The sequence below is a fragment of the Serratia sp. X10 genome (assembly GCF_017811775.1).
Classification (GTDB): Bacteria; Pseudomonadota; Gammaproteobacteria; order Enterobacterales; family Enterobacteriaceae; genus Serratia; species Serratia ureilytica.
The window spans coordinates 1-56,594 of record NZ_JAEIOH010000005.1; the positions used below are offsets into that span (position 1 = coordinate 1).

The 56,594-nt window shown below is 60.1% G+C and carries 54 protein-coding genes; 13 read left to right on the top strand and 41 right to left on the bottom strand.

Annotated features, from left to right (window positions below):
* Positions 1-309 precede the first annotated feature (309 nt).
* The 5 genes from hemG to J9788_RS17060 all read right to left on the bottom strand — a co-directional run bounded on the left by hemG (position 310) and on the right by J9788_RS17060 (position 5,606).
* On the bottom strand, positions 310-843 hold the full coding sequence (gene hemG / locus J9788_RS17040; protein WP_182265669.1) for a menaquinone-dependent protoporphyrinogen IX dehydrogenase: 534 nt from the start codon (positions 841-843) through the stop codon (positions 310-312).
* Positions 844-864: 21 nt separating this feature from the next.
* Entirely contained in the window at positions 865-2,316 is a 1,452-nt protein-coding gene (gene trkH, locus J9788_RS17045; protein WP_004934492.1) for a Trk system potassium transporter TrkH, read from the bottom strand.
* Positions 2,317-2,351: 35 nt separating this feature from the next.
* On the bottom strand, positions 2,352-2,966 hold the full coding sequence (locus tag J9788_RS17050) for an IMPACT family protein (protein ID WP_182265668.1): 615 nt from the start codon (positions 2,964-2,966) through the stop codon (positions 2,352-2,354).
* On the bottom strand, positions 2,966-4,297 hold the full coding sequence (pepQ, locus tag J9788_RS17055; protein WP_046898871.1) for a Xaa-Pro dipeptidase: 1,332 nt from the start codon (positions 4,295-4,297) through the stop codon (positions 2,966-2,968). The genes J9788_RS17050 and pepQ overlap by 1 nt, the downstream gene beginning before the upstream one ends.
* Positions 4,298-4,409: 112 nt before the next feature.
* Positions 4,410-5,606, bottom strand: coding sequence for an MFS transporter (locus tag J9788_RS17060; protein WP_182265667.1), 1,197 nt, complete (start codon positions 5,604-5,606; stop codon positions 4,410-4,412).
* Between the two features lie 233 nt (positions 5,607-5,839).
* Between J9788_RS17060 and fadB the strand changes: the two genes are divergently transcribed.
* Together fadB and fadA are read left to right on the top strand one after the other, a co-directional pair.
* A complete protein-coding gene (fadB, locus tag J9788_RS17065; protein ID WP_046898869.1) occupies positions 5,840-8,029 on the top strand; it encodes a fatty acid oxidation complex subunit alpha FadB in 2,190 nt (729 codons plus the stop codon).
* A 10-nt stretch (positions 8,030-8,039) separates the two neighbouring features.
* On the top strand, positions 8,040-9,203 hold the full coding sequence (fadA, locus tag J9788_RS17070; protein WP_033644961.1) for an acetyl-CoA C-acyltransferase FadA: 1,164 nt from the start codon (positions 8,040-8,042) through the stop codon (positions 9,201-9,203).
* A gap of 172 nt (positions 9,204-9,375) precedes the next feature.
* On the opposite strand, the gene fre is transcribed toward fadA, so the two are convergent.
* The 3 genes from fre to pepE are packed head-to-tail and all read right to left on the bottom strand — an operon-like array spanning position 9,376 to position 12,421.
* The gene (gene fre, locus J9788_RS17075) at positions 9,376-10,077 is read right to left on the bottom strand and encodes an NAD(P)H-flavin reductase (RefSeq protein WP_033644962.1); all 702 of its coding nucleotides are present in this window, start codon (positions 10,075-10,077) and stop codon (positions 9,376-9,378) included.
* Positions 10,078-10,127: 50 nt separating this feature from the next.
* Positions 10,128-11,648, bottom strand: a complete 1,521-nt coding sequence (ubiD, locus tag J9788_RS17080; protein ID WP_182265666.1) for a 4-hydroxy-3-polyprenylbenzoate decarboxylase — start codon at positions 11,646-11,648, stop codon at positions 10,128-10,130.
* Between the two features lie 47 nt (positions 11,649-11,695).
* Complete coding sequence (gene pepE / locus J9788_RS17085; RefSeq protein ID WP_033644964.1) at positions 11,696-12,421, bottom strand: dipeptidase PepE; 726 nt, start codon at positions 12,419-12,421, stop codon at positions 11,696-11,698.
* 245 nt (positions 12,422-12,666) lie between these two features.
* Between pepE and rfaH the strand changes: the two genes are divergently transcribed.
* Positions 12,667-13,155: a transcription/translation regulatory transformer protein RfaH gene (rfaH, locus tag J9788_RS17090; protein ID WP_033644965.1), complete on the top strand. Its 489-nt coding sequence runs from the start codon at positions 12,667-12,669 to the stop codon at positions 13,153-13,155.
* A 42-nt stretch (positions 13,156-13,197) separates the two neighbouring features.
* Here rfaH and hemB read toward each other — a convergent pair whose 3' ends face one another.
* The 12 genes from hemB to udp form a co-directional block, all read right to left on the bottom strand.
* A complete protein-coding gene (gene hemB / locus J9788_RS17095) occupies positions 13,198-14,220 on the bottom strand; it encodes a porphobilinogen synthase (RefSeq protein ID WP_042783470.1) in 1,023 nt (340 codons plus the stop codon).
* Between the two features lie 14 nt (positions 14,221-14,234).
* Entirely contained in the window at positions 14,235-15,017 is a 783-nt protein-coding gene (tatD, locus tag J9788_RS17100) for a 3'-5' ssDNA/RNA exonuclease TatD (protein WP_182265665.1), read from the bottom strand.
* 53 nt (positions 15,018-15,070) lie between these two features.
* A complete protein-coding gene (gene tatC, locus J9788_RS17105) occupies positions 15,071-15,841 on the bottom strand; it encodes a Sec-independent protein translocase subunit TatC (RefSeq protein ID WP_046898866.1) in 771 nt (256 codons plus the stop codon).
* Between the two features lie 3 nt (positions 15,842-15,844).
* Positions 15,845-16,414: a Sec-independent protein translocase protein TatB gene (gene tatB, locus J9788_RS17110; RefSeq protein ID WP_046898865.1), complete on the bottom strand. Its 570-nt coding sequence runs from the start codon at positions 16,412-16,414 to the stop codon at positions 15,845-15,847.
* A gap of 3 nt (positions 16,415-16,417) precedes the next feature.
* A complete protein-coding gene (gene tatA / locus J9788_RS17115) occupies positions 16,418-16,681 on the bottom strand; it encodes a Sec-independent protein translocase subunit TatA (RefSeq protein ID WP_004934452.1) in 264 nt (87 codons plus the stop codon).
* An 80-nt stretch (positions 16,682-16,761) separates the two neighbouring features.
* Complete coding sequence (ubiB, locus tag J9788_RS17120) at positions 16,762-18,393, bottom strand: ubiquinone biosynthesis regulatory protein kinase UbiB (protein WP_182265664.1); 1,632 nt, start codon at positions 18,391-18,393, stop codon at positions 16,762-16,764.
* Positions 18,390-18,998 carry an SCP2 domain-containing protein gene (locus J9788_RS17125; protein WP_046898864.1) on the bottom strand — a complete coding sequence of 203 codons (609 nt, stop codon included), beginning with the start codon at positions 18,996-18,998 and terminating at the stop codon, positions 18,390-18,392. Before J9788_RS17125 ends, ubiB begins: the two co-directional genes overlap by 4 nt.
* A 13-nt stretch (positions 18,999-19,011) precedes the next feature.
* Positions 19,012-19,767: a bifunctional demethylmenaquinone methyltransferase/2-methoxy-6-polyprenyl-1,4-benzoquinol methylase UbiE gene (gene ubiE / locus J9788_RS17130; RefSeq protein ID WP_004934443.1), complete on the bottom strand. Its 756-nt coding sequence runs from the start codon at positions 19,765-19,767 to the stop codon at positions 19,012-19,014.
* A 78-nt stretch (positions 19,768-19,845) separates the two neighbouring features.
* Positions 19,846-21,393, bottom strand: coding sequence for a DNA recombination protein RmuC (gene rmuC / locus J9788_RS17135; protein WP_182265663.1), 1,548 nt, complete (start codon positions 21,391-21,393; stop codon positions 19,846-19,848).
* Positions 21,394-21,533: 140 nt separating this feature from the next.
* Positions 21,534-22,064: a DedA family protein gene (locus J9788_RS17140; protein ID WP_019455291.1), complete on the bottom strand. Its 531-nt coding sequence runs from the start codon at positions 22,062-22,064 to the stop codon at positions 21,534-21,536.
* A 79-nt stretch (positions 22,065-22,143) separates the two neighbouring features.
* Entirely contained in the window at positions 22,144-22,926 is a 783-nt protein-coding gene (locus tag J9788_RS17145) for a tyrosine-protein phosphatase (protein ID WP_046898862.1), read from the bottom strand.
* Positions 22,927-23,055: 129 nt separating this feature from the next.
* Complete coding sequence (gene udp / locus J9788_RS17150) at positions 23,056-23,817, bottom strand: uridine phosphorylase (protein WP_004934432.1); 762 nt, start codon at positions 23,815-23,817, stop codon at positions 23,056-23,058.
* Between the two features lie 487 nt (positions 23,818-24,304).
* Between udp and J9788_RS17155 the strand changes: the two genes are divergently transcribed.
* Entirely contained in the window at positions 24,305-25,132 is an 828-nt protein-coding gene (locus tag J9788_RS17155) for a dienelactone hydrolase family protein (protein ID WP_046898861.1), read from the top strand.
* Between the two features lie 84 nt (positions 25,133-25,216).
* Here the strand turns inward: J9788_RS17155 and metE are convergent, their stop codons facing one another.
* Entirely contained in the window at positions 25,217-27,505 is a 2,289-nt protein-coding gene (gene metE / locus J9788_RS17160; protein WP_080350232.1) for a 5-methyltetrahydropteroyltriglutamate--homocysteine S-methyltransferase, read from the bottom strand.
* A gap of 90 nt (positions 27,506-27,595) precedes the next feature.
* On the opposite strand from metE, the gene metR reads away from it, so the two are divergent.
* The gene (gene metR / locus J9788_RS17165) at positions 27,596-28,540 is read left to right on the top strand and encodes an HTH-type transcriptional regulator MetR (RefSeq protein ID WP_016929455.1); all 945 of its coding nucleotides are present in this window, start codon (positions 27,596-27,598) and stop codon (positions 28,538-28,540) included.
* 15 nt (positions 28,541-28,555) lie between these two features.
* On the opposite strand, the gene J9788_RS17170 is transcribed toward metR, so the two are convergent.
* A complete protein-coding gene (locus J9788_RS17170; protein ID WP_182265662.1) occupies positions 28,556-29,416 on the bottom strand; it encodes a carboxylate/amino acid/amine transporter in 861 nt (286 codons plus the stop codon).
* Positions 29,417-29,567: 151 nt separating this feature from the next.
* Here J9788_RS17170 and J9788_RS17175 point away from each other — a divergent pair, with 151 nt between their 5' ends.
* On the top strand, positions 29,568-29,897 hold the full coding sequence (locus J9788_RS17175; protein ID WP_044030281.1) for a hypothetical protein: 330 nt from the start codon (positions 29,568-29,570) through the stop codon (positions 29,895-29,897).
* Here the strand turns inward: J9788_RS17175 and J9788_RS17180 are convergent.
* From J9788_RS17180 to J9788_RS17235, 12 genes are all read right to left on the bottom strand, one after another.
* On the bottom strand, positions 29,878-30,834 hold the full coding sequence (locus tag J9788_RS17180; RefSeq protein ID WP_046898859.1) for an AEC family transporter: 957 nt from the start codon (positions 30,832-30,834) through the stop codon (positions 29,878-29,880). The genes J9788_RS17175 and J9788_RS17180 overlap by 20 nt on opposite strands.
* A 60-nt stretch (positions 30,835-30,894) precedes the next feature.
* Positions 30,895-31,632 (bottom strand): glycerophosphodiester phosphodiesterase, encoded by a 738-nt coding sequence (ugpQ, locus tag J9788_RS17185; RefSeq protein ID WP_046898858.1) that lies wholly within the window; start codon positions 31,630-31,632, stop codon positions 30,895-30,897.
* A complete protein-coding gene (locus tag J9788_RS17190) occupies positions 31,632-32,702 on the bottom strand; it encodes a sn-glycerol-3-phosphate import ATP-binding protein UgpC (RefSeq protein WP_015376294.1) in 1,071 nt (356 codons plus the stop codon). The genes ugpQ and J9788_RS17190 overlap by 1 nt, the downstream gene beginning before the upstream one ends.
* A 5-nt stretch (positions 32,703-32,707) precedes the next feature.
* The gene (gene ugpE, locus J9788_RS17195) at positions 32,708-33,553 is read right to left on the bottom strand and encodes a sn-glycerol-3-phosphate ABC transporter permease UgpE (RefSeq protein ID WP_004934403.1); all 846 of its coding nucleotides are present in this window, start codon (positions 33,551-33,553) and stop codon (positions 32,708-32,710) included.
* Positions 33,550-34,437: a sn-glycerol-3-phosphate ABC transporter permease UgpA gene (gene ugpA, locus J9788_RS17200; protein ID WP_015376293.1), complete on the bottom strand. Its 888-nt coding sequence runs from the start codon at positions 34,435-34,437 to the stop codon at positions 33,550-33,552. The genes ugpE and ugpA overlap by 4 nt, the downstream gene beginning before the upstream one ends.
* Positions 34,438-34,515: 78 nt before the next feature.
* Positions 34,516-35,835 carry a sn-glycerol-3-phosphate ABC transporter substrate-binding protein UgpB gene (gene ugpB, locus J9788_RS17205; RefSeq protein WP_182265661.1) on the bottom strand — a complete coding sequence of 440 codons (1,320 nt, stop codon included), beginning with the start codon at positions 35,833-35,835 and terminating at the stop codon, positions 34,516-34,518.
* A 311-nt stretch (positions 35,836-36,146) separates the two neighbouring features.
* Positions 36,147-37,334, bottom strand: a complete 1,188-nt coding sequence (locus J9788_RS17210) for a PLP-dependent aminotransferase family protein (RefSeq protein WP_046898855.1) — start codon at positions 37,332-37,334, stop codon at positions 36,147-36,149.
* Positions 37,335-37,378: 44 nt separating this feature from the next.
* On the bottom strand, positions 37,379-38,080 hold the full coding sequence (livF, locus tag J9788_RS17215; RefSeq protein ID WP_015376292.1) for a high-affinity branched-chain amino acid ABC transporter ATP-binding protein LivF: 702 nt from the start codon (positions 38,078-38,080) through the stop codon (positions 37,379-37,381).
* 4 nt (positions 38,081-38,084) lie between these two features.
* A complete protein-coding gene (livG, locus tag J9788_RS17220; RefSeq protein ID WP_004934389.1) occupies positions 38,085-38,852 on the bottom strand; it encodes a high-affinity branched-chain amino acid ABC transporter ATP-binding protein LivG in 768 nt (255 codons plus the stop codon).
* Positions 38,849-40,132 (bottom strand): high-affinity branched-chain amino acid ABC transporter permease LivM, encoded by a 1,284-nt coding sequence (locus J9788_RS17225; RefSeq protein ID WP_097102982.1) that lies wholly within the window; start codon positions 40,130-40,132, stop codon positions 38,849-38,851. Before J9788_RS17225 ends, livG begins: the two co-directional genes overlap by 4 nt.
* Positions 40,129-41,055: a high-affinity branched-chain amino acid ABC transporter permease LivH gene (gene livH, locus J9788_RS17230; RefSeq protein WP_015376290.1), complete on the bottom strand. Its 927-nt coding sequence runs from the start codon at positions 41,053-41,055 to the stop codon at positions 40,129-40,131. The genes J9788_RS17225 and livH overlap by 4 nt, the downstream gene beginning before the upstream one ends.
* 117 nt (positions 41,056-41,172) lie before the next feature.
* Positions 41,173-42,288: a branched-chain amino acid ABC transporter substrate-binding protein gene (locus tag J9788_RS17235; protein ID WP_033639000.1), complete on the bottom strand. Its 1,116-nt coding sequence runs from the start codon at positions 42,286-42,288 to the stop codon at positions 41,173-41,175.
* Positions 42,289-42,693: 405 nt separating this feature from the next.
* Between J9788_RS17235 and panM the strand changes: the two genes are divergently transcribed.
* The 3 genes from panM to J9788_RS17250 are packed head-to-tail and all read left to right on the top strand — an operon-like array spanning position 42,694 to position 46,356.
* Complete coding sequence (panM, locus tag J9788_RS17240) at positions 42,694-43,086, top strand: aspartate 1-decarboxylase autocleavage activator PanM (RefSeq protein WP_004934355.1); 393 nt, start codon at positions 42,694-42,696, stop codon at positions 43,084-43,086.
* A complete protein-coding gene (locus J9788_RS17245) occupies positions 43,083-44,300 on the top strand; it encodes a DUF3142 domain-containing protein (protein WP_182265660.1) in 1,218 nt (405 codons plus the stop codon). The genes panM and J9788_RS17245 overlap by 4 nt, the downstream gene beginning before the upstream one ends.
* 43 nt (positions 44,301-44,343) lie before the next feature.
* Complete coding sequence (locus J9788_RS17250) at positions 44,344-46,356, top strand: hypothetical protein (protein ID WP_370576358.1); 2,013 nt, start codon at positions 44,344-44,346, stop codon at positions 46,354-46,356.
* 64 nt (positions 46,357-46,420) lie between these two features.
* Here the strand turns inward: J9788_RS17250 and rpoH are convergent, their stop codons facing one another.
* The 4 genes from rpoH to ftsY form a co-directional block, all read right to left on the bottom strand.
* The gene (gene rpoH / locus J9788_RS17255) at positions 46,421-47,278 is read right to left on the bottom strand and encodes an RNA polymerase sigma factor RpoH (RefSeq protein ID WP_004934345.1); all 858 of its coding nucleotides are present in this window, start codon (positions 47,276-47,278) and stop codon (positions 46,421-46,423) included.
* Between the two features lie 317 nt (positions 47,279-47,595).
* The gene (gene ftsX, locus J9788_RS17260; protein ID WP_004934340.1) at positions 47,596-48,549 is read right to left on the bottom strand and encodes a permease-like cell division protein FtsX; all 954 of its coding nucleotides are present in this window, start codon (positions 48,547-48,549) and stop codon (positions 47,596-47,598) included.
* A complete protein-coding gene (gene ftsE, locus J9788_RS17265) occupies positions 48,539-49,210 on the bottom strand; it encodes a cell division ATP-binding protein FtsE (protein ID WP_004934337.1) in 672 nt (223 codons plus the stop codon). Before ftsE ends, ftsX begins: the two co-directional genes overlap by 11 nt.
* Positions 49,211-49,215: 5 nt before the next feature.
* On the bottom strand, positions 49,216-50,619 hold the full coding sequence (gene ftsY / locus J9788_RS17270; protein WP_182265658.1) for a signal recognition particle-docking protein FtsY: 1,404 nt from the start codon (positions 50,617-50,619) through the stop codon (positions 49,216-49,218).
* 242 nt (positions 50,620-50,861) lie between these two features.
* Here ftsY and rsmD point away from each other — a divergent pair, with 242 nt between their 5' ends.
* Positions 50,862-51,482 carry a 16S rRNA (guanine(966)-N(2))-methyltransferase gene (rsmD, locus tag J9788_RS17275; RefSeq protein ID WP_042783457.1) on the top strand — a complete coding sequence of 207 codons (621 nt, stop codon included), beginning with the start codon at positions 50,862-50,864 and terminating at the stop codon, positions 51,480-51,482.
* Positions 51,472-51,744, top strand: coding sequence for a DUF1145 family protein (locus J9788_RS17280; protein WP_004934327.1), 273 nt, complete (start codon positions 51,472-51,474; stop codon positions 51,742-51,744). The genes rsmD and J9788_RS17280 overlap by 11 nt, the downstream gene beginning before the upstream one ends.
* 3 nt (positions 51,745-51,747) lie before the next feature.
* On the opposite strand, the gene J9788_RS17285 is transcribed toward J9788_RS17280, so the two are convergent.
* Entirely contained in the window at positions 51,748-52,104 is a 357-nt protein-coding gene (locus J9788_RS17285; RefSeq protein WP_046898849.1) for a DUF2500 domain-containing protein, read from the bottom strand.
* A gap of 259 nt (positions 52,105-52,363) precedes the next feature.
* On the opposite strand from J9788_RS17285, the gene J9788_RS17290 reads away from it, so the two are divergent.
* Positions 52,364-53,098: a hypothetical protein gene (locus tag J9788_RS17290; protein ID WP_046898848.1), complete on the top strand. Its 735-nt coding sequence runs from the start codon at positions 52,364-52,366 to the stop codon at positions 53,096-53,098.
* A 258-nt stretch (positions 53,099-53,356) separates the two neighbouring features.
* Positions 53,357-53,983, top strand: a complete 627-nt coding sequence (locus J9788_RS17295) for a lysoplasmalogenase (RefSeq protein ID WP_046898847.1) — start codon at positions 53,357-53,359, stop codon at positions 53,981-53,983.
* Positions 53,984-54,023: 40 nt separating this feature from the next.
* Here J9788_RS17295 and J9788_RS17300 read toward each other — a convergent pair whose 3' ends face one another.
* Both J9788_RS17300 and J9788_RS17305 read right to left on the bottom strand, forming a co-directional pair.
* Complete coding sequence (locus J9788_RS17300) at positions 54,024-54,401, bottom strand: AprI/Inh family metalloprotease inhibitor (protein ID WP_025304893.1); 378 nt, start codon at positions 54,399-54,401, stop codon at positions 54,024-54,026.
* A gap of 54 nt (positions 54,402-54,455) precedes the next feature.
* On the bottom strand, positions 54,456-55,919 hold the full coding sequence (locus J9788_RS17305; RefSeq protein ID WP_046898846.1) for a serralysin family metalloprotease: 1,464 nt from the start codon (positions 55,917-55,919) through the stop codon (positions 54,456-54,458).
* Positions 55,920-56,594: the final 675 nt, after the last annotated feature.

Genomic DNA, 56,594 nt, shown 5'->3' on the forward strand with positions numbered 1-56,594 from the left:
TTTTTTGCATCCGAAGATGCTGGATATCGTCTTGTGGAGTGCCCACACAGATTGTCTGATAAATTGTTAAAGAGCAGTGAGTTAGGCGCTTTCGCTTGCTAACTCGAGGTGGCGTATATTACGCTTTTCACCCGGAGAGTCAAGCGTTTATTTCGCTTTCCTCTCGCTGACCCGGCGGCTTGTCAGTCGTTGTTCCCGGTCAGTGGAGGCGCATTATAGGGAGTTCTCGGCGGGCCGCAACCCCTAAATGCAAAAAACTTTTCAAGCGCGGATTTTTTCGGCAAAACGCTGGCCAAACCCGCATTTTCGTCACTTTTCGTACTGAATCTGGCTAAATTCCTGGGCGAAACGATCGACTTGCTGCCAATCTGTGTACTCAACCTCCTTACTGGTATCCGTTTCTCCACCGGTCATACGCATAATAAATTGAATCATGATGCGATCGAACCAGCGATAACGTGGATAACGCAACGCCCCGGCAAATACCGCGCACTGTTTTGGCTGCCACGGCGACGCCAACAGGAACTTACGGGTATAGGCGTTGGTTTGCGGCGAACGCTTTTCCGGTTTGCGCGCGGTCAGGTTGACGGCAAAGAATGCGCTCGGCATCCGATTCAACTGCTCGGCATGACGTTTAACGAATTTATCCAGCGCCGGGTTAAAGTGCCCGTAGCGAATAGAAGCGCCGATTATCACCTGCTGATACTGGCTAAGGTCGATCGGTTCCGCCTGCAGCAGATCGATCACCTCACAGCGCAGCGTATCCTGCAATTTGCTTGCTATATAAGAAGCGATAGCACGTGTTTGCCCGTCACGGCTCGAATAAAGTATCAATGCCTTCATGGCGTACTCCTTATAACAGGCTCACTCACGCCAGAAGGTTGGCGTGAACAGCACCAGCAATGTAAACACTTCCAGGCGCCCGAACAGCATCGTCACCACCAGGATCCACTTGGCCGCCGCTGGCATCGTGGTGAAGTTGTCCGCCACCACGCCCAGACCAGGACCAAGGTTATTCAGCGTTGCCGTCACTGCGGCAAACGCGGAGAAATCATCAACGCCGGTCGCAATGATCGCCAGCATGCTGACGATAAACACCAGTGCATAGGCGGAGAAGAATCCCCACACCGCTTCCAGAATACGTTCCGGCAGTGCGCGATTGCCCAATTTGATGGTATAGACCGCGTTGGGGTGCACCAGCCTTTTCAATTCGCGCGAGCCCTGCAGGTACAACAGCAGAATACGGATCACCTTCAGGCCGCCGCCGGTCGAACCGGCGCAACCGCCGATGAATGCCGAACACAGCAACAGCATCGGCAGGAACAGCGGCCACTTGGCGATGCTGTCGGTCGTAAAACCGGCCGTGGTCGCCATCGATACCACCTGGAAGAACGCCTGATTGAGCGTTTCCATACCGCTCTTATAGACGCCATGTCCCCAGAGCACCAACGTGCACACCACCACCAGCGTCAGTTGAACGAAGATAAACATGCGGAATTCAGGATCGCGCCCATAGACCTTCAGACTGCGGCCGCTTAGCAAAGCGAAGTGCAGACCGTAGTTACAGCCGGAAATCAGCAGGAACACGGCAATGATGGTGTTGATGGTCGGGCTGGCGTAATAACCGATACTGGCATCGTGGGTAGAAAACCCGCCAATGGCGATGGTCGAGAAACTGTGGCCGATGGCGTCGAATACCGACATCCCGGCCCCCCAGAGCGCCAGCGCACAGGCGACGGTCAGCAACACATAGATTAGCCACAGGGTTTTGGCGGTTTCGGCAATACGCGGACGCATCTTGTTATCTTTCAGCGGCCCGGGCATTTCCGCCCGATACAGCTGCATGCCCCCGACGCCGAGTATCGGCAGTATCGCCACCGCCAACACGATGATCCCCATCCCACCCATCCATTGCAGCATTTGGCGATAGAACAGGATGGCCTTAGGCAACGAGTCCAGCCCCACCAGCGTCGTTGCGCCGGTAGTCGTCAATCCCGAGAAGGATTCAAAGAAGGCGTCGGTCAGCGACAAATTAGGACGTTCCGAAAACAGGAACGGCAATGCCCCCACGCTGCCCAGCACGGTCCAGAACAGCACAACGATCAGGAAACCTTCACGCGGCTTCAGCTCGTGTTTCTGCTTACGGTTCGGCCACCACAGCATCAGCCCGATGGTCAACGCCACGAAGAACGTTTGGCTGAACGCTCGCCCCGCCCCATCGCGATAAATCAATGCCACCAGGCCGGGAATAAACATCGTCCCAGAGAACAAGATGACCAGCAGACCAACGATACGGGTTATGGCGCGAAAATGCATTTCAGCACGATCCTTAGCAATTCAATTGGGAGGAATTATTGCGAAATGGGGGTTAATTGCAAATTACCGCGACTGAGATCACGCAATTTATTCCCAAACAGCTCGACCTCAGTCGCCGGCAGCGCCAAATGCAGCACGACGGCGACGCCGTATTCGCCCTGCAGGATCCGACCTGCGGTTTGCTGCAACAAGTTCTCCACCAGCGCCAACTGCGCATAGTCGCACTGCAAGATATATTCGGCTTCGGGCACCTTTTGCACCAGCGCCAGCTGCTTCAATGCCTGTTGAACACCGTTGCCATAAGCTTTCACCAGTCCGCCGGTGCCCAGCTTGACACCGCCGTAGTACCGAACGACTACGGCGGTCACTTCACCGATACCGCTGCCTATCAGCTGCGCGAGGATAGGTTTGCCGGCGGTACCCGACGGTTCTCCATCGTCGGAGAACCCCAGCTGCTGCGAATCATCGGGGCTACCGGCGACGAAAGCCCAACAGTGGTGCCGCGCCGCCGGGTGCTCATCCCGCACCTGCTGAATAAACGCCTTTGCCGCCTCCACCCCGCCGGTCGGCGCCAGCAGGGTGATGAAACGGCTCTTCTTTATCTCTTCGGTAAAGCAGGTTGCTTCCGCCGGTATCGGGTACGGCCGCATCAAGCCAGGTTCAGATCGCGCGTCATGTTCTCGATGCGCTTTTCATGGATCACGATGTTGTCTTCGATGCGAATACCGCCATACGGTTTCAGCGCATCGATGCGATCCCAGGCGAAGTGCTGCTTGAACTCGCCGCTGCGCCACGGCGCCAACAGAGACTCGATGAAGTACAGACCCGGTTCGATGGTCAACACCATGCCCGGCTGCAACACGCGGGTGCAACGCAGGAACGGGTACTTGGACGGCGCCGCCAGATGGGTGCCTTGCTCATCCTGCATAAAACCGGCGGCGTCGTGCACCTGCAGGCCCAACGGATGGCCCAACCCGTGCGGCAGGAACGGCGTGGTGATCCCCGTTTCGACCATCGCCTCTTCGCTGAGGCCATTCACCAGTTTGTGATTCTTGAGCAGCTTGGCGATGCGCTGGTGCATCTGCACATGATAGTCGGTGTAACGCACGCCGGTTTTAATGGTGTCGATCAGCGCCAGCTGTTCACTATTGAGATCTTTCACCAGATGAGCGAACTCGCTGCCGCTTTGCGCCGCATAGGTACGCGTCAGATCGGCGGCGTAGCCGTTATATTCCGCGCCGGCGTCGATCAGAAAACTCAGGGACTCGGCCGGCGGCTGATGATCCAGCTTGGTGTAGTGCAGCACCGAAGCGTGCTCGTTCAACGCCACGATGTTGTCGTAAGGCACATCGGTATCGCGGTGGCCGGTAGCCGTCAGGTAGGCCAGATTGATGTCGAACTCGCTCATGCCGGAGAGGAAGGCCTCATGCGCGGCACGATGGCCGGTTACCGCCGTCTTCTGCGCTTCGCGCATGCAGGCCAGCTCATAGCCGGTTTTAATCGAACGGTGGAAATCCAGGTAGTTCAGCACCGCTTTCGGGTTGATGTTTTCCGCAGGAATGCCGAGATCGCGGGCGCGCTGTTGGGCATAACCGATATAGCCGACGCGCTCACGCTGCGGCGGCAGCTGCTGCGCGATCGCATCGGCGTTGGCCAGCGGCATCAATTCGAGGGACTTGGTCCAGAAACTGTTCGGCAGCGGCTCTACGCTGTGCCAGTAGTCAACCGGGGAGTAGAACCACAGCTTCGGCTTGTTGACGCCATCTATCCACAACCAGCAGTTCGGCACCGATGTCACCGGCACCCAGGCTTTGAAATGCGCGTTCACTTTGAACGGGTAGCTATGGTCGTCCAAAAATACCTTTTGCAGTTCCCCGGAGTGAATCAGCAGCGCATCCAACTTGTTGCGTTCCAGCACTTCACGCGCGCGTTTTTGCAGTTCTGCCAGGTGGTCGTTATACAAAGAAGCCAGCGTTTCCATCACAGTACCCTTATGCCTTAGCACGAAAGAAGCCATCTTAACACAGCGCTCCGAGGCACCAACCTCATCGCGTTGGGCCTGCGGAGCAGCTCGCAATTCCCTGCAAATGCCGTTACATCCGCAGCTTAACCATTAACCAGCCGCCCAAACCGAGCAGCGCTATCGCCAGCGCCCACAGGCCATGGTGTTCCAACAACACCGCGCCGGCCGCGGCGACGCCTGCCAGACACTGCTGCAGAAAGCCACACAGCGCCATCGCATAAGCGCCGTACTCTTTGGCATCGCTGACGGCCATCGCCATGCTGTTGGGAAACAGCACCGCCTGGCCAAAAATGGTCAGGCAATACAGCGCGATGAACAGCGCCATGCCGGAAAGGCCGGCCAGGACGCCGCTCCACCACAACAGCAGGATCGCCGCCGTCGCCAGCGCCACGATGCCGCTGCCGGCCTGCATCAGTTTTATCCCGCCGAGACGCGCCACCGTACGGTTCACCGTCAACGCCCCGCTGAAGTAGGCGACGCCGATCACCAGTCCCAGGGCGCCGAACGCCGTGACGTTGAGACCAAACTCCTGCTGCATCACGAACGGACTCACTTCCTGCAGTGTCACCGTGGTGGCAAACCCCAGCCCGCCGACACAGGCCGGCCAAAAGAACCCAGGCCGCCGCAGGATGGCAAAGTAGGTTGCCGCCATCGCCGGGCGCACGCCCCCTGCCCGTCCCGCCTCCAGCGGCAGCGTCACCATCAGCGCCAGAATGATCAAACCGGTGGCGCCCATCAGGACGAAGCCCATCTGCCAGTGCGCATATTGGCTCAGCAGGCCGCCGATAAACTGACCGCCGCCCAGCGCGGTGATAAAGGCGATGGAGAGCACCGACAGACGCCGCGCCAGTTCGTCCCCGCTCCAGTTATCCCGCACGATGATGCGCGCGATGATCGCCGCACCGCCGGCACCCACGCCCTGCAGCGCACGCAGCGTCAGCAATTGGGCGCCGTTGCTGCACAGCGCCAACAGCCCGCTGCAGCCAATGAAAAGAAATAAAGACAGCGTCAGGGGCGCGCGGCGGCCAAAGCGATCGGCGGCCGCGCCCCAAAACAGCACCGGCAAGGCGGCGCCGATGACGAAGATTGAAATGGACAGCTCGGTGGCGCGCCGGCTCATCGCCAGCTCCCGCATCACCGTCGGCAACGAAGGCAAGTACACGGTCGTCGCCATTTGCGCCATAAACACCAACAGACACGCCAGCGTCATGGTTCTGGCGGGAATGCTCCATAAGCCGCTGCGTTTAACACAAGCTGCCTTAGTCATGCGTAACCTCGTCTGAATGATCATTCGCTGCGAGCAAGTGTATGAAGGCCGACAAGCTCCGGCAAATGCCGATAGCACATAAAATATAACTTCGTTTCAAATCAAAAAACTAACTTGGCAACATGTGATCCGACCAGCAAAAATGCAATCTCTCATTTGCATATTGTTAACATAAAAACCACACTCCTCTTCATCTGGTCATACCAGATCATACGCTGATTCAGGAGATAGACATGCTCTACCAAGGCGAAACATTACAACTGCACTGGCTCGATAACGGCATCGCCGAGCTGGTGTTCAACGCACCGGGCTCGGTCAACAAGCTGGACACCCGCACCGTCGCCAGCCTGGGCGAAGCGCTCACCGTGCTGGAAAACCAGCCAGAGCTCAAGGGGCTGCTGCTGCGCTCCACCAAAGCCGCATTTATCGTCGGCGCCGATATCACCGAATTCCTTTCTCTGTTCGCCGCGCCGGCTGAAAAGCTGCAAGAGTGGCTGGTATTCGCCAACAACGTCTTTAACCGGCTGGAAGATTTGCCGGTGCCGACCATTTCTGCCATTAACGGCTATGCGCTCGGCGGCGGTTGCGAATGCATTTTGGCGACCGATTTCCGCGTCGCCTCACCGGACGCGCGCATCGGCCTGCCTGAAACCAAATTGGGCATCATGCCGGGCTTCGGCGGCTCCGTCCGCCTGCCGCGCCTGCTGGGTAACGACAGCGCGCTGGAAATCATCGCCGCCGGCAAAGACGTCAGCGCCAAAGACGCGTTGAAAGTCGGCCTGGTCGATGCGGTAGTGGCGCCGGAAAAACTGGCCGAAGCCGCGCTCAACATGCTGCAACAGGCGATCGACGGCAAGCTGAACTGGCGCGCCGCGCGTCAACCGAAGCTGGAGCCGCTGAAGCTCAGCCCGATCGAGGCAGCAATGAGCTTCACCACCGCCAAAGGCATGGTGCTGCAGACCGCCGGCAAACATTACCCGGCGCCGATGACCGCGGTGAAAACCATTGAAGCCGCCGCCAAGCTGGGCCGCGATGAAGCGCTGAAACTGGAAACCGCCAGCTTCGTGCCGTTGGCGCGCTCCAACGAAGCGCGTGCGCTGGTCGGCATCTTCCTTAACGATCAGTTCGTGAAGGGCCAGGCGAAAAAGCTGGCCAAGAATGTGGACGCGCCGAAACAGGCGGCGGTGTTGGGCGCCGGCATCATGGGCGGCGGCATTGCTTACCAATCGGCGTTGAAAGGCGTGCCGGTGATCATGAAGGACATCAGCGACAAATCGCTGACGTTGGGCATGAACGAAGCGGCCAAGCTGCTCAATAAGCAGTTGGAACGCGGCAAGCTGGATGGCCTGAAAATGGCGCAGGTGCTGTCGACCATTCAGCCGACGCTGGACTACGCCGGCATCGAGCGCGCGCAGGTGATCGTCGAAGCGGTCGTGGAGAACCCGAAGGTCAAAGCCGCCGTGCTGTCGGAAGTGGAAAACCTGATCGGCGAAGACACCGTTCTGGCGTCGAACACCTCGACCATTCCGATTAATCATCTGGCAAAATCGTTGAAGCGTCCGCAAAACTTCTGCGGCATGCACTTCTTTAACCCGGTACACCGTATGCCGCTGGTCGAAATCATCCGCGGCGAACAAACCAGCGACGAGACCATTGCCAAAGTGGTGGCCTACGCCGGCCGCATGGGCAAAACGCCGATCGTGGTGAACGACTGCCCGGGCTTCTTCGTCAACCGCGTGCTGTTCCCATACTTCGCCGGCTTCAGCCTGCTGCTGCGCGACGGCGCCGACTTCCGTCAGATCGATAAAGTGATGGAAAAACAGTTCGGTTGGCCGATGGGCCCGGCCTACCTGCTCGACGTGGTGGGCATCGACACCGCACACCACGCGCAAGCGGTAATGGCGGCCGGCTTCCCGGAGCGCATGAGCAAAGACTATCGCGACGCCATTGACGTGATGTTCGACAACCAGCGCTTCGGTCAGAAAAACCAGCTGGGCTTCTACCGCTACAGCCAGGACAACAAAGGTAAGCCGCGCAAGGACAACGACGAGCAGACCGATGCACTGCTGGCCGAAGTGAGCCAACCGCGGCAGACCATCAGCGACGAAGAGATCGTTACGCGCATGATGATCCCGATGATCAACGAAGTGGTGCGTTGCCTGGAAGAGAAGATCGTCGCCAGCCCGGCCGAAGCCGATATGGCGTTGGTCTACGGCATCGGTTTCCCTCCGTTCCACGGCGGCGCGTTCCGCTACCTGGATACGCTCGGCACCGCCAACTACGTTGAGCTGGCCCAGCGTTACGCACACCTCGGTGCCCTGTATCAGGTGCCGGCCGGTCTGCGCGCCAAGGCCGAACGCAATGAAAGCTACTACCCGGTGGCGACACCGCTGTCCGACGTCGCAACCCGCCAACCGGCATGAGGTCATAAAGATGGAAAACGTAGTTATTGTTGATGCCGTACGCACGCCGATGGGCCGCTCCAAGGGCGGCGCCTTCCGCCAGGTGCGCGCCGAAGATCTCTCCGCTCATCTGATGCGTGAAGTGCTAAGCCGCAACCCGGCGCTGAACGCCGACGAGATCGATGACATTTACTGGGGCTGTGTGCAGCAGACGCTGGAACAAGGCTTCAACATCGCCCGCAACGCCGCGCTGCTGGCCGAGATCCCGCACCGCGTGCCGGCGGTGACCGTCAACCGCCTGTGCGGCTCTTCGATGCAGGCGCTGCACGACGCGGCGCGCGCCATCATGGTTGGCGACGCGCACATCAGCCTGATCGGCGGCGTGGAACACATGGGCCATGTGCCGATGAACCACGGCGTGGATTTCCATCCGGGCCTGAGCCGCAGCGTGGCCAAGGCCGCCGGGATGATGGGGCTGACCGCTGAAATGCTGGCCAAGATGCACAACATCAGCCGCCAGATGCAGGATGAGTTCGCCGCGCGCTCCCACCAACGCGCACATGCGGCGACGCTGGCGGGTTACTTTAAAAACGAGATCATTCCGACCAACGGCCACGACGCCGACGGCGTGCTGACCCGTTACGATTTTGATGAAGTCATCCGCCCGGAAACCACCGTCGAAAGCCTGTCGGCTCTGCGCCCGGCGTTCGATCCGGTCAATGGCACCGTCACCGCCGGCAGTTCTTCCGCTCTGTCGGACGGCGCTTCCGCCATGCTGCTGATGAGCGAATCACGCGCCAAAGCGCTCGGTTTGAAAGCCCGCGCCCGTATTCGCTCGATGGCGGTCGTCGGCTGCGATCCTTCCATCATGGGCTACGGCCCGGTGCCGGCCAGCAAGCTGGCGTTGAAACGCGCCGGTCTGAGCGTGCAGGACATCGATCTGTTCGAGCTGAACGAAGCGTTCGCCGCCCAGTCGCTGCCGTGCATCAAGGATCTGGGGTTGATGGACAGCATCGACGACAAGATTAACCTGAACGGCGGCGCCATCGCGCTAGGCCACCCGCTGGGCTGTTCCGGCTCCCGCATCTCGACCACCCTGTTGAACAACATGGAACGTCGCGACGCGCAGTTCGGCCTGGCGACCATGTGCATCGGCCTGGGCCAGGGTATCGCCACCGTGTTTGAACGCGTTTAGCTGTGTCTATCTTGGGATGATCGCGTCACCACTTCAAATCGCGGCATCCCGCCAAGTTTAGTTGCCGTTCTTCCCGCCTGTCAGGGGCGGGTTTTTTATGCCTGAAATTTGCCGACGCCCAAATAAAAACGGGGCGACCCTCGGCCACCCCGTTCACTGCGCATCGCCACTGTCAGATAAACGAAAACGCGTCGCCAAACATATGCGCTTCCTGCGCGCCGCGCTCGGCGCAGAAACGCTCGCGGGCGATTTTCGCCATCTCGAAACGCCCGGCGATGTAGATGTCATGTTCCGCCAACGTGCCGAAATCCTGCAACACCGCGCTGAGCACGGTGCCGCTGCGGCCACGCCATTCAGCCTCCGGCTGCTCGACCACCGGGATCACCTTCAGGTTCGGGTGTTGCACCGACAGCGCTTCCAGCTCGCTCAGATCGTACAGGTGCTTCAGCTCACGCCCGCCCCAGTAGATGGAAATGTCGCGATCGGGCTGCTGCTCCAACGCGGTCAACAGGATTGAGCGCGCATAGGAGAAGCCGGTGCCGCCGGCGATCAGCACCAGCGGACGGCTGCCCTCTTCCCGCAGCCAGGCGTCGCCGTGCGGCATATCGACGGTGATCGCCTGCTCTTTCAGAATGCGATCCATCACCGCCATGGCGTACAGATTCAGCTCCGAAGCACCGATATGCAGCTCGATGTAATCTTGCTGCGTCGGGGTTGATGCCAGCGAGAACGGACGTTTGTCGCGCTCGTCCATCACCACCATCAGATATTGCCCTGCCTTGAAAGAAAACGGCTGCTCGGGCACCAGACGTACCCGATAAACCGTATCGGTAATGGCCTCTACCGAGGTCACTTTACAGCTCAATATTGTCATGCGTTCCCTCTGTCGGGTCATCAATGCAAAGCTGAGAACAGGGCCTGACGCTATAACGTCGGTTCCCTGTCACTGAAAATTGCGAGCTCATCCCAGATTTCGTCGACGCGCGCACGTACCTTTTCATCCATCTGAATCGGACGGCCCCATTCGCGATCGGTTTCACCCGGCCATTTGTTGGTGGCGTCCAGCCCCATCTTCGAACCCAGTCCGGAAACCGGCGAGGCGAAGTCCAGATAGTCGATCGGCGTATTCTCCACCAGAACCGTATCCCTTGCCGGATCCATTCGTGTGGTGATCGCCCAAATCACGTCATTCCAGTCGCGCGCATTGACGTCATCGTCACAGACGATAACAAATTTGGTGTACATAAACTGCCGCAGGAACGACCAGACGCCCATCATCACGCGTTTCGCGTGGCCGGCGTACTGTTTTTTCATGGTCACCACCGCCAGGCGATACGAGCACCCTTCCGGCGGCAGATAGAAATCAACGATTTCCGGGAACTGTTTTTGCAGGATCGGCACGAACACTTCATTCAGCGCCACGCCCAGGATCGCCGGCTCATCCGGCGGCCGGCCGGTGTAGGTCGAGTGGTAAATCGCGTTGCGACGCTGGGTGATGTGCGTGACGGTGAATACCGGGAACTGGTCGACTTCATTGTAGTAACCGGTGTGGTCACCGTAGGGGCCTTCCGGCGCCATTTCACCCGGCTCGATATAGCCTTCCAGCACGATTTCAGCGCTGGCGGGCACTTCCAGATCGTTGGAAAGGCACTTGACCACTTCGGTTTTATTGCCGCGCAGCAGCCCGGCAAAGGCGTATTCAGATAGGGTATCCGGCACCGGCGTCACCGCGCCGAGGATAGTGGCGGGATCGGCGCCCAGCGCTACCGCGACCGGGAAACGCTCGCCGGGGTGCGCCTGGCACCACTCCTGGAAATCCAGCGCGCCGCCTCGGTGCGACAGCCAGCGCATAATCACTTTATTCTTGCCCAGCACCTGCTGGCGATAGATACCGAGGTTTTGCCGTTCCTTATGCGGGCCGCGGGTCACCGTCAGCCCCCAGGTGATCAGCGGCGCGGCGTCTTCCGGCCAGCAGTGCATCACCGGAATGCGGCCCAGATCGACATCATCGCCCTGCCATACCTGCTCCTGACAAGGCGCGGATCCCAGCACCTTGGTCGGCATGTTCAGCACCTGCTTGAACTTCGGTATTTTGTCGAACAGATCGCGGAAACCTTTCGGCGGCTCCGGCTCTTTGAGGAAAGCCAGCAGTTTGCCGACTTCGCGCAGCGCGCTGATGTCTTCCTGCCCCATGCCCATCGCCACGCGATTGGCGGTACCGAACAGGTTGCACAGCACCGGCATGTCGTACCCTTTCGGGTTTTCAAACAGCAGTGCCGGGCCGCCCGCCCGCAGGGTGCGATCGGCAATTTCCGTCATTTCCAGGTAAGGATCGATCGGCTGGCTGATGCGTTTTAGTTCCCCTCTCTTCTCCAGCAACGAGAGGAAATCGCGTAAGTCACGGTATTTCATGCTGATCATTATAGCGGCCAGTGGGGAGGGCATTATAAGCCCTCTTCAAGGTTGTTGCTGCAATTTTGTTAACGCCGCCCTCAGCCGCAGTTGAACGGCACCAGCGCAGCCAGTGCGCGCGTATCCTGATATTCGCGCGTCTCTTCGCCGTGGCGGAACACCTTAAAACCCTGCCCGTTGGCGCTGAAATAACGTAGCGCATTGCCTTCAACGTGCAACAGACTGCCTTCACGCAACGCCACGACCGATTCGCTCGGGTTGATCGCGCAGAACTCAGCCAGACGCTCGTCACGGGTTTCGCCCATGTGGCCGCTGATGTGCGCATCGATGTAATGCGGGTTAATCTGCACCGGGAACAACCCCAGCGCCGGCAATACCACGCTGCAGCGCACCGGCATGTCATTGGTGGTGCGAATGCTCGGCGTCGCCACGTTGCAACCTGCGCTCCAGCCGACGTAAGGCACTTCACGCTCGCGCACCGCGCGCTGGATAGGCACGATCAGGCTTTGTTCATGCAGCATCTGGTTCAGCAACCAGGTGTTGCCGCCGCTGACCAAAATGCATTCGGCCTGCGCAATCGCCGCCGCCGGTGAAGCGGCGTGGTGAATGCTGGTGACTTCAATGCCCAATGTTTGCGCCAGCTCCTGCGCGCGCCGATCGTAGTCGTAACGGATTAGCGCGTAAGGGATAAAGACGGCGGATTTGATGCCGCGGCGCGCAATCATCGCCAGCAGTTGGCTTTTGGCGTACCCCAGCAGCTCGGCTTCGCCAGACAGCTTGCCGTTGCTCAACAGAAACAGCTCCATTTTTCTCCCCTCGGTCAAAAACGATGAATAGCGTCACAGCCGGCGGCGCAACGCCTTGCCATACTGTGACGGTAACAAATTTTTAGCCCTCTGTTATACCAGCGCCGTATCGATAAGTGTGTGACCCCTCGCTAATAGCCGTAGATTCAGAAAGATAGGCGATGTTACATGCTGAAACTTGCATCACTATGTATCCGGAATAGCTTTTGATATGCTTACCGGCTGGCAGAAAGGCATGTGAAATTATGGAATCCTGGTATCTACTTTATTGCAAACGCGGTCAGCTGTTGCGAGCGCAGGAACATCTGGAGCGGCAGCAGGTAAACTGCCTCAGCCCGATCATCACGCTGGAAAAAATCGTGCGTGGCAAGCGCATCGCGGTCAGCGAACCCCTGTTTCCCAATTATCTGTTTGTGGAGTTCGACCCGGAGCGCATTCACACCACCACCATCAGCGCCACCCGCGGCGTCAGCCACTTCGTGCGTTTCGGCGCGCTGCCGAGCGTCATCCCGAGCAAGGTGATCGATGAGCTGCGCACGCACACCAGCGAGACCTACGTCGATCCGGAAACCCCGCAGCCGGGTGATACCGTTCTGATCGTCGACGGCGTATTCGAAGGGCTGCAGGCGATCTACACCGAGCCGGACGGCGAGGCCCGCTCGATGCTGTTGCTCAACCTGATCAACAAACAGGTCAGTCAAAGCATCGACAATCGGCAATTCCAGAAAATGTAATGCAAAAAGGCGCCCTCAGGCGCCTTTTTTACGGTATCGCGCTTAGCGGCGCAGCGCTTCTTCATGCAGCCATTGGGCGACACGCTTGGCGAAGTAGGTCAGCACGCCGTCGGCGCCGGCACGTTTAAAGCACATCAACGACTCCATCACCGCAGGTTGCTCCTGCAGCCAGCCGTTCTGAATCGCCGCCATGTGCATGGCGTACTCGCCGGACACCTGATAAGCGAAAGTCGGCACGCCGAAGGTATCCTTCACCCGGCGCACCACATCCAGGTAAGGCATGCCCGGTTTCACCATCACCATGTCCGCGCCTTCCTGCAGATCCTGCGCAATCTCTTGCAGCGCTTCATCGCTGTTGGCCGGATCCATCTGATAGGTCTTTTTGTTGCCGCCTTTCAGGTTGCCGCTGGAGCCCAGCGCATCGCGGAATGGACCGTAATAGCAAGAAGCGTACTTGGCGGAGTAGGCCATGATCTGGGTGTTCACCAGGCCCTGCAGTTCCAGACGATCGCGGATCGCCCCGATACGGCCGTCCATCATGTCGCTCGGCGCCACGATTTCCGCGCCCGCTTCGGCATGAGACAGCGCCTGGCGCACCAGAATGTCTTTGGTCACGTCGTTAATCACGTAGCCCTGCTCATCGATCACCCCGTCCTGACCGTGGGTGGTGTAGGGATCGAGCGCTACGTCGGTCAGAATGCCCAACTCAGGCACAGCGTCTTTCAGCGCGCGCACCGTGCGCTGCACCAGCCCTTCCGGGTTATAGGCTTCTTCCGCATGCAGCGACTTCAAGCCCGGTTCAATCACCGGGAACAGGGAGATCACCGGCACGCCGAGTTTGGCGATGGTTTCCGCTTCCTTGACCAGCAGATCGATCGTCATGCGCGATACGCCCGGCATCGAGGCCACTTCTTCCTGGCGGTTGCTGCCTTCCATGACGAACACCGGATAAATCAGGTCATTGACCGTCAGTTGGTTCTCGGCGACCAGACGGCGGCTGAAGTCATGACGGCGCACGCGGCGCATACGGCGACCAGGAAAGGTGCCCGGAAATGCATAGCTCATAGTTTTCTCCTAGCTCAAACCAGCCGGAATAGCCGGCGGGCGTTCTCATCGGTTTTTTGCCCCAGCCATTGCGGCTCTTCCTGCCGCCAGACGGCGACCTGATGCACGATGTGGGGCAGGAAACAGGGTTCGTTGCGGCGAGATGCGGGTTTAGGCTGTAAATCCCGGGGCAACAGATAAGGGGCGTCAGTTTCCAGCAGCAGACGCTCGGCCGGGATCTGCGGCAGCAGGGCGCGCAATTCCAGACCGCGCCGCTCGTCGCAGACCCAACCGGTAATCCCGATCGACAGGCCCAGCGACAGGCAGCTTGCTAATTCTTCGGCGGTGCCGGTGAAGCAGTGCACCACGGCCGCGGGCAGTTTATCCAACCACGGCGTCAGTAGCTCGGCAAAACGTGCGTGTGCGTCGCGACAGTGAAGAAACACCGGCAGCGCCAACTCCGCCGCCAGCGCCAGTTGCGCGCTGAACGCCGCTTCCTGCTGCTCCGGCGTCGAGAAGTTGCGGTTGAAATCCAGACCGCATTCACCGATCGCCACCACTTCTGAGCCGGCGGCCAGGGCATAAATCTGCTCGGCGCTGCGTTCATCCCAGCTGCTGGCGTTATGCGGATGCACACCGGCGGTGGACCAGCAATAGCCCGCATGCTGCTGCGCCAGTTTGGCGGCCTCGCGGCTCTCAGACAGATCGGTGCCGGTAATCAACATCCCGGTAACGCCCGCCGCGCGGGCGCGCTCCACCACGGTCTCGCGGTCTTTGGCGAATTGGCTGCTGGTGAGGTTAACGCCAATATCAAACATGGTTTTTCCCAAAGCAAAAGCCGCCCTATGGGCGGCTTCGCAATCAATGTGGATCAAGGCGCTGGGGGTTCGTCACCCTCGTCGTCGTCTTCCGCCTGCGGACGGCGTTTGCCGGTATAGAAGCGAGCGAAGAACACCCCCACTTCAAACAGCAGATACATCGGTATCGCCAACAAGGTTTGCGAAAACACGTCCGGCGGCGTCAACAACATGCCGACCACAAACGCGCCGACCAGCACATACGGCCGTTTCTTCTTCAGGTCGTCCGGCGAAGTGACGCCGCTCCAGCACAGCAGAATAATGGCGACCGGCACTTCGAAGGCGACGCCAAACGCCATAAACAGCGCCATGACGAAATCGAGGTAGTTTTTAATGTCGGTCGCAATGGTCACCCCCATCGGCGCGGTCTTGGCGAAGAAGCCGAAGGCCAGCGGGAACACGATGAAGTAGGCGAAGGCCATGCCGAGGTAAAACAACAGGCTGCTGGACACCAGCAGCGGCATCATCAGGCGGCGTTCATGCTTGTACAGCGCAGGCGCGATGAACGCCCATACCTGATACAGAATCATCGGCGCAGAGACGAACACCGAGACGATCATGGTCAGCTTGATCGGGGTAAAGAACGGTGACGCCACGTCGGTGGCGATCATGCTCGCGCCGGCCGGCAACTGCTTGAGCAGCGGCGCAGAAACCAGCTGGTAAATGTCGTTGGCGAAAAATACCAGCACCACGAACACCGCCAGCACGCAAATAATCGAGTTCAACAGCCGCTTGCGCAGCTCTATCAGATGACTGATAAGGGGTTGGGTATCTTCAACAGCCATGTATTAACGATCGCCACTAGGTTGGTGAGACGCTGGGGTTTTATCCGCAACAGGTTCGACAGGAGCAGACGCGGTTTCCACCGGCGCTTTAGCGGGTTGCGCCGTCACTGGCGGCACCGGTGACACGGGCGCGACGGCTTCAGGTTCCGCTGGCGGTTGTGGCGCAGCGGCGGGCGCGCTGGCGCGGGTTGCCGCTTCAGCCGGCGTCACGCCGTCGTGCAAGGCTTCCGGATCGGTGACCTGCGGATTATGGATGGTGTTCGCCAGCTCTTCTTTCTCGCCCCGGTAGGTGCGTTTCAAAGATTCCGCCGCGTCTTTCAGCTCATCCATCGACGCCTTCAGCTCCGGCGTCAGGTTCTGCAGGCCGGCCTGTTCGGCTTTCTTCAGGCTGTCCTGCAGCTCCTGCAGTTTCAGCTCCTGAGACAGTTCGTGCTGCACCGAGGCCGCCAGCGAGCGCAGCGCGCGGATCCAGCCCGATACCGTTCTGACCGCAACCGGCAAGCGTTCCGGCCCCAGAACAACCAGGCCGATCACCAGCACCAGCAGCAGCTCACTAAACCCAATGTCAAACACGGTTTATACCTGCTCTTTGTTCTTCGACTCTTCCGGTTTCACTTCCGGCTGCTTATCGGTAATAGGCTTGGCCGAGAAATCAGCGTCATCCAGGCTGCTTTTTTCAGCCGTGTTGGGGGTCGACGGCGTATCGTCGCCGATCGCTTTTTTGAAGCCCTTGATCGAGGCGCCGAGATCGGAACCCAGCGTGCGCAGTTTTTTGGTACCGAACAGCAGCACCACGATCACTGCGATGATCAACAATTGCGTAATACTAATACCGCCCATTTTAATTACCTCTAATTTTAAGGGGTCTTTTAAAGCCAGCCCGCATTATAGAGCCGACTTTACCAGAGTAACGAATTAAATCAGGTGGTTCGCTTCCAGCCAATCACCCAGCATACGATGCCGGCGGCCATCATCCAGGCAGGGAACACCTCGATTTGCCCCAGCAGCAACAGCGTGCCGCTTACCAACAGTGTAGCGCCAACGCCGAACAAATAACGTGACTGCCCCTGACGAACCCGCTGAGCCTGCATCTGGTTGGTCAGCTTATCAACGCTTTGTTGCAACAGTTTATGCTGCTGCAGGCTGTCGTAAAACAGCTCGGGCAGTTCGGGCAGTTTCTCCGCCCAGAACGGCGCTTTCTCTTTCAGCGCGCGCACCACGGCGGGAATGCCGACCTGATCGCGCAGCCAACTCTCGAGGAACGGCTTGGCGGTGGTCCACAGATCCAACTGCGGGTAAAGCTGACGCCCCAACCCCTCAACATACAGCAAGGTCTTCTGCAATAACACCAGCTGCGGCTGCACTTCCATATTGAAGCGGCGCGCGGTGTTGAACAGGTTCAGCAGCACGTTGCCGAAGGAGATCTCCGCCAGCGGCTTCTCGAAAATCGGTTCGCACACGGTACGGATGGCGAATTCGAAGTCTTCCACGTTGGTGTCGCGCGGCACCCAGCCGGAGTCGACGTGCAGTTCCGCCACCTTGCGGTAATCGCGGTTGAAGAAGGCGATGAAGTTTTCCGCCAGATAGCGTTTGTCATCCTTGTTCAACGAACCGACGATGCCGCAGTCGATGCCGATGTAGCAAGGATCTTCAGGATGTTCGTAGCTGACGAAAATATTACCGGGATGCATGTCCGCATGGAAGAAGCTGTCGCGAAATACCTGGGTAAAGAACACCTGAACGCCGCGTTCCGCCAACAGTTTCATGTTGGTGCCCTGCTGCTCCAGCGTGGCGATGTCCGAGACCGGAATGCCATAGATACGCTCCATCACCAACACGCTTTCGCGGCAGTAGTCGGAGTAGACTTCCGGCACGTACAGCATCGGGCTGCCGTCGAAATTGCGACGCAGCTGAATGGCGTTGGCCGCTTCGCGCAGCAGGTTCAATTCGTCCAGCAGGGTTTTCTCGTACTCGCGTACCACTTCGCGCGGACGCAGGCGGCGACCGTCCGGCAACAGCTTCGGCACCCAGCCTGCCAGCCGGTACATCAAGCGCACGTCGGCTTTGATAATCGGCCCGATATCCGGCCGGATCACCTTCAGCACCACTTCCTGGCCGGTGGTTTTCAGCCGCGCGGTATGCACCTGCGCGATCGAGGCGGACGCCAGCGGCTGCTGCTCGAAGTCGTCGAACCAGGTTTCCAGCGGGCCGCCCATCGCCAGCTCGATATGCTTGCGCGCCAGCGCACCGTCGAAAGGCGCCACCCGATCCTGCAGCAGCGTCAGCTGATCGGCAATGTGCGGCGGGAACAGATCGCGGCGGGTCGACATCATCTGGCCGAACTTGATCCAGACCGGCCCCAATTCCTGCAGCGCCAGCCGCAGACGTTCGCCCAGCGGTTTGTCCTTGTGCCGATTAGGCATCCAGAACAGCAGCCGGCGGCCGAAGCGCAGCGGCAGCGTCAAACGCATTTTAGGGATCAGCTCGTCCAGCCCATAGCTGAGAAAAACGCGGACGATAAAATACAAACGACGCAGTTCGCCTGGGGTCATCGCTTGCCCTCCAGCTTATCCATGCGGGCAATCAGCGCTTCCGCGCCGCGGGCGAGCGCATCCACTTCTTCATTGAACCACACCACTTCCAGCGGCCCCGGCGCCAAACGCCACTCTTCCGTCAGCGCCTCAGCCATGTCTTGCTGCCGACGCATCAATCCGGCCTTGAGTAACGAAGCGCCTTTGCCCAGCGCCTGCGTAATGCCTTGAGCGGCGATATCGCCGATATAGGGCGCCAGCCATTCCGCCGGATCCCACTCCGCCAGATCGAGCAGGCCAACCAGCTGTTGCACCACCTGAATATCCCCTTCCACCGTCAATTCGCCGCTGCGCATCAGCACCGGCAGCTGCTGGCGATCGCGCAGCTTCAGTAAGGAGGGAATGCGGCTGCGCACCGTGCAATCGGCGCTGTCTTCAGACTGCCCCAGCACATCCACGCGCAGTTCGCTGAACACCAGCACCAGCGGTGAAGCCAACTCTTCCAGTTCGATGCGCAGCACCTTGCCCGCCAGGCGTTGGCGGGCGGCTTTCATGCTGCGATCGCGAAACAGCAGGTTATTCAGCGAGGTTTCCAGCGCACCGGTCAGCAGAGGGGTAAACAGCATCGGCATCTCCCTCTCAGAACTTGAAGCCGCGATGCAGGGCGACAATCCCACCGGTCAGGTTGAAATAGGTGACGTTTTCAAAACCGGCGTTGCCCATCATGCCCTTCAGGGTTTCCTGATCGGGGTGCATACGGATCGATTCCGCCAGATAGCGATAGCTGTCCGGATCTTTCACCACCAGCTCGCCGATCTTCGGCAGCACGTGGAAAGAGTATGCGTCGTAAGCTTTGCTCAGCGGCGCCAGCAGCGGTTTGGAGAACTCCAGCACCAACAGGCGGCCGCCCGGCTTCAGCACGCGGAACATCGAACGCAGCGCTTTGTCTTTGTCGGTGACGTTGCGCAGGCCAAAGGAGATGGTGATGCAATCGAAGTAGTTATCCGGGAACGGCAGCGCCTCGGCGTTGGCCTGCACGTAATTGATGTTGCCGACGATGCCGCGATCGCGCAGCTTCTCGCGCCCCATCTTCAGCATCGAATCGTTGATGTCCGCCAGCACCACCTGCCCCTGCTCGCCAACCATGCGGGAGAACTTGGCGGCCAGGTCGCCGGTGCCACCGGCCAGATCCAGCACGCGCTGCCCGCGGCGCACGCCGCTGCAGTCAATGGTGAAACGCTTCCAGATACGGTGGATGCCGAACGACATCAGGTCGTTCATCACGTCATACTTTGCCGCTACCGAATGAAAAACGTCCGCCACCATGGCCTGTTTTTCGTCTCTAGCGACGGTGCGAAAACCGAAATCGGTGGTTTCCTGCGATTGATCTGCCATTGTCCTGCCTGCTATTCAGTCAATTTTGTGTGGATGAGTGTACCAGAAGCCCGAGGAATACCCCACCTCGCCACGGCCTCAGCCGTGCGAAACGAAGCCCGGTTCCCCGGTGGTATCATCATCGTCGTTCGTCTGCGGCAGCGCGGCGACCTCGTCGTCGTTCGCCTCTTCCGCTTCATCGTGTTGCGCGCCGGCTTGCTGCGCCAGCAGCGGGTTTATCGGCCGCTTGACCTCAACCCCCAGCGCGCGGAAACCTTCAATTTGGCCGATAAGATTACCACGGCCTTCACTCAGTTTGTTCATCGCCTGACGATAACTGCCCTGCGCCTTGTCCAGGCTCTGCCCCAGCGCGGACATATCGTCCACGAACAGCCGCATCTTGTCATACAGTTTCGCCGCGCGCTCGGCGATGCGCTGGGCATTCTGGCTCTGATGCTCATAGCGCCACAGGTTGGTGATGGTACGCAGCGCCACCAGCAACGTGGTCGGGCTAACCAGCATGATGTTGTGCTTGAGCGCTTCGCTGATCAGCTCCGGTTCACGATCGATAGCCAGCAGGAAGGCCGGCTCGACCGGAATGAACATCAGCACATAGTCCAGCGAACGCAGCCCCGGCAGCTGCTGGTAGTCCTTGCGGCCCAGCATGCGAATGTGGCCGCGCAGAGAAGTGATATGTTCGCTCAGCGCCGCTTCGCGCTCCGCCTCATCCTCGCCGTTGAAATAGCGCTCGTAGGCGATCAGCGACATCTTGGCGTCGATCACCACATCCTTGCCCTGCGGCAGGCGCACGATCACATCGGGCTGCATGCGGCTCTGATGATCGACCCGCACGTTGACCTGCGTTTCATACTCGTGCCCTTCGCGCAGGCCGGAGGCCTCCAGCACCCGGCTCAGCACCACTTCCCCCCAGTTGCCCTGGGTCTTGTTGTCGCCTTTCAGCGCCTTGGTGAGGTTGATGGCCTCGCGCGCCATTTGCGCATTCAACTGCTGCAGATTGCGTATCTCGTGCGTCAGCGTGTGACGCTCACGCGCCTCCTGGCCAAAGCTGTCCTGCACCTGTCGGCGGAAACCGTCCAGCTGTTCGCGCAGCGGCAGCAGTAACCGATCCAAACTTTGCTTATTTTGCTCGTCCACCTTGCGGCCGCTGTGTTCAAAAATGCGGTTGGCGAGGTTTTCAAACTGGGTGGTGAGGCGCTGTTCGCTGTTGATCAGCAGACGCTGCTTCTCCTCCGCCGCCATGCGCGTCTCTTCCAGACGGATGGTGACTTCGCGCAGCTCGGCCTCCTGCGCGCTGTTCACCTCGCGCTGGGCGCGCAGCTCTTGGTTGAGCAGCTCGCATTCGTTGCGCCAATGGTTGAGCTGTTGCAGTTTTTCATGCCCGGCCGCCAGCTGGCTGTGCAGGTTGCGCAGCTCCAGCTCGCTCTGGCGCGACTGCTGTTCGTGGCGCTGCAGGGCCTCCTGCCGCACGGCCGTCTCCTGCTGCGCCTGCTGCAACGCTTGCTCCAGCAACCGCAGTTCGGTTTCATGTTGCGCGTTCGTCTGCTGCACTCGTAGACTGGCGATCAGCCACCCTAACAGCATGCCGATCGCGACGCCGCCAATCCCATAAATCAGACTGGTATCCACCCTGCCTCCTGTTACACCTTGCCGTTCCGGCGTTTCGCACGCCCATTGCCCGTCACGTTAAGGGGAGGCTGTATGGATGTCCAGCCTGATTTTACCCGCCGCGCACAATATTGCGCGGCGCTGCGCAATTTAGCGAGAAATCAGCCCAGCCACTGGCTGAGCCACTTGATGCCGAACGCCCCCGGCGCCAGAATGCCGAACGCCCAGATCATCGCCGACGTGACGTTGGCCAACTGGAAGTAGCGCTGCGGCATGCCGCAAATGCCCCCCACCAGCGGCACCACGGCGCGCAGTGGACCGAAGAAGCGGCCGATGAAAATGCCCAGCACGCCCCAGCGTTCAAAGAAGGCGTGGCCACGCGCCAGCAGCTGCGGATTGCGCGACAGCGGCCACATATGGGCCACCCGATCCTGATAGTGGTAGCCGATCCAGTAAGAGAGCCAGTCGCCGAAAAATGCCCCGACGGCGGCGGCGGCCCAAATCGGCCAAAAGGCGATGCCGCTTTCGCCGATCAGCGCGCCCAGCGCCAGCAGGATCACCGTGGCCGGCAGCAGCAGCGACAAAAACGCCAGCGACTCGCCGAACGCCAGGAAGAAGATGATGGGAATGGCCCAGCCTTCGTGCTGACGCACGACGTCGCTGACCCAGTTGATAACGTCATTGAGGCTCAATGCGGGGCTCCTGATACGCGATGGTTCGCCGCCTAGGATAAGCCGGGGCGAGTTAAACCCCGGCTAAACACGCGGCAATTTACTCGAGGTAGAACGCCTGCAGCGCTTCTCGCTGGGCCGCGCCCAGGCCGTATTCCGCTTCCAGCCAGCGGTCGGTGGAGCCGTATTGTTGGCGGATGCAGCCCAGCGCCGTCATCAGGAACTCCTCGCGCGCGCTGAGCACGTAGGCGAATTGCTCCAGCGCCGCCGCATTCAGCTTGATAGACAGCTGATCCAGCATCTGCTCGCGAAAAGCGGCCAGCGTGGTTTCGGTCAGCAGATAGTCCTCCAGCACCGTCGCTTCGTCAGCCCCCAGCGCGAACAGCACCAGCGCCGAACCGACCCCGGTGCGATCCTTGCCGACCGCGCAGTGCTGCACGATCGCGCCGCCGCCGGGGTTGCTCAGCAGTTGCGCCAACCGCTGATAGGCCGCGTTGCCGAACGGCAGGCGGCGATACAGCTCCAGCATGAACGCGCGGGCGTCGAAAGCAGCCAGCGTTTCGTTGGTGAGCTTTTCCAGGTTGGCGTTGACTTCGCTGCTCAGCGGGTTAGCCGGCACGTGGTGATAGTCGGCGCCATTCCACAGAATATCCGGTTTGGCCTGCACTTCGTCGGCATCGCGGTAGTCCAGCACCGAACGCACCGGCACGCCGGCGAGGAAAGTGCAGTCGTTTTCCGTCAGCCGCTCGAGAGAACCGGAGCGGAACAGCAGGCCGCGCTTGATGCGGCGCCCATCGGCCACGCCGTTGCCGCCGAAGTCACGGAAATTAATGCCGCCGTCGAGCGGCGCAAGCGAAGGATGAAGCAGGATTTGGGCGGTCATAAACGTCCTCGTTGTTGTTGTTATGACAACGCGCGGCGGCCATCGGCGCAGCGCTGAGGAGTATCACCGTAACAGATTAGCCGCGAATGGAAAAACGGGCCGCGTCGGCGGCCCGTTCAGGGAAGGTGATTACAGCAGACGGCGGGCGGCGTCCACCACGATCTGCACCGCTTTGCTTTCGGTGTTTTTCATGGTCTCGGCGTTCGGGATCTCTTGCTGGGTGCGGTTGACGATCACCCCGGCCACCATGCCGGCGCGCAGGCCCTGGCTGGCGCACATGGTCAACAGCGTGGCGGATTCCATTTCATAGTTCATCACACCCATCGCCTGCCACTCTTCCATCGAGCCTTTGAAGCGGCTGACCACGCGGCCGGAGTAAGTGTCGTAACGCTCCTGGCCCGGATAGAAGGTATCGGAGGAGGCGGTCACGCCAATGTGCGTGGTAGCGCCGCTGGCCTTGGCCGCTTCCACCAGCGCAGTGGTGCAGGCGAAGTCCGCGACCGCCGGGAACTCCATCGGCGCAAAGTGCAGGCTGGCGCCGTCGAGGCGTACCGCTGCCGTAGTCACCAGCACGTCGCCGACGTTGATGTTCGCCTGAATGGCGCCGGTGGTGCCGATGCGCAGGAAGGTGCGGATGCCCAGCTGCGCCAGCTCTTCCACCGCGATAGAGGTAGACGGGCCGCCGATGCCGGTGGAGCAGACGATCACCGCCTTGCCGTCCAGCTCTGCGCGCCAGGTAGTGAATTCACGATGGGAGGCCAGATGCACCGGATTTTCCATCAGCTTGGCAATCTTCTCTACGCGCTGCGGATCGCCCGGCACGATGGCAAGCTGGGCCCCTTGTAAATCGTTCTTGGTGAGGCCGAGATGAAAAACATCAGACTGAGACATACGAGACTCCTCATGGATCATGTTTATTGGGAGGAACAAAAAAGCACTCTACTGAAAATCGCCGCTTAATTTCGTGACGATAGTCACTATGAAAAGAGAAACAAATTACATGCTACATATTTTTTGTGATTTTTATCACAAAAAAGCACTATAAGGCATTCAGAACGCACCGCTAAACCTCAGTCTAGCCGACAAACCTTGCCGCTCCCTGCCCGTTGGTTGCCGACTGAAACTATTTAGCTCATCAATTCGAAATACCCCCATCTTATCGGTTGTTTAGGGACAAAAAAGCCCTCTAACGCACCTTATGGCACTTACGCGGGCCAAAACGCGTAATAACATGATAAAAAGCGCTTAAAAATGCCGTAAAGCCAGATAATTAGCCGTTTTTTATCGACTTGTCCGAAAGTGCGCCACGCAGCGCCAATAATGGGTAATCTTTCCTATAGTTAATCTCAGCGCTTTTTTCTATTGCACGGAGACCGCAATGAAAACCGAACATGTGATGACATTAGAACAGGCTCAGGGAGGATTCGCCCCAGCCGCCGAGCCGGTGGCCGCCTCCGCGATTATCACCGATGAACAGGGCATTCACGCCGGGCAAACGACTATTCCTTCCCAGGGAGACGCGCTGCCGGCCTACGTCGCCAAACCCGCCGACCATAACGGCCCCTTCCCCATCGTGCTGGTGGTGCAGGAAATCTTCGGCGTCCATGAACATATTCAGGATCTGTGCCGCCGCCTGGCCAAACAGGGCTACCTGGCGATTGCCCCCGAGCTCTATTTCCGCCAGGGCGACGCCAACGACTACACCGATATCGGCGAGCTGTTCCAGCAGCTGGTGACCAAGGTGCCGGATCGTCAGGTGCTGTCCGATCTGGATCACGCCGCGCACTGGGCTATCCGCCACGGCGGCGACGCCGGCAAGCTGGCGATCACCGGTTTTTGCTGGGGCGGCCGCATTACCTGGCTGTACGCGGCGCACAACCCGCAGTTGAAAGCGGCCGTCGCCTGGTACGGCAAACTGGTGGGTGAAAAAACGCTGAATTCGCCGAAGCATCCGGTCGATGTCGCCACGCACTTGTCAACGCCGGTGCTGGGGCTGTATGGCGGGCAGGACAGCGGCATTCCGCTGGAGACGGTGGAAAACATGCGTCAGGCGATCCGCGCCGCCAACGCCGATGCCGAAATCGTGGTGTATCCTGGCGTCGGGCACGCATTCAACGCCGACTATCGCCCCAGCTACAACGCCGAAGCGGCGGAAGACGGCTGGCAGCGTATGCTGGCGTGGTTCGCCCAGCACGGCGTCAAGTAATCCTCCTCGCATAAAAAAGGGCGCCGAAGCGCCCAATCATCACACCAGTAAACCTATAAGCGGCGGTTTATCCGCCGCACGGCATCACGCGTGCTCGCGCAGGCGCTGCGCCGCCAATACCATGTTGGCCAGCGACTGCCGGGTTTCCGGCCAACCGCGGGTTTTCAGGCCGCAATCGGGGTTGACCCACAGGCGTTCCGCCGGGATGTTCTGCGCCGCTTTACGCAGCAGCGCTTCGATCCATTCCACGCTCGGCACGTTCGGCGAGTGGATATCGTAGACGCCCGGCCCGATTTCGTTCGGGTATTCGAACTCTTTGAAGGCTTCCAGCAGATCCATATCGGAACGCGAGGTCTCGATGGTGATCACGTCGGCGTCCAGCGCGGCGATGGAGTCCATGATGTCGTTGAACTCGCAGTAACACATGTGGGTGTGGATCTGGGTGTCATCCTGCGCCACGGCGGCGTTCAATTTGAAGGCGTCCACCGCCCAGCTCAGGTAGGCGGCCCAGTCGGATTGACGCAGCGGCAGCCCCTCGCGCAGCGCAGGTTCGTCGATCTGAATGATTCCGATGCCGGCTTTTTCCAAATCTTCCACCTCGTCGCGCAGCGCCAGCGCAATCTGCTTGGCGATCACTTCGCGGGTCACGTCTTCACGCGGGAACGACCAGCACAGGATGGTCACCGGCCCGGTCAACATGCCTTTCACCGGCTTGTCGGTCAACGACTGGGCGAATTTGGCCCATTCGACGGTAATGGCTTCCGGGCGGCTGACGTCACCGATGATCACCGGCGGCTTCACGCAGCGGGAACCGTAGCTCTGCACCCAACCATTCTGGGTAAACACGAAGCCGTCGAGGTTCTCGCCGAAATATTCCACCATGTCGTTGCGCTCGGCTTCACCGTGCACCAGTACGTCCAGCCCGAGGCGCTCCTGCTCGACGATCGCCTGTTTGATGTGCTCACCGATGCTGGTGCGGTAGTTGCTGCCGTCCAAACGGCCCTGTTTGAAGTCCAGACGCAGGCCGCGGATTTCGGTGGTCTGCGGGAACGAACCAATGGTCGTCGTCGGCCAGGCCGGCAACTTAAAACGCTCGCGCTGCGCCCTGGCGCGCTCGGCGTACGCGCTGCGGCGTTCGCAGTCCTGCGCGGTGATCGCGGCCAGGCGGCGCTCAACCTGTGGGTTATGCACGCGGTTCGATTGGCGACGGGCGCGGATCGGCGCGCTGTAGGCGTCCAGCTCAGCCTGTTTCGTCGCGTCAGGCTCGTTCAGCGCCGAGCTCAACAGCGCCAGCTCGGCGCATTTTTGCAGCGCGAAGGCGAACCAGCTTTTCACTTCTTCGTCCAGACGGCTTTCCACGCTCAGATCGATCGGGCTGTGCAGCAGTGAACAGGAGGTGCCGATCCATAGCGGGCGCTGCCCCACCAGCGGCTGCAGCCGTTCGAACCAGCGGCTCAGATCGGCGCGCCAAACGTTGCGGCCGTTGATCACCCCCAGCGACAGCAGCCAGTCTTGCGGCAATGCGGCGCTCAGCGCGGCGATATCGTCATGGCCGGCGACCAGATCGACGTGCAGCCCCTGTACCGGCAGCGTGCGAATGGTGTCGAGGTTATGGCCGACGCTGTCGAAGTAGGTGGTCAACAGCAACTTAACCGGCCCCTGCAACGCGTCATACGCCGGTTTGAAGGCGTCCAGCCAGGCTTGCGGCAGCTCCAGCACCAGCGCAGGTTCGTCGATTTGCACCCACTCGACGCCGCGCTTCGCCAGCTCCGCCAGCACCTGCTGGTAAACCGGCAGGATGTCTTTCAGCAGCGACAGGCGGTCGAATGGCTCGCCCTTCACTTTACCCAGCCACAGATAGGTCACCGGGCCAAGCAGCACCGGCTTGATGTGATGCCCCAGCGCCAGCGCTTCGTCCACTTCGTCCAGCAGTTGGGTCCAGCCCAGCTTGAACTGCTGGCCTTGCTGGAATTCGGGCACCATGTAGTGATAGTTGGTGTTAAACCATTTGGTCATTTCCGCCGCGGCCGCCGGCTCGCCGGTCGGTGCGCGGCCACGGCCGATGCGGAACAGCGTGTCCAGATCAATAGAGCCATCCGCATTCTGATGGCGCGCCGGCACGTTGCCCAGCAGCAGGCTGGTGGTCAACACATGATCGTACCAGGCGAAATCGCCGACCGGCACCAAATCCACCCCGGCCTGCCGTTGCTGCTGCCAATGACGAGCGCGCAGCTCGCGGCCAACCGCCAACAGCTCTTCCTGCGTCGAGTTGCCGGCCCAGTAGCTTTCCTGAGCTTTTTTCAGCTCACGTCGTAGCCCAACGCGAGGAAAACCCAGTGTGTGATTCAAAATTGCCATCGTCATATTCCCCATTTAGCCGTCCAGATGTTTACACATCCATAATCAGCAGGTACTGTATTAACCACAAGCGCAATTTATTCACTGTCAATGTGAAGGACTCTCATGATCGAACTGAAACATTTACGGACGCTGCAGGCTCTGCGCAACAGCGGTTCGTTGGCGGGGGCGGCGGCCCAACTTCATCAGACGCAGTCTGCCCTGTCGCACCAGTTCAGCGATCTTGAGCAACGTCTGGGCTTCAAGCTGTTTGTGCGCAAGAGCCAACCCCTGCGCTTCACCGCCCAGGGCGAGATCCTGCTGCAGCTGGCGGAACAGGTGTTGCCGCAGATCCAGCAGGCGCTGCAGGCCTGCCACGAGCCGCATCAAACCACGCTGCGCATCGCCATCGAATGCCACAGCTGCATTCAGTGGCTGACGCCGGCGCTGGACAACTTCCGCCAGCGTTTCCCGCAGGTGGTGATGGACTTCACCTCCGGCGTCACTTTCGACCCGCAGCCGGCCCTGCAACAGGGCGAGCTGGATCTGGTGATGACGTCGGATATCCTGCCGCGCAGCGGCCTGCACTATTCGCCGATGTTCGATTTTGAGGTGCGTCTGGTGCTGGCGCCGGATCATCCGCTCGCCGGCAAGCCGCACATCGAGCCGGAAGACTTGAGCGATGAAACGCTGTTGATTTACCCGGTGCAGCGCCAGCGGCTGGATATCTGGCGGCATTTCCTGCAGCCGGCGGGCGTCAACCCGGCGTTGAAGAACGTCGATAACACGCTGCTGCTGATCCAGATGGTCTCGGCGCGGATGGGGATTGCGGCGCTGCCGCATTGGGTGGTGGAAAGTTTCGAACGGCAGGGGCTGGTGGTGACCAAAACCCTGGGTGACGGCCTGTGGAGCCGTCTGTACGCCGCCGTGCGCGACGGCGAACAGCGCCAGGCGGTGACCGAAGCCTTTATCCGCTCGGCCCGCCAGCACGCCTGCGATCATCTGCCGTTCGTGCGCGACGCCGCACGCCCCGGCGCGACCGGCGCCAAAGCGTTGGCGGCCGGCGTGTAAACTGCCGGCCCCCGTTTAGCCGAGCTGTTTCGGCGCCACCCAGCGGCGGTGCACCCACAGAGAAGCGACGATCACCGCCCCGCCGAGGATAAAGCTCGGCCAGTGCGGCTGCTGTTGCCAAATAGCCAGGTTGACCAACAGCCCGGCCGGCACATGCATATTGTTCATGATGCCGAGCGTGCCCGCATCCACCTGCGTCGCGCCATAGTTCCACATGAAGTAACCCAGCCCCGATGCCACCACACCCAGCCAGATCAGCACGCCCCACTGCAGGTTGGTGGTTGGCAATTGCTGCGGGTTGCCCCACAGGAACCAGGCCACCACCGCCACCGCCGCCGCCCCCAGGTAGAACCAGGAAAAGGCGGTATGTTGCGGTAAGGGGTGCACTTCCATCAGGCGCTTATAGCCGACCATGCCGATGGCGAAGCTGATGTTCGCCGCCTGTACCAGCAACAGCCCCCACCAGAAGTGCTCGCTCAGTTGGTGATAGCGGATGATCGCCGCGCCCAGCACCGCCAACAGCGCGCTGAATACGTAGCCCCAGCGCAAGCGTCGGCCGCTCAGCAAGTCATAGATCAACGTGATGTAAAGCGGCGTCAGCACGGTAAACAGCAGGAACTCCGGCACCGTCAGGTAGAGGTAGGCACGGAAGCTGAACAGATACATGATCCCCAGTTGGCAGGCGCCTACCAGCATATACAGCAGGATCACCTTGAGTTTGATGTTGCGCCAGCGCAGAAACGGCAGGAACACCAGCGCCGCCAGCCCGATGCGCATCAGCACCGAGAACCAGCTGTCGACATGGCCCGCCAAATATTCGCCGATCAGGCTGAAAGAGAACGCCCACAGAATGGTGGTGATAACCAAGAGCAGCACGATGGGTTCATCCTAGCAATTCATAAACCGCGATTGTAACGGAAGATGGACGCATAAGTGGATGAAAGGCGGTTTACATCTGAACAAAAGACAAACTACCAGCAAAATTTCACCGCTGAGTTAGGCTTAATAAAAAGGCGAGGTAACCATCATGAAAACTTCTCATATTCTGTTCGCTCTGCTGTTGCTGCCTGGGTTGGCGGCGGCGGCCAACGGCGTAACCGACCTGCGCTCACAGCAGCAGTTACTCAACCAAAACAGCCAGCAGGCGCAACAGCAGCGCTTGTTGAACAACCGGCAGATGGATCAACGCCGCCTGCAGCAGCAGCGACAGTTCGACAATCAACGGCAACAGCTGTTGCAAACCGCGCCGAACGGCGGGCAACTGCTGCCTAACGGCAACCAGCCGCGCGATCCGTTCAATCGCACCGCGCCGGCGGTGCCGCAGGCCCCGCTGCCGGCTACGCCCGCACGCCCATAACGGTGAGGATCAGCGGCGTGGTGATCGCCGCCAGCACGGTGGACATCACCAGGCTGGTGGCGGCCGGGCCGGTGAGCGTATTGAACTGGCGCGACATCAGGTAGACATTCACCCCCACCGCCATTGAGCCCAGCAGCACCACCACGCGGGTCTCCATCGGCGGCAGATCCATCATCCAGGCCAGCAGCCAAATCACCAACGGCTGCACCAGCAACTTCAGCACGCAGATGGCGCTGCTCAGTTGCCAGCCTTCGCTGATGCGGTACTCGGCGAGCCCCATGCCAAGCACCACCAGCGACAGCGGCGCCGCCACCTGGCCGAGCATGCTGACCGGCCGATCGACGAAGTCCGGCAGCGGCAAGCCGGTCAGGCTAAACAGCGTGCCGGACAGAATGCCGACGATCAGCGGGTTGGTCAGCACGCTGCGCGCGGTTTTAGCAAAGCCGCCCAGCGTCGGCGAGCCGTTGCGCGCCCATTCGATCGACACCGTGACCAGCGTCCACAGGATCAGGCCGTTGAACACCAGCACCAGCGCCACCGACGGGATCGCCGCCTGCCCCAGCATCACGCTGGCGATCGGTAAACCGAGCATCACGTTATTGGAGAAAATACCGCCCAGCGCAAACACCGATCCGGCGACGCCATCCAGCCGGAAGAGGTGCCGGGCGACCAGGCGGCCGAGCACGAACACCATCAGGCAACTGCCGAAGAACGCGATCAACAGCCGGGCATCGACCGCCGGGCGCTGCGAGAAGTCGCACATCATGCGAAACAGCATGGCGGGCAAGGCGAGGGAAAACACGAAGCGCGTCAGGCCATCGGTGATGCTGGAAGGCCATTTCCCCCAGCGAATCAGCCCATAACCCAACGCGATCAGGACGAACAGCGGTAAAGACAGCACGATCTGGTGCCACAGTGACATCATAAAGCCTGGCATCGCATTCCTTCCGGTGGCGCGGCGGCAAGGCTTGTCGTCGCGGGATTCATCGGCGCCGGATTAAAAATCCGGGCCAATCAAATCTATCCGGTCGGTGCAAATGCAGTCAACGCCCCAGTCGAGCAGCAGACGCGCGCGATCCGGTTGGTTGACGGTATACACCAGAATGCGCAGACCGGCGTCTTTCAACGCTTTCACCCGCTCGGCGGTCAGCGCTTTGTGGTCGATATGCAGCGAGACGCAGTCCAGACGCTCCGTCAGCTCGCGCCAGTTGTCGTCCCAGTCCTCCAGCAGCAGGCCACGCGGCAAATCCGGCACGGTGCGCTGCGCCGCCGCCAACGCTTCCACCGAGAAGGAGGAGAGCAGCGGGTCGGTCTGCCCTTGCCACAGCAACCGCGCCGCCAGCGCCACCACCCGCCCGGTTTCATCGTCGCTGCCGGTGGTCGGTTTGATCTCGATATTGGCCATCAGGCCGTGTTCCCGGCAGCGTTCCGCCACCTCCGACAGCAGCGGCAGCCGCTCGCCCTTGAAGGCCGAGCTGTACCAGTTGCCGGCGTCCAGCTGCACCAGTTTGTCCCACGGCAGCTCACCCGCCACGCCCCAACCGTTGCTGGTGCGATCCAGCGTGTCGTCGTGCAGCAGGAAAATTTGCCCGTCCTGCGCCAACTTGACGTCGAACTCGATCATCTTGTGGCCGTGGCGCGCGCCGACGTCGATCGCCGCCAGGGTGTTTTCCGGCGCCAGAGAACCGCCGCCGCGGTGGGCGACAATATGAGGGTAAGGCCAGGGTCTCGTCATCAATCCATCCGTAATCCGCTGTGGGTGTCAAAAAAGTGCAGCGCCTGAGCAGGCAGCTGCAAATATAGCGTACTGCCCGCCGTCGGCAAGGTTTCATGCGACAGCCGCGCTATCACTCCGTGGCCGCCCCACTGGCCGTGCGCCAGATTGTCGGCCCCCAGCAGTTCCAGCGTCTGCAGCTGCAGCGGTACGCCCTGGCCTTGCGCCACCAGTTGAATATGCTCCGGCCGAATGCCCAGCGTCAACGGCCGCCCCGCCCACTGCGGCTTGGCCGCAGGCAACGGCAGCGCCATGCCGTCCGCCAGCAGCAGCTGGCTACCGTCGGCGCTCAGGGTGCCGGGCAGCAGGTTCATCGCCGGCGAGCCGATAAAGCCGGCGACGAACAGCGAAGCTGGCCGTTGGTACACTTCGCTCGGCGTGCCGATCTGCTCCGCCACGCCCTTATTCATCACGATCACCCGCTGCGCCAGCGTCATCGCCTCCACCTGATCGTGGGTCACGTACAGGCTGGTGGTTTTCAGGCGTCGGTGCAACTGTTGCAGCTCCAGGCGCATCTGCACCCGCAGCTTGGCATCCAGGTTGGACAGCGGCTCATCGAACAGGAACACCGCCGGTTCGCGCACGATGGCGCGCCCCATCGCCACCCGCTGGCGCTGGCCGCCGGAAAGTTCGCGCGGTTTGCGCTTGAGCAGCGGCTCCAGCTCCAGAATGCGCGCCGCCTCCTCCACCCGCTGGCGGATATGCTCCTTGCCGAAACCGCGGATCTTGAGGCCGTAAGCCATGTTGTCGTACACGCTCATGTGCGGATAGAGCGCGTAGTTCTGGAACACCATCGCGATGCCGCGATCCTTGGGCTCCAGATCGGTCACGCGCCGGGTATCGATATAAATATCGCCGCTGGTGGTGCGTTCCAGCCCGGCCACCATCCGCAGCAGCGTGGATTTGCCGCAGCCGGACGGGCCGACCATCACGATGAATTCGCCGTCCGCCACGTCGAGGTCTATCTGTTTGATCACCGGCGTTTTACCGTCGTAAGACTTGGTGACCGCCTGTAGTTTTAATCCTGCCATCGTCGTTATTTCTCGCTATCAACCAGACCGCGCACAAACCAGCGCTGCATCAGAAGCACCACCGCCAGCGGTGGCAATAAAGTCAGAATCATCGCCGCCATCACCTGGTTCCACTGGGTCGGCGCGCCGGAAGTGGAGATCATGCTCTTGATGCCCGCCACCGCGGTGCCCATCGAGGCGTCGCTGGTGATCAGGATCGGCCACAGGTATTGGTTCCAGCCGTAGATAAAGGTGATGACGAACAGCGCCGCCAGATTGGTTTTCGACAGCGGCAACACGATGTCCCAGAAGAAACGCATCGGCCCGGCGCCGTCGATGCGCGCCGCCTCCAGCAGCTCATCCGGCAACGTCATGAAGAACTGGCGCAGCAGGAAGGTGGCGGTGGCCGAGGCCATCAGCGGCAGCGTCAGGCCGGTATAGCTGTCCAGCAGGTTGAGGTTGGAGATCACCTCCACCGTCGGGAAAATACGCACTTCCACCGGCAGCATCAGGGTGAGGAAAATCAGCCAGAAGAACAGGCTGCGCAGCGGAAAGCGGAAATACACGATGGCGTAAGCCGACAGCACCGACACCGCGATTTTGCCGCAGGTGATCGCCAGCGCCATGATCACGCTGTTGAGCAGCAGCAGCGAGAACGGCACCTTGAGGTTGCCCACGCCGCCCTGCCAGATATTGCGGATGTTCTCCCACAGGTGGCCGCCGGGCACCAGCGTCATCGGCACCTGAAACACCTGTTTGTCGTCCAGCGTGGCGGCGACAAAGGCCACGTACAGCGGGAACAGCACCACCAGCACGCCGATAATCAGCATCACATGGCTGAAGATGTCCAGCCCGCGTCGATTCTCAATCATTGGTAGCGCACCTTACGTTCAACGAAGCGGAACTGGATCACCGTCAGGCCGATCACCAGCAGCATCAGGATCACCGACTGCGCGGCGGAGCTGGAGAGATCCAATCCGGCGAAGCCTTCGCGGTAGATCTTGTAGATCAACGTGGTGGTGGACTGCACCGGCCCGCCGCCGGTGGCGGCGTCGATCACCGGGAAGGTATCAAAGAAGGCGTACACCAGATTGACCACCAGCAGGAAGAAGCTCACCGGCGCGATCAGCGGCAGCACCAGATGGAAGAAGCGGCGTACCGGGCCGGCGCCGTCGATGGCGGCCGCCTCCACCAGCGAACGCGGGATCGACTGCAGCGCGGCGAGGAAAAACAGGAAGTTATAGCTTATCTGCTGCCATACCGAGGCCAGCACCACCAGGAACATCGCCTGGCCGCTGTTTTGCGCATGGTTCCAGTTATAGCCCAGCCCATTGAGGAAATGGGTAATCAACCCGAGACCGGGGTTGAACAGAAAGATCCACAGCACCGCCGCCACTGCCGGCGCCACCGCATAGGGCAGGATCATCAGCGTGCGGTAGAGGCGGCTACCGCGCAGCACGTAGTCCACCAGCGCGGCGAAAAACAGCGAGACCGCCAGCCCGATGCCCGCCACCAGGAAGCTGAAGATCAGCGTGGTGTAGAACGAGTCGAGGTAGTAAGGATCCTGGAACAGCTGCTTAAAGTTATCCAGCCCGACAAACTGGCTGGACAGGCCGAACGGATCGAGGCTCTGCACCGAATACCACAGCGCCTCGCCGGCGGGCCATAAAAAGAAGACGGCGGTAATCAGCAGCTGCGGCAGCACCAATGCATAGGGCAACCAGCTGCAGCCGAAACCGGGACGGGAAGATGACATAGACGTTAAACCATTAATCGGGTGCGGGAGGATCGGCGTGAAGATGCGAGCCCGGTCCGCCGGGCCCGCGACACAGGATTACTTGGTCGACGCTTCGAAACGGCGCAGCAGCACGTCACCGCGCTGCACGGCGGCGTCCAACGCCTGCTGCGGCGTTTTCTTGCCGGTCCACACGCCTTCCAGCTCCTCATCCACCACGCTGCGGATCTGCGGCATGTTGCCCAGGCGCAGGCCCTTGGTGAACGGCAACGGCGGCTTGTTCAGCATCTGGCGAGTGGCGACGTCGGCACCCGGGTTCTTGTCGTAGAAGCCCTGCTGCTTGGTCAGATCGTAAGCCGCGGTGGTGATCGGCAGATAGCCGGTCTTCTGGTGCCATTCGGCGGCGATTTCCGGCTGCGCCAGGTACTGCAGGAATTCGGCCACGCCCTTGTAGGTGGCGGCGTCTTTGCCGTTCATCACCCACAGGCTGGCCCCGCCGATGATGGCGTTTTGCGGCGCGTTTTTCGCGTCAGCGTCGTACGGCATCATGCCGACGCCGTAGTTGAATTTGGCGTAGTGCTTGATGTCCGCCAGCGAACCGGATGAGGCGGTGGTGATGGCGCAGTCGCCGTTATAAAACTTCTCGGTGGATTCGTCTTTGCGGCCGAAATAGGTGAAGTCGCCCTTCTTGTTCATCGCTTCGAGCAGCGCAATATGTTTGACCTGCAGCGGTTGGTTGAACTCCAGCTTGGCGCTGGTGCCGCCAAAACCGTTGTTTTCACTGGCGAACGGCACGCCGTGCCAGGCGCTGAAGTTCTCCAGTTGGATCCAGCCCTGCCAGCCGCTGGCGTAACCGCACTTCATGCCGGCTTCGCGCAGCTTGGCGGTACCCGCCGCCAGTTCCTGCCAGGTTTTCGGCGGTTGATCCGGGTTCAGGCCGGCCTTTTTGAAGGCGTCTTTGTTGTAGTACAGCACCGGCGTGGAGCTGTTGAACGGCTGCGACAGCAGATGCCCGCTCTTGTTGTCGGTGTAATAGCCGGCCACCGTCGGCACGAACACCGATTCGTCGAAGTTGATACCGGCCTCTTTAAACACTTCATAGACCGGCTTGATGGCTTTGCTGGCCATCATGGTGGCGGTGCCCACCTCGTAAACCTGCAGGATCGCCGGCGCCTTGCCGGAACGGTAAGCGGCGATGTCCGCCGCCAGGCTCTGTTCGTAGTTGCCTTTATAAACCGGCACAATCTTGACGTCGCTGTGCGACTGGTTGAAGCGATCCGCCAGAGAGTCCACTTCTTTACCCAGTTCGCCTTCCATCGAATGCCAGAACGGGATTTCTGTCGCCGCCAGCGCCTGGGCGCTGACCGCCAGGGTCAATGCGACGCACAGCGTGGTTTTGCGAATAGCGTAGGTGAGCATGCCTAACTCCTGAAAAAGCTGGTGTAAAAGCGCGTGAGCGAAAAGAATCAATTCTTGATGAGGGAGTGCCCCCTATAGCTTTCGAGTTGCAGCCAGGCGGCAACCTGCTGGCACCCTGGAGCTTAGCTAACTAAGTGGCAGGGGGGCAGCCGGGCAGCCAACAACGCTGCGGCTCGAAAGATGACGGGGGATAACATGCCATGCTCGGATGACAGAAAAATAACCGTTAGATGACAGCCACATGACGGCAAGGTGAAGTGAAGATGGCGGTTTGATGTCGGCGGCGGGCATCGGCTCCGCCGCCGCGAGGCTTATAGCGAACGGCGCAGGCGCGCGACCGCTTCTTGCATCTGCTGCTCGGTGGCGGTGGCGAACGACAGGCGGAAGGTCGAACGATCCGGGTTGTCGGAGAAGAAGTATTCCCCCGGCACGAACACCACGCCCTGCTGCAGCGTAGTGTTCAGCCATTCGGTGGCGTTGAACGGCTGGCGGAAACGCGCCCACAGGAACATGCCGCCCTTCGGTTTATCGAAGGTGATGTAGTCGCCCAGCTCCTGCTCCACCAAACCGGCCAGGATCTCGCCCTTGTGTTTGTAGGCGGCGCGGATCTTGTCGATCTGCGCCGGCAGGCGATCCAGGCCAAGGTAGCATTCGACGATGCTCTGCGATAGGGCGCTGGCGTGCAGATCCGCCGCCTGTTTGATGATCGCCACTTTATGCAGCAGGAACGGCGGCAGGATCGCCCAGCCCAGGCGCAGGCCCGGCGCCAGGATCTTGGAGAAGGTCGAGGTATAGATGATGTGGTCGGTGTTGCCCAGCACCCGCTGCGACACCTGATGCAGCGTTGGGTGGCGCTCTTCGGTGAAACGCAGCTCGCCGTACGGATCGTCTTCGATGATCAGGAAATTATGTTCGGCGGCCAGCTTCACCAGCAGTTCGCGGCGCGCGGCGCTGAGGGTGATGCCGCTCGGGTTGCCGAAGTTCGGCACCACGTACACGCCCTTGATACGCTGGGTTTTCAGCAGCTCGGCCAGCTCTTCCACCACCATGCCGTCGCTGTCGGACGAGACCGACATGATGTTGGCCTCCGCCAGTTCCAGCGTTTGCAGCGCCGCCAGGTAGGTCGGGCGCTCCACCACAAATACGTCGCCCGGGTTGACGATGGCGCGCATCACCAAATCCAGGGCCTGCTGAGAGCCGGCGGTGACCATCACCTCTTCTGCGCGCGCGGTGATGCCGCGCTCGGCGCACAGCGCGCAAATGCGCTCACGCAGCAGCGGGCTGCCCTCGGTCAAGCCATACTGGAACGCGCTTTTCGGCTGTTCGGTGATCGCCTGCTGGGTGGCAATGCTCAATCCTTCGAAATCGAACAGCGCATCAGAGGGGATGCCGCCCGCCAGCGAAATGACGTGTTCCATCTTGCTGTGCTTAAGCAATTCACGGATGGCCGAACTTTTTACGTTAACGATGCGCTGCGCGAGTAACCCTTCTGTCTTCATTTCTTCTTCTCGTACCTGATTATTTTAATTCGTAGGGGGACGGATTAACCGCCCAGATACGCCGACCTCACTGCTTCGTTGGCTAACAATGCAGCCCCCGTATCTTCCAACACCACGCGGCCGTTTTCCAGCACATAACCGCGGTCCGCCAATTTCAGCGCCTGATTGGCGTTTTGCTCCACCAGGAAGATGGTCATGCCCTCTTCCCGCAGTTGCTGAATGATGTCGAAAATCTGCTGGATGATGATGGGCGCCAGCCCAAGCGAAGGTTCGTCGAGCAGCAGCAGCTTCGGCTGGCTCATCAGCGCGCGGCCGATGGCCAGCATTTGCTGTTCGCCGCCGGACATGGTGCCGGCGCGCTGGCTTCGGCGCTCCAGCAGGCGCGGGAACAGCGTGAACACCCGTTCGATGCGCTGTTGATACTGGTGACGATCGGCGAAGAAGCCGCCCATCGCCAGGTTTTCTTCCACCGTCATGCGCGAGAAGACGCGCCGCCCTTCCGGCACGATCGCCACCGCTTCGCGCATGATGCGCGAGGTTTGCCACTGGGTGATGTCCTGCCCCTGGAAGACGATGCTGCCTTCGCTGGCGCGCGGTTCGCCGCACAGGGTGCCGAGCAGCGTGGTTTTACCGGCGCCGTTGGCGCCGATTAACGTCACGATTTCGCCCTGACTAATCGTGAGACTGACCTGATGCAGCGCCTGAATTTTGCCGTAATGGGCGGATACCTGATTGAATGACAACATATTATTATTCGCCCAAATAAGCCCGGATCACGTCCGGGTTGTTGCGGATCTCCGCCGGTGTGCCCTGCGCCAGCGGCGTGCCCTGATTCACCACGTAAATGCGATCGGAGATGCCCATCACCAGCTTCATGTCGTGCTCGATCAGCAACACCGAGACCTTATGCCGATCGCGCAGCTCGACGATCAGATGATCCAACTCGTCGGTCTCTTTCGGGTTCAGACCGGCGGCCGGTTCGTCCAGCATCAGCAGCTCCGGCCGGGTCACCATGCAGCGGGCGATCTCCAGCCGACGCTGCTGCCCGTAGGCCAGGTTGCCCGCCGAACGGTTGGCCATCGATAGCAGGCCGACGCGCTCCAGCCACTCCGCCGCGCGCGCCAGCGCCTCGGCTTCGGCGCGGCGGAAGGCCGGGGTTTTCAGCAGCCCGGCGAAGACGCCGCTTTTCAGGTGCTGATGCTGCGCCACCAACAGGTTCTCAATCACCGTCATTTCACGGAACAGCCGAACATGCTGGAAGGTGCGCACTACGCCCATACGGGCGATGGCCTGCCCCGCCAGCCCTTCCAGATGGCGATCGCGCAATTTGATGGTGCCGCCGCTCGGGCGGTAGAAACCGGTCAGGCAGTTGAACACCGTGGTTTTACCGGCACCGTTGGGGCCGATCAGCGAGACAATTTCGCCTTCATTGAGCGTCAACGCGACATTGTTGACCGCCAGCAGCCCGCCAAAACGCATCGACAGGCCTTCCACCTGCAGTAAAGGTTGAACGCTCATGCCTGTTCCCCCTTGCCCGCGTGAATGTCCGCCGCCTGCAGCTTCAGCTGCGGCCGTTTCATCGGCAACAGCCCCTGCGGCCGCCAAATCATCATCAGCACCATCAGCGCACCCAGCAGCAACATGCTGTATTCATTCAGATCGCGCATCAGCTCGCGCGACACCACCAGCAGGATCGCCGCCAGAATGACCGCGAACTGCGAGCCCATGCCCCCCAGTACGACGATCGCCAGTACGAAGGCCGATTCGACGAAGGTGAAGGATTCCGGGCTGACGAACCCCTGGCGCGCGGCGAACAGCGTGCCGGCAAACCCGGCGAACGCGGCGCTGATGGTAAAGGCGGTCAGCTTGATGCGCGTCGGGCTGAGGCCCAGCGAGCGGCAGGCGATCTCGTCTTCACGCAGCGCTTCCCAGGCGCGCCCGAGCGGCATGCGCAGCAGGCGGTTGATGACGAACAGCGTCAGCACCACCAGCAGCAACGCCACCAGGTACAAAAATACGATGCGATCGCTCGGATCGTATTTCAGGCCGAAGACGTTATGGAAGGTATCCCAGCCGCCGTCGCGCACGCTGCGGTTAAATTCCAGGCCGAAAAAGGTCGGTTTCGGGATCTGGCTGATGCCGTTCGGCCCGCCGGTGATCTCGGTATTGTTCAGCAGCAGGATGCGCACGATCTCACCGAAGCCGAGCGTCACGATCGCCAGATAGTCGCCGCGCAGCCGCAGCACCGGGAAACCGAGCAGGAAGCCGAAGGCGGCGGTGACGATGCCCGCCAGCGGCAGGCTCTCCCAAAAGCCGAGGCCGTAATAATGATTCAGCAGCGCATAGGTGTAGGCGCCGATGGCGTAGAAACCGCCGTAGCCGAGCACCAGCAGACCGGACAGGCCCACCACCACGTTGAGGCCGAGGCCCAGCATCACGTAGATCAGCGTCAGAGTGGCGATATCCACCGTGCCGCGCGAGACCAGGAACGGCCAGGCGACCGCCGCGACGATGAGCAGTGCCGCCAGCAGCTTTTGCCGCGGCGTGGTGCCGTCGAAGCTAGGCAGCACGAACGCCGGGCCGGAGACCTTTTTCAGGCCCTGCTGCAGCAGAGGGCGCAACAGCTGGAAGAAAAAGACGATGACGCAGCCGATGCCGATCCACATCCAGCGCACTTCCGCCGCGCCGTGCACCACCAGTTTGGTGCCGTCCAGGCTGAGCTGCATGCCCATCAGGAACGACGCCATCACGAACAGCACCGCCGTGGCGATCAGCGCATTGAGCAGATTGAGTTTCATACTTTCTCAACCTCCGGACGCCCGAGGATGCCGGTCGGCATGATCAGCAGCACCACGATCAGCAGCGCGAACGACACCACGTCTTTGTATTCGGTGCTCAGGTAGGCGGAGGTCAGCGCTTCCGCCACGCCCAGCACCAGGCCGCCGATCATCGCGCCCGGAATGCTGCCGATGCCGCCCAGAACCGCGGCGGTGAAGGCTTTCATACCGGCCATAAAGCCGATGTAAGGGTTGATGACGCCGTAGAACTGGCCGAGCAACACCCCGGCCACCGCCGCCATCACCGCACCGATGACGAAGGTCAGCGAGATCACCCGGTCCGTGTTGATGCCCAGCAGGCTGGCCATCTTCAGATCTTCCGCACAGGCGCGGCAGGCACGGCCCATGCGCGAATAGCGGATAAACAGCGTCAGCGCTAGCATCGCCAGGAAGGTCACGAGCCAGATGGTCAGCTGCATGGTGCTGATGGTGGCGGCGAAGCCGTTGCTTTCCCCCAGCACCCACTGGCCGGTGACCAGGCTGGGCAGCGCCAGATCGCGTGAGCCCTGAGTCAGGCTGACGTAGTTTTGCAGGAATATCGACATGCCGATGGCCGAGATCAGCGCAATCAGGCGCTTGGAGTTGCGCACCGGCTTGTAGGCCACCCGCTCGATGCTCCAGCCGTAGGCGCTGGCGATGACGATCGAGACCAGGAACGCGGCGCCGATCAGCAGCCAGCCGACGTCGATGCCGAGCATCATCAGGGCGGCGATAACGATAAAGGAGACATAGCTGCCGATCATGTATACCTCACCGTGGGCGAAGTTGATCATGCCGATGATGCCGTAAACCATGGTGTAACCGATGGCGATCAATGCATAGGTGCTGCCCAACGTTAAGCCGTTGAACATCTGCTGCAGAAAATAGAGGAGCTGCTCTGACATACTCTGAACCCTTGGCTGCGAAACCCGCCGGCGGAGAACCGGCGGGTAAAGGGAGACGGGGTCGGCAAGCCGACCCGCCGGGCGCAGCAAACTGCGCCCCACCCTAATCATTATGGCTTATTTGATCGGTGTGGACGTGCCGTTGGCATGCCACTCGAACACGCCGAACTCGAAGCCTTTCAGGTCGCCCTTGTCATCCCAGCTCAGCGGCCCCATCACGGTCTCCACCGGCTTGCCGGTTTTCAGATCCTTGACGATGTCCGCCGGCTCCTGGCTGCCGCTGCGCTCCATCCCGGTGGTCAGCGACTGCAGCGCGGCATAGGTGGTCCAGACGAACGGGCCGGTCGGATCCAGCTTCTTGGCTTTCAACGCATCGACGATCGGCTGGTTGGCAGGCACCTGATCGTAGCGTTTCGGCAGCGTCACCAGCATGCCTTCCGAAGCGGCGCCGGCGATGTTGGACAGTGAGGAGTTGCCCACGCCTTCCGGCCCCATAAAGCGGGTCGTCAACCCGGCCTGTTTGGCCTGACGCAGGATCTGGCCCATTTCCGGGTAATAACCGCCGAAATACACGAAGTCGATATTCTCTTTCTTCAGGCGCGCCACCAGGGTGGAGAAGTCTTTGTCGCCGGCGGTGATGCCTTCGAACATCGCCACTTCGGTGCCCTGTTTTTTCAGGCTGTCGCGCACCGAGCGCGCCAGGCCTTCGCCGTATTGCTGCTTATCGTGCACCACGGCGATGCGCTTCGGCTTGATGTCGCTGAGGATGTATTTGGCGGCGGTCGGGCCCTGATCCGAATCCAGACCGGTGGTGCGCAGGATCATCTTGTAGCCGCGGGTGGTCAGATCGGCGTTGGTGGCCGCCGGGGTAATCATGATCACGCCTTCGTCTTCATAGATATCGGACGCCGGCTGGGTGGAAGAGGAGCACAGGTGGCCGATCACGTAGCGAATGCCGTCGTTGATCACCTTGTTGGCGACCGCAACCGCCTGTTTCGGGTCGCAGGCGTCGTCGTATTCCACGCCGACCAACTTGTCGCCCTTGATGCCGCCCTTGGCGTTAATGTCGGCAATCGCCTGGCGCGCGCCGGTAAACTCCATGTCGCCATACTGCGCGACCGGGCCGGACATCGCCCCGACGATCGCCACCTTGATGTCTTTCGCCATGGCCGCCTGGCTCATGGCCATCGCAATACAACCCGCCAGCAGTGCCTTACCTGTTGTTAATTTCATCCGCAAATCCCCATCTGTCGTTGTGAACGTACCTGTTGTGTTTGCCTGCGCCCGATCGTTATTGACCGCTTTTGTTATAAGTAATAATGATTTAGGCATTTTGTTGGCATTATTTTCTAATAAGACTTTATTTTTCATACCATTAAACAGGAATTTTCTGCTGCAAATCAACTTCATCCGGCAGAAACAAGCGGTGTAAACAGGATAAAATTCGAATTAAATCTGCGCTGTTTACCTTGAGGCGTAGCGCGTTGTGCTGGTTAACAATCCCTTTACTAACTATTTACTCGGAAAATGCCCCGTGCAAAAAACATATTGCACAGTAATCGTACAGAAAAACTTACACAACGCTCTGCACAAGATCTATTACACTGTCGACATCATTTAGCTGCGCGGAAATTCTGCATGAAACTGACCATCGAGCGCCTGACCGCGCTGTCCCCGCAAGACCTTATCGATCTCGGTAAAATTTGGCCGCACCAGCAGCCGGAACAGTGGCAGAGCTGGTTGAGCGGCGGCAAGGCGCTGTTCGCCGCCCGCTTCAACGAGCGTCTGCTGGGCGCGGTGAAAATTGCGCTGCAGGACGACCGCGCCGAACTGCAGGATCTGCTGGTACGCGAAGTGACGCGCCGCCGCGGCGTCGGTCTTTACCTGGTGCAAGATGCACAGCGTCAGCTGCCGCAGGTCGCCCATTGGCAGCTGTCGACCGCCGGTCTGGCGCCGCGCGAACGTGGGGAAGTCGATAACTTCATGCGCGCCTGCGGCTTCGCGCCGCAGGGCGATCTCTGGCAAAAATGAAGCGCCTGCCGGCGGCGCTGATTTTGATTGCGCTGGGGCTGGCGGCCTGGTTCGCCGGGCGTCAGCAGGCGCTGCGCCAGGCCTCAGGCTGGGATCAGCAGGTCTACGTTTGGCAGCGGGTTTGGACACCGCAACACGCCGATGCGCTGGCGCACAGCCGCGATCTGTTCGCTGGGCTGCGGGTGTTGGCGCTGCAGGTGCATCCACGCGAAGGCTGGCGGGAAATCCCGGCCGATCTCAGCCTGCTGAAGCGGGACGGCCGCCCGCTCTGGCTGGTAGCGCGCCTTGACGGCCAGCTGCCGCAGCTGGACCAAGAAGCCATTATCCAGCGTCTGCTGGCGCTCGCCCAGCGCTGGCAGGCGGCCGGGCTGCCCGTCACCGGCGTCGAGATCGATCATGACGCCGCCACGGCTCGCCTGCCGGATTACCAACGTTTTCTGCAGCGGCTGCGCCAACGGCTGCCCGCCGCTTTGCAACTCGGCATCACCGCCCTGCCCGCCTGGATCGGTTCGCCCGCTCTGCCCGGCGTACTGCAACAGGCCAACAGTTCAGTTCTGCAAGTGCATGCGGTGCTCTCACCTCAGCAGGGGCTGTTTGACGGCCCGCTGGCGCTGCGCTGGGTGCGGCAGTACGCCGCCGTCACACCGAAGCCGTTTCGCGTCGCGCTGCCGGCCTATGGCATGGCGCTGCTGGGGTTTGATGCGCAGGGCGCGCAGGTGGAGAGCGAATCCTCGCTGCGCGTGGCCGGCAACGGCCGTGAACTGACGGTCGCGCCGCAGCAGATCGCCGATTTTCTGCAAACGCTGGCGCAGCAAACGCCGCCCCGGCTGCGCGGCGTGATTTGGTTCAGACTGCCGCTGGCGGACGATCGGCGCGCCTGGTCGCTCGCCACGCTGCGAGCGGTGATCGAACGGCGGCCGCTGAATGTCGACTGGCAGGTAAAATTTAGGCCCCAGCCACAGCAAAACGGGCTGTATGATCTGATAATTCACAACAACGGGCCGGTGGACGCCCCGCTGCCGCAAACGATCGACATCCGCGCCGACGACTGCCTGGCGGCGGACGCGGTCGGCAACTACCGGCTGGAATCCGCACCGCAACGGCAACGCTTTATTCGCATCAGCAGCGACCAGCTGCGCGCCGGGCAATCCCGGCCGCTGGGTTGGCTGCGCTGCCAACAACTGACGCCAGGAGGCACCCTTGTCACACCTTGATTCGCGCGCGGCACGGAACACCCGCCGCCTTCTTCCGCTGGCCATGCTGATCGGCGCCGCACTGCCGCTGGGCGGCTATGCCTGCGGCCCGGATTTTCCTAACCGGCTGCTGATCGATCGCAACGGCACCCTGCTGTATATGCCGGAGGGCAATTTCGCCTTCGAAGCCGGCCGGCTGGTGCCGATGGATAAACAGTTGCCGCACTGGCAAGCCCCACCGCCACCGATGCCGCCGAAACCAATGCCGCAGTCGCCGGAAACGATCGCGATCGGCAAAATGCGCGCCGCCAAGACGGTGGAAGAAGCTGACGCCGTCAATACGCAGGGGCTATCCAACGCCGCCCGCCTTTATCAACTGGGTGCCGTCGCTTTCGCCAGCCTCGATCCGCGCGCCGCAGACTATTTCCAGCAGGTGCTGAAGCTACCGGCCGCCGAGCAGGGCGATTTGGGGCTGCGGGCGCAGTATTCGCTTGGGCGGGTATTGATGGATGACCACGGCACCCCGGTGAATGAATCTGGTGAACCGGCGCTCACCGCCGGCCACCCGCCGAAAGCCGAACTGGAACAGGCGCTGGCAGCATTCCAGCAGGTGATCGACCGGGTGAAAAGCGGCGCCGCCGATCCCGATCAGCTGGCGCTGAGCAGCCTTGGGCAGCAGGCGCGCATCCACCTGTGGCTGGGTGACGTCGCCCCCGCCGCCCATCTGTACGCGCAACAGGCGGCGCAGGGCGATCCGAGCGGCGGGCAGTCGCTGCAGTACGTCTCCAGCTTCCTGGTCAACCCCGACCATTTGGACACGCTGAAACAGATTATCGGCGATCCGTTGATCCAGCAGCTAGTGACCATTGAGCTGTTCGCCCGCAGCGGCAACCTGCAAATGGCGGATACCGACGGCAACGGCCGCTCCGCGCAAATCATCAACCAGATCCTGACGCTGCTGGACGGCTCAGTGAAAAGCGGCTTCGCCGGCAGCGATCGGCTGGCGGCGCTGGCTTACCGTTCGGGGCAGTACCCGATGGCGGCCAGCCTGCTGAAAAACGCCGGCGACAGCGGCCTGGCGTGGTGGCTGCGCGCCAAAATGGCGCTGCGCGACGGCGACGTGAAAGCCGCCACCGCCGCCTACGCCAAGGCGGCAAGCGCGTTTCCCGCCGACGAAAGTTGGGGTGAACAGCGCAACGCCGACTTCGTCGCGGAAACCATCGTGCCCGAGTGCCGGGTGGCCGGCGAACAGGCCATCCTGGCGCTGAACCGAGGCGACTATCTGCAGGCGATGGACCTGCTGTATCGCGGCAAAGCGCTCTACTGGGCCGACGTGGCCGACGTGGCGGAACGGGTGCTGACCGTCGATGAGTTGAAAGGCTTTGTCGATAAGCACGCCCCGGCGCCGACGACGCCGCTCAAGCCGGTTAATCCGGACGATTACGGCGGCCAGCAGATCACGCCGGAGGTGCAGCTGCGCGAACTGCTGGCGCGGCGGCTGATGCGCGCCGGGCGAGCGCCGGAGGCGCTGGCCTACTTCGATATCCCCAACTACCGGCAAGCGGCGCAGCAGTTCGCCGACGAGCTGAAGGCCGCCAAGGACAAATCCGCTGCGCCGCTGGCGCGCGCGCAGGCTTACTATCGCGCCGCCAACCTCCTGCGTTCTCAGGGGCTGGAGTTCACCGGCTATGAGATGACGCCGGATTACGCCATCTATGGTGCCGGCTATTCCTATCTGGGGGATGCGTTCGATACCCGCGAGCTGAAGCATAAAAGCTGGATCGACAGCGCAGAAGCGGCGCGCGCCAAGGCGGCGCTACCGGAGGAAGACAACCGTTTCCTGCACTATCGCTGGCAGGCGGTGGGGCTGGCGCAACAGGCGGCCGATCTGCTGCCGCCGAAGAGCCAGGCCTATGCCGCCGTGCTGTGTAACGCCGCCAGCTGGGTTATCAAACGCGACGCCAAAACCGGCCGGGCGCTTTATCAGCGCTATATCAACACCGGCACCCGTTATCCGTGGGCGGCGAAATTCGGCTACGACTGCCCGGCGCCGGACTTCGCCGCCGTGGCGCCATAACGCCGAATTTCAGGCACTAAAAAGCCCGGCAAGCCGGGCTTTTTTTATCGAATTTCGCATCGACTCAGGCTTCGATCGCCATTTTCAGTTTCTTCATGGCGTTCTTTTCCAGCTGGCGCACGCGTTCGGCGGAAACGCCGTACTGATCGGCCAGCTCCTGCAGCGTCGACTTATTGTCGTCATCCAGCCAACGGGCGCGGATGATATGCTGGCTGCGCTCGTCCAAACCTTCCAGCGCATAGGCCAGTTTGTCTGCGGCGTTGCTTTCCCAGTTATCTTCCTCGATGCCTTCGGCGAAGTCCGAGCTCTTGTCCTGCAGGTACAGCACCGGCGCCATCGACTGGCCATCGCGGGCCTCGTCGTCCGGAGTCGGATCGAATGTCATGTCCTGCGCCGCCATGCGCGATTCCATCTCGCGCACGTCTTTGCTGGTGACGCCCAGCTCACGGGCCACCAGTTCCACTTCGTCCTGGTTGAACCAGCCCAAACGCTGTTTGGTTTTGCGCAGGTTAAAGAACAGCTTGCGCTGCGCTTTGGTGGTCGCCACTTTCACGATGCGCCAGTTGCGCAATACGTACTCGTGGATTTCCGCCTTAATCCAATGCACCGCAAAGGAAACCAGACGCACGCCGACTTCCGGGTTGAAGCGGCGAACGGCTTTCATCAGGCCGATGTTACCTTCCTGAATCAGATCCGCCTGCGGCAGACCATAGCCTGAATAGTTGCGGGCAATATGAGCGACAAAGCGCAGGTGAGACAGGATGAGCTGCTTAGCGGCATCCAGATCGCCCTGATAATGCAGCCGTTCAGCCAGCTCCCGCTCTTCCTCTGCCGTCAGCATCGGATAGGCGTTGGCTGCCCGGATATAGGCTTCCAAGCTACCTTGGGGTACTAAGGCTAAAGTTTGCATTTCTTTGGTCATTCAAACCCTCTCTATGAGAATACAAAATCATGCAGGTGATTATTACAGCGGGGAAATGATTGATTCTACGGCAGTTGCTGAAGCAAAAGCGGTTCCACACGCCGGGCACCTTAACATTTGCTGCAATTTTTGACCGTACTCCGCCCTAAAAGTTCACCCTTTTTTGCAAGCATTGTTGCTGACAATACGTGACGAGGGTGCAGGCCGATAGGGAATTTGTGCGCTAAGAAGAGAGGGATGGTGCTGACTTCGCTTGAGGTCACTCTTCTCCCGCAACGCGATCAAAAGCAGCAGGAGAAGAGTATACCAAAAAAATCTTACTGTGGTGTAAATCGGCGTAAATGTTGCACCGTCGCCAGCCAGGCGGCGATCCAGCCGATCATCGCGGAGATGATCAGCAGCAGCAGCGCCTCATCCCAGCCCAGCCCGTGCAAGGTGAAGGTGGTGCCGAACACCTTGGCCACCCCGGCGACCACCGACTCCAGCTGCCACACCAGCGCGCCGGACAGCACCAGCGACAGCAGCGCGCCGGCAAAGCCCAGCATCGCCCCGCCGTTGAGGAACGGCCGCAGGATAAAGCCGTCGGTGGCACCGATCAGCTTCATCACGTTGATGGTGTCGCGGCGGCTGAAGATGCTCAGACGCACGCTGTTGCCGATCACCAGGAACACCGCCACAATCATCAGCACGCCGATGATCGCCGCAATCTGGCCCGCCAGCCCGGTCAGCGCCGCCAGGCGGGCAAACCAGCTGTCATCCATACGCACTTCTTCCACGCCCTGCACCGCCGCCACGCGATCGCGCAGGGTGTTGAGGGTGTCCGAACTCTGGAAGCTCAGCTTCGGCGTGACGATCGCCACCGCCGGCAGCGGGTTCTCTTCCAGCATGTCCAGCGCGCCGCCAAAGCCCGACCAGTTACGGAACTCGCCGCGTGCTTCTTCACGCGACAGGTAGTTCACCTTCTCCACGCCGGCTTCCGCCTTGATGGCGTCGAGCACTTTCAGCGCGGCGTCGTCATCGAGCGATTTATCCAGATAAACGGTCAGCTGCGGCGTTGGATACCACTGGCTGGCCGCAGTGCTGACGTTTTTCCACACGATGTAGCACACGCTCGGCAGCGTCAGGGAAATGGCGATCACCATCACCGTCAGCAGCGTCGCCAACGGCTGACGCAGCATGTCTTTGATGGCGTTCATCCAGGCGTAACGCCACTGTTCGCGCCAGCCGCCGCGCAGCGCCTTGCTCTTGGCGGTTTTTGCGTTATTGGCCATGGTGAGCGCCCCCTTGCATGCGGCCCTGGCTCAGCGTCAGGATGCGGTAATTGCGGCGGGCGATAAGCCCGGTGTCGTGCGTCGCCATCAGTACGGTCACGCCGACGCGGTTGAATTCTTCAAACAGGCGCAGAATGCCTTCCGACAGCGCATCATCCAGGTTACCGGTCGGTTCATCCGCCAGCAGCACCGCCGGCTTGTTCACCACCGCACGGGCGATGCCCACGCGCTGCTGCTCACCGCCGGACAGCTGAATCGGGAAGTTTTTCGCTTTATCCAGCAAACCGACCTTGTCCAGCGCGGCGGAAACGCGGCGGCGGATATCTTCGGTGCTGGCGCCGGCGATGATCAGCGGCATCGCCACGTTGTCATACACCGTGCGATCCAGCAGCAGGTGGTGATCCTGGAAGATCATGCCGATCTGCCGACGCAGGAACGGCACCTCGCGGTTTTTCAAGCGACTGATGTCGTGACCGCCAAACCAGATGTGGCCGGCGCTGGGCCGTTCGATACCGCAAATCAGTTTCAGCAGGGTACTTTTCCCCGCGCCGGAATGGCCGGTCAGAAACGCCATCTCCGCCGGGCGCAGATGGAAATCAACCCCCTGCAGCGCTTGCCGTCCGCCCAGATAAGCTTTACTGACCTGTTCAAAGCGAATCATCCGTATTAATCCTCTCGGGCAAAAAGTGCCTCAATAAAATCGTCAGCCTTAAACGGCCGCAAATCTTCGATGCCTTCCCCGACGCCGATATAGCGGATCGGGATACCGAACTGATCGGCGATGGCGAAGATCACCCCGCCCTTGGCGGTACCGTCCAGTTTAGTCAGCGTGATGCCGGTTAAGCCCACGGCCTCATTAAATAATTTCGCCTGACTGACCGCATTCTGGCCGGTGCTGGCATCGAGCGTCAGCATAACCTCATGGGGGGCCTGGTCGTCCAGTTTTTTCATGACGCGGACGATCTTCTTCAGCTCTTCCATCAGGTGCGATTTGTTCTGCAGACGGCCGGCGGTATCGGCGATCAACACATCGATGCCGCGCGCCTTGGCGGCCTGCACTGCATCGAAGATCACCGAAGCGGAATCCGCGCCGGTATGCTGCGCCACCACCGGAATGCGGTTGCGTTCGCCCCACACCTGCAGCTGCTCCACCGCGGCGGCGCGGAAGGTATCCCCCGCCGCCAGCATCACCGACTTGCCTTCCGCCTGGAATTGACGCGCCAGCTTGCCGATGGTGGTGGTTTTACCCACGCCGTTCACGCCGACCATCAGGATGACATACGGGGTTTTCCCGCTGACATCCAGCGGCTGATCGACCTTGGCCAGAATTTCGGACATTTCCTCCTTCAGCTTGCCGTACAACGCTTCGGCGTCTTTCAGCTGCTTGCGGCTGGCGTGCTGGGTCAGGGAGGTGATGATTTTGCGCGTGGTATCCACACCGACGTCAGCGATCAGCAGCTGTTCTTCCAGCTCGTCGAACAGATCGTCGTCGATCTTTTTACCGCGGAACAGCCCCATAAAGCCGGAGCCGAGGTTTTGTTTGGTCTTCAGCAGGCTGCGCTTCAGGCGGGCGAAGAAGCCTTCTTTGGTCGGCCTTTCCTGTTCTTGCGCCGCGGCCGGCACCACCGGCTCAAGCGGTTCTTCTTCCACTTCCGGCACGGATTCAGGTTCAACAACCGGCACCGGCTCAACAACCGACACAGGCTCGACGACCGGCTCAGGTTCAACGACCGCTTGCTGTTGCGCCGCCACCTGTTCGGTGACGCTGACGATCTCTTCGGCCAGCGCTTGCGCCGCCGGCTGTTCAGCCGCCGCCGGCAAATTTTCCGCGATTTGCTCGCCGGCCTGACCGTTATCCCACTCTCCCGGGGTGTCGACGGAGGCGGCAGGTTCAGATTCCTGGGCGGGGAGCTTGTCGTCCAGCTTGGCGGCGGCCGGTGCAGCCGGCGTCTCCGCGGCCTGAGCTTCCGCCTGCTCTACCGGCTGCTCAGGTTGCTGTTGCTCTTCTTCCTTCTCCTTCTGGCCAAAGCCCAGCCAGGAGAAAAACCCACGTTTCTTATCTTTTGCCATGTTATGACTCTACTCCGTACCGAAGGCTCGCTTACCCTACATACCTGAAGGATATATGCTGACAATAATCCGCCGAGTCTATCACTTTCCCTCGCGCAGCAACACGCATCCGGCATGCTTTCCGGTGTGAAATCAGACAACAACGTTTTACCGTTCCCCCCGACGCCCGTCACCGGTAGAATAGGGACAACTTTTCGTTAACCTCGGCGGCCCCGCGCCGCAAAAGAAATCAAACAACGCTTATGACAAGACTCTCGCCACGGGCGGCGGCCAAAAAACCGCCCCAGGCCGCCGCCGGACAGATCCGCATCATCGGCGGCCAATGGCGCGGCCGTAAGCTCCCGGTGCCGAACAGCCCGGGGCTGCGCCCCACCACCGATCGGGTACGCGAAACCCTGTTCAACTGGCTGGCGCCGGTGATTCAGGGCGCGCGCTGCCTGGACTGCTTCGCCGGCAGCGGCGCATTAGGGCTGGAAGCGCTGTCGCGCTATGCCGGCAGCGCCACGCTGCTCGAATTCGAACGGCCGGTGGCGCAGCAGCTGGAAAAAAATCTGGCGCTGCTGCAGGGCAAAGGGGTGGTTATCAACACCAACGCGCTGAGCTGGCTGGCGGGCGACGGTCAACCGTTCGACGTGGTGTTCCTCGATCCGCCGTTTCGCAAAGGCCTGCTGGCGGAGACCGTCTTGTTGCTGGAGCAGCGGGGCTGGCTGGCCGACGAGGCCTGGATCTATGTAGAAGCCGAGGCGGAAAGCGCCGCGGCAGACGTGCCTGCCAGCTGGCAGTTGCACCGGGAGAAGGTCGCCGGCCAGGTGGCTTATCGCCTTTATCTTCGTTCGCAAGAGAAAACCGACCATGCTGATTAATCTGGGCCGCCTGCTGATGCTGTGCGTATGGGGCTTCCTGCTCTCTAACCTGTTCCATCCGTTTCCCAAGCCGCTGAAGTATTTCATCGACGTGGCGCTGTTCTTTATGGTGGTGATGCACGGCCTGCAGCTGGTGCTGTTGAAATCCACCCAGCCGAAGGATCAGCCGATCAGCTACTGGCAAGAGGCCAAGATCTTTATCTTTGGCGTGTTCGAGCTGCTGGCCTGGCAAAAGAAACAGCCGCCCATCAAGAAAAAGTGACCGCTACGGCTGAACGGTGAACGAGACGAAGCGCGCGCCCTGCATGTTTAACGTGCCCTGCGCGCCTTTTTCTATCGGGTTGTACTGCCATTGCTTCAGCCGCAGCGTAATGTTTTCACCGCCCTGGTTCGGGCTGAACACCACCTCGTAATACATCGGCTCGTTGACCAACGGCTCGCGCTGCGGTGCGCGAGTCTTGGCGACCGGCACCGCGCGTTTGTCGCTCACCGTCACCTGCAGACTGCGCATCGGCGCGCGATCGTTTTCCGCCTCCTGCTGGCGCTGTTTGAAGTAACGTTGCGTGGCCAGCACGGCGATCAACGCAATGACGGCGACAAAAAATAGCGGTGGCTTACTCATCGGTTTCCTATTTCCTTCACGGCTAAATCAGCGTAAACATAGCACACCTGCACAACCCGACGTGAAACTCTATGCTCTCCCGAAGGGGTACAAAGCAGCAAGAACTTGCTCCGCCATTCTATTATAGGTGCTCACAACGTTTCTCTGTTTGGAAATGATTAATTACTATGCTAGCCTAACCCCGGAAATATATTAACACCCTTCTGAATAACAAAATAAAGACCCGCTAAACAATCAACCTTAATCAAACGGATTTGACATGGAAAAAATAAGCAAATTAGCTTGGACAGGCCTGGTGATTAATATCACCCTGGCTGCAATCATCCAATTTTATTCATCTCAGAATGGCGCATTAAGCAGCTATGAAGAGCTGCTCCTTGAAGATTTCATTAAAATAGTTCTTATTATATTCGCAATATCAATACCTATGCAGGTTATCAGCCTGTTGCTTTTATCTAAAGCGCCGAAAGCGGGCCGCGTGCTCGCCTTTATCGCCACCGTCCTGATGTTGCCACTGAGCATGATCTTCTTCATCGGCTATCTGTTCAGCTATGAATGGCGTTACAACCGCGGATTGACGCTCTTCAACGCCGATGCTCACCCTCCGCTTGATGTCAGCCTGGGATTCAATTTGAAGCAATTTTCATTATCCGGGATATTATGTATCGTCCTCGGCATCGTTATCGGCCTGATTGGTATCAACGTCGGTTGGGTGTTGGTCGCCGCCGGGGTGGTAGCACTGGTCAATTCATCCCGCTTGGAAGGCCGCATAATGATCGGCCTCTCACAGGATAATTTGATTGTCACACCGGCGCTATATGCCGAAACGTTTATCATTCCAATAAGTGACGTCACGCTGATACAAGACAGGCCTCAATCATTTAAGCTGAAAATTAAATCTGGTGGCGTTGATAGAACCTGCACCATCCTAAAAAGAGAGCATCAGCAGGCGGAGTTTGGAAAAGTCATCGCAAAAATCGCTACGCAGAAATAGTGCCGTGACACCGCAGCTAATAATAAAGCGAGGGGGAATATCTCCCTCGTTGTTTTTTTAATTCAAAATGCGATAGCGCATACTCCCCCTTGCCAGAATGCTACTCACAAGAGAAACTGCCAAGCAGACCGGCCGCCGCCCGTACGCAAGAAAGCATTGTCGAACGTCGGCAGGCTACCTACACTGAAATGAAGAAGTGACATGGGTGACAGTTTGGAGCCGGTGGTTGCGGCTCCCTTCTACATAAGGAAGACATAAATGAGTTGGCCGTTCCTTGCCGTATTCTTTTCCGGTTGGCTGTTCGTCGACGCCTCTTACCGCGGGCCGCGCTGGCAGCGTTGGGTGTTCAAACCCGTCACGCTGCTGCTGCTGTTGCTGTTGGCCTGGCAGGCACCGGTGCTCAGCGCCGCGGGTTATCTGATCGTACTCGGCCTGCTGGCGACGCTGATCGGCGATGGGCTGCTTCTGTTGCCGCGCGAGCGGGTGCTGTACGCCATCGGCGCCTTTTTCCTGTCCCACTTGCTGTACACCCTGAGTTTCGCCAGCCAGATGACGTTCAGTCTGTTCTGGCCGCTGCCGCTGGCGCTGCTGGCGATCGGTGCATTGCTGCTGGCCACCCTTTGGACCCGGTTGGAAGAGATGCGTTGGCCGATCGTCACCTATGTGGCGATGACGCTGCTGATGGTCTGGCTGGCGGGCGAGCAATATTTCCTGCGCAGCACCGATTTCGGCTTCTCGCTGCTGACCGGCACCTCGCTGCTGCTGCTGGCCAATGTGGTTTGGCTGCTCAACCGCTACCGCTTCACCTTCCGCGCGGCGGACGCCATCGTGGCTTTCTGTTACTTTTCCGGCCACTTCCTGATCGTGCGTTCGCTCTACCTGTAGAGACCTGCCGCGGGTTCGGCGCGCCGAACCCGTTTCTTCATCAAGCCAGCGCTTTCAACGTCAGGGCATCACCCGCACCCAGTTGATTGCGGTACAGATCGCCGTCGCGCGAGAAGAACGCCAGCGTGCTGCCATCCGCCTGCAGCAGGGCGATGCCGTCCGGCGCCGGGCGCCAGCCCACCACCTCGGCCGCAAATACGCTTTGCAGACAACGCTGCCGATCCACCAGCTGGTAGCCGTTGGTCTCGCTTTGCTCATTGGCCAGAAACTCGATTTGGCATTGCCGTTCGCTGTCGGCTACCTGCCATTGCCCCGCCAGCGACTGCGCGGTCGGCAGCGCCAGACTGCCGGCCATCACCGCACTCGTCACCATCATGCCTCCCGCCGCCAGGGCGGCGCGCGTTAAAGTACCTTTCATACCGGCTCCCACATCACGCCCGGCCGAGACTGCGCCGGGCGCTCCGTTGCTGCGTTACACGATAAAGTCAGTGGCGACGTCTACCTGACCGACGATTTTCACCAGGAAGTCCGGCGCCTGATGACCACCGATGTTCACCGACAAATCGGTCACGTTGTTGGACGCGTTGTAGCTCAGCAGCGCTTCACCGGCCGCGCCGCTGAAGTGATCGACGAAGTGAATGAAATCGCTGCTCTGCGCCTCTTTGTTGAAGAACGACAGATCAATCTTGTCGATCCCTTTCTGGAAGTCGCGGATCCAGTCTGAAGCGCCCGGCGCGGAATCGCTGGCGGCAGAGAACACGAAGATGTCTTTACCGGCACCGCCCCACAGCTCGTCCGCCCCGCCGCCGCCGAACAGCACGTCGTTACCCGCGCCGCCTTTCAGCACGTTATTGGCCGCGTTGCCGACGATCACGTCGTTGCCGGAACCGCCAATGGCATTCTCGATGGTCACACCGGCGGCGATCGAGACGTTGCCTTTCAGGCCGCCCACGTCGGAGAACGACTTCTCGTTCAGGTTGATGCGCTGGTTAGCGGTGTAACCGGAGAAGTCGAAGGTATCGTTGCCGCCCGCATCCCACACCGCAAAGATCAGTTTTTGCGAGTTGCTGGTGGTGCTGAGGAAGTCACGACCGGTGTTGGAGTTAAAACCGTACACGGTGTCGCCGGTGCGGGTCGACAGGTTGGCGCCATACAGATGTTGAATAGCGGCAATGTCATCCAGCAGCGGAGCTGCGGCGTAATGACCGCCGTTATCGCCACCGGTGTTGGTTTCGCTCCAGTAGCTCATCAGGCTGAACTGGCGGGTGTCTTCCGCATAAGTGACGTCGCGATAGGTCGGGTTGCCTTCACCGGCGTTGTAATCGCCCGGATGGCTCAGACCCAGCGCATGGCCAATCTCATGGGTGAACGTCTGGCGGCCGTAGTCTTCGGTCGCCGGATGCTTCACGTTGGACTGATTGACGTTGTACCAGGTCTGGCCTCCCAGATCCTGCCCCTGCCAAATGGTGTTCGGCAGGAAGGCGTAGGCCTGGGTGCCGTAATCATAGTGGCCGGGACGATCCTGGCTGTAGTTACCGAAGGTGATGTTGGCCTTTTGTCCGGCCGCCACTTCGGTAAAGGTGATATTGGCGACGTCGGCCCAGGACTGCAGCGACAGCTTAGCCTGCTGCTGCTGTTCCGCGCTGAACTTGCTCAGCCCGGTGTCGCCGGCGACGTTGGTGGAAGAGAACTTATAGTCCGGGAAGGAGAAGGTTAATTTGACCGGCTGGCCAAATACCTTGTAACCGTTCCAGGTTTGGTTCTCACGGGTAATAAACAGCCCAGCTTGCTCGTTAGAAAATGAATCCTTGCCATTAATCTGAATCCCGTTGCCCCGCTCATGATAATGCAACAGGTCGTCTACAGCATCGTAGCCGGTTGTGGCGGCCGCGAAGTTGGATTCAGTAATTTCAATTGCCTTTTTAGTAGATTGCATTGGTTCGATTCCACTCATTACCTGATTGATATCAATCAGACAGATAGACATAACCTCCCCGTAAGCCACGGTTAATGAACCTTAAGCTTGCTGGAAGGGGCTTATGCGCCGTTGCCGGCAGTGTGTTTGGTAGAATTAATGCATATATATCAGCAAATAAGATCACCATTAAAAATGGTAATCGATTCCAATTATAGGCAGGACCGCAAAACTGCACATAAAATAATCAACCATTTATTATCGCAACGAAAGTTTGTTATGCTACTTTTTGCGCTTATTTACAAAACAAATGAAACTTAGAGAGGAGAAGTTGGCACCAAACTTCAATAGCAATGCGGCTTGCAGACACAAGCGAATCATGCTGGCTGATTAGGCGCAAAAAGATAAATTTTGCTAACGCGTTATAGATAAATAACTCTTTATTATTAGACCGGGCGACTTTTTAGTTTCTATAGGAATATTATTTTCTTATTTAAACTAACGGCGGCGAGACTTTTTCTCGAAATAGGCAATAAGAAAAAGCAATAGATTAAAATTCGCATTATTCATTATTGAATGAATCCCCCCATAACGCCCGAACGCCGTTAGCAATAATTCTCATCCGGAGCTTGACTCTGGAGTGGGCTCCAGGGTGTAGAGTCAGCTGAGCAAACCCGGTTAACTGCCCGAAGGGGG

Excerpts from the sequence above, each read along its gene's own strand:
- trkH (WP_004934492.1), bottom strand. The coding sequence starts at position 2,316 with ATGCATTTTCGCGCCATAACCCGTATCGTTGGTCTGCTGGTCATCTTG.
- J9788_RS17300 (WP_025304893.1), bottom strand. The coding sequence starts at position 54,401 with ATGAAAGGTACTTTAACGCGCGCCGCCCTGGCGGCGGGAGGCATGATG.
- J9788_RS17180 (WP_046898859.1), bottom strand. The coding sequence starts at position 30,834 with ATGCCAGGCTTTATGATGTCACTGTGGCACCAGATCGTGCTGTCTTTA.
- panM (WP_004934355.1), top strand. The coding sequence starts at position 42,694 with ATGAAACTGACCATCGAGCGCCTGACCGCGCTGTCCCCGCAAGACCTT.
- J9788_RS17145 (WP_046898862.1), bottom strand. The coding sequence starts at position 22,926 with ATGACCGCCCAAATCCTGCTTCATCCTTCGCTTGCGCCGCTCGACGGC.
- hemG (WP_182265669.1), bottom strand. The coding sequence starts at position 843 with ATGAAGGCATTGATACTTTATTCGAGCCGTGACGGGCAAACACGTGCT.
- J9788_RS17295 (WP_046898847.1), top strand. The coding sequence starts at position 53,357 with ATGAGTTGGCCGTTCCTTGCCGTATTCTTTTCCGGTTGGCTGTTCGTC.
- fadB (WP_046898869.1), top strand. The coding sequence starts at position 5,840 with ATGCTCTACCAAGGCGAAACATTACAACTGCACTGGCTCGATAACGGC.
- J9788_RS17050 (WP_182265668.1), bottom strand. The coding sequence starts at position 2,966 with ATGCGGCCGTACCCGATACCGGCGGAAGCAACCTGCTTTACCGAAGAG.
- ftsX (WP_004934340.1), bottom strand. The coding sequence starts at position 48,549 with ATGGCCAATAACGCAAAAACCGCCAAGAGCAAGGCGCTGCGCGGCGGC.
- J9788_RS17210 (WP_046898855.1), bottom strand. The coding sequence starts at position 37,334 with ATGAAGACAGAAGGGTTACTCGCGCAGCGCATCGTTAACGTAAAAAGT.
- J9788_RS17245 (WP_182265660.1), top strand. The coding sequence starts at position 43,083 with ATGAAGCGCCTGCCGGCGGCGCTGATTTTGATTGCGCTGGGGCTGGCG.
- J9788_RS17250 (WP_370576358.1), top strand. The coding sequence starts at position 44,344 with ATGCTGATCGGCGCCGCACTGCCGCTGGGCGGCTATGCCTGCGGCCCG.
- rpoH (WP_004934345.1), bottom strand. The coding sequence starts at position 47,278 with ATGACCAAAGAAATGCAAACTTTAGCCTTAGTACCCCAAGGTAGCTTG.
- rsmD (WP_042783457.1), top strand. The coding sequence starts at position 50,862 with ATGACAAGACTCTCGCCACGGGCGGCGGCCAAAAAACCGCCCCAGGCC.
- pepQ (WP_046898871.1), bottom strand. The coding sequence starts at position 4,297 with ATGGAAACGCTGGCTTCTTTGTATAACGACCACCTGGCAGAACTGCAA.
- ubiB (WP_182265664.1), bottom strand. The coding sequence starts at position 18,393 with ATGACCCCAGGCGAACTGCGTCGTTTGTATTTTATCGTCCGCGTTTTT.
- ubiD (WP_182265666.1), bottom strand. The coding sequence starts at position 11,648 with ATGCCCTCCCCACTGGCCGCTATAATGATCAGCATGAAATACCGTGAC.
- J9788_RS17290 (WP_046898848.1), top strand. The coding sequence starts at position 52,364 with ATGGAAAAAATAAGCAAATTAGCTTGGACAGGCCTGGTGATTAATATC.
- livH (WP_015376290.1), bottom strand. The coding sequence starts at position 41,055 with ATGTCAGAGCAGCTCCTCTATTTTCTGCAGCAGATGTTCAACGGCTTA.
- J9788_RS17280 (WP_004934327.1), top strand. The coding sequence starts at position 51,472 with ATGCTGATTAATCTGGGCCGCCTGCTGATGCTGTGCGTATGGGGCTTC.
- tatA (WP_004934452.1), bottom strand. The coding sequence starts at position 16,681 with ATGGGCGGTATTAGTATTACGCAATTGTTGATCATCGCAGTGATCGTG.
- livF (WP_015376292.1), bottom strand. The coding sequence starts at position 38,080 with ATGTTGTCATTCAATCAGGTATCCGCCCATTACGGCAAAATTCAGGCG.
- J9788_RS17060 (WP_182265667.1), bottom strand. The coding sequence starts at position 5,606 with ATGACTAAGGCAGCTTGTGTTAAACGCAGCGGCTTATGGAGCATTCCC.
- hemB (WP_042783470.1), bottom strand. The coding sequence starts at position 14,220 with ATGAGCTATGCATTTCCGGGCACCTTTCCTGGTCGCCGTATGCGCCGC.
- udp (WP_004934432.1), bottom strand. The coding sequence starts at position 23,817 with ATGTCTCAGTCTGATGTTTTTCATCTCGGCCTCACCAAGAACGATTTA.
- J9788_RS17155 (WP_046898861.1), top strand. The coding sequence starts at position 24,305 with ATGAAAACCGAACATGTGATGACATTAGAACAGGCTCAGGGAGGATTC.
- J9788_RS17125 (WP_046898864.1), bottom strand. The coding sequence starts at position 18,998 with ATGCTGTTTACCCCTCTGCTGACCGGTGCGCTGGAAACCTCGCTGAAT.
- J9788_RS17190 (WP_015376294.1), bottom strand. The coding sequence starts at position 32,702 with ATGGCAGGATTAAAACTACAGGCGGTCACCAAGTCTTACGACGGTAAA.
- J9788_RS17175 (WP_044030281.1), top strand. The coding sequence starts at position 29,568 with ATGAAAACTTCTCATATTCTGTTCGCTCTGCTGTTGCTGCCTGGGTTG.
- metR (WP_016929455.1), top strand. The coding sequence starts at position 27,596 with ATGATCGAACTGAAACATTTACGGACGCTGCAGGCTCTGCGCAACAGC.
- pepE (WP_033644964.1), bottom strand. The coding sequence starts at position 12,421 with ATGGAGCTGTTTCTGTTGAGCAACGGCAAGCTGTCTGGCGAAGCCGAG.
- ubiE (WP_004934443.1), bottom strand. The coding sequence starts at position 19,767 with ATGGCAGATCAATCGCAGGAAACCACCGATTTCGGTTTTCGCACCGTC.
- tatD (WP_182265665.1), bottom strand. The coding sequence starts at position 15,017 with ATGTTTGATATTGGCGTTAACCTCACCAGCAGCCAATTCGCCAAAGAC.
- metE (WP_080350232.1), bottom strand. The coding sequence starts at position 27,505 with ATGGGGAATATGACGATGGCAATTTTGAATCACACACTGGGTTTTCCT.
- ugpA (WP_015376293.1), bottom strand. The coding sequence starts at position 34,437 with ATGTCATCTTCCCGTCCCGGTTTCGGCTGCAGCTGGTTGCCCTATGCA.
- rfaH (WP_033644965.1), top strand. The coding sequence starts at position 12,667 with ATGGAATCCTGGTATCTACTTTATTGCAAACGCGGTCAGCTGTTGCGA.
- J9788_RS17225 (WP_097102982.1), bottom strand. The coding sequence starts at position 40,132 with ATGAAACTCAATCTGCTCAATGCGCTGATCGCCACGGCGGTGCTGTTC.
- fadA (WP_033644961.1), top strand. The coding sequence starts at position 8,040 with ATGGAAAACGTAGTTATTGTTGATGCCGTACGCACGCCGATGGGCCGC.
- fre (WP_033644962.1), bottom strand. The coding sequence starts at position 10,077 with ATGACAATATTGAGCTGTAAAGTGACCTCGGTAGAGGCCATTACCGAT.
- ugpQ (WP_046898858.1), bottom strand. The coding sequence starts at position 31,632 with ATGACGAGACCCTGGCCTTACCCTCATATTGTCGCCCACCGCGGCGGC.
- ftsY (WP_182265658.1), bottom strand. The coding sequence starts at position 50,619 with ATGGCAAAAGATAAGAAACGTGGGTTTTTCTCCTGGCTGGGCTTTGGC.
- tatC (WP_046898866.1), bottom strand. The coding sequence starts at position 15,841 with ATGGCTGTTGAAGATACCCAACCCCTTATCAGTCATCTGATAGAGCTG.
- livG (WP_004934389.1), bottom strand. The coding sequence starts at position 38,852 with ATGAGCGTTCAACCTTTACTGCAGGTGGAAGGCCTGTCGATGCGTTTT.
- ftsE (WP_004934337.1), bottom strand. The coding sequence starts at position 49,210 with ATGATTCGCTTTGAACAGGTCAGTAAAGCTTATCTGGGCGGACGGCAA.
- J9788_RS17305 (WP_046898846.1), bottom strand. The coding sequence starts at position 55,919 with ATGCAATCTACTAAAAAGGCAATTGAAATTACTGAATCCAACTTCGCG.
- J9788_RS17285 (WP_046898849.1), bottom strand. The coding sequence starts at position 52,104 with ATGAGTAAGCCACCGCTATTTTTTGTCGCCGTCATTGCGTTGATCGCC.
- J9788_RS17235 (WP_033639000.1), bottom strand. The coding sequence starts at position 42,288 with ATGAAATTAACAACAGGTAAGGCACTGCTGGCGGGTTGTATTGCGATG.
- ugpB (WP_182265661.1), bottom strand. The coding sequence starts at position 35,835 with ATGCTCACCTACGCTATTCGCAAAACCACGCTGTGCGTCGCATTGACC.
- ugpE (WP_004934403.1), bottom strand. The coding sequence starts at position 33,553 with ATGATTGAGAATCGACGCGGGCTGGACATCTTCAGCCATGTGATGCTG.